This window comes from Micromonospora sp. DH14 (genome assembly GCF_029809455.1).
Taxonomy (GTDB): Bacteria; Actinomycetota; Actinomycetes; order Mycobacteriales; family Micromonosporaceae; genus Micromonospora; species Micromonospora parva.
This window is the reverse complement of the sequence record NZ_JARVKT010000020.1, coordinates 1-57,671: the sequence shown is the minus strand read 5'-3', so window position 1 is coordinate 57,671 and position 57,671 is coordinate 1. Positions and strand designations below refer to the sequence as shown.

At 69.3% G+C, this 57,671-nt stretch carries 46 protein-coding genes (1 of these 46 running past the window's edge); 21 read left to right on the top strand and 25 right to left on the bottom strand.

Annotation, left to right across the window (positions count from 1 at the left end; all coding sequences use genetic code 11):
- The 3 genes from QCZ28_RS23390 to QCZ28_RS23380 form a co-directional block, all read left to right on the top strand.
- A protein-coding gene (locus tag QCZ28_RS23390) for an ABC transporter ATP-binding protein (protein WP_279518656.1) crosses the window boundary here: on the top strand, positions 1–826 show its 3' portion. 251 nt of this gene lie to the left of the window's left edge; 826 of the gene's 1,077 nt are visible here — the last part of the coding sequence; the start codon falls outside the window, past its left edge; the stop codon is at positions 824–826.
- 195 nt (positions 827–1,021) lie between these two features.
- A complete protein-coding gene (locus QCZ28_RS23385; RefSeq protein WP_279518655.1) occupies positions 1,022–2,482 on the top strand; it encodes an NAD-dependent succinate-semialdehyde dehydrogenase in 1,461 nt (486 codons plus the stop codon).
- 63 nt (positions 2,483–2,545) lie between these two features.
- Positions 2,546–3,799 carry an iron-containing alcohol dehydrogenase gene (locus tag QCZ28_RS23380; RefSeq protein WP_279518654.1) on the top strand — a complete coding sequence of 418 codons (1,254 nt, stop codon included), beginning with the start codon at positions 2,546–2,548 and terminating at the stop codon, positions 3,797–3,799.
- Between the two features lie 54 nt (positions 3,800–3,853).
- Here the strand turns inward: QCZ28_RS23380 and QCZ28_RS23375 are convergent, their stop codons facing one another.
- From QCZ28_RS23375 to QCZ28_RS23360, 4 genes are all read right to left on the bottom strand, one after another.
- Positions 3,854–4,081 carry a ferredoxin gene (locus tag QCZ28_RS23375; protein ID WP_279518653.1) on the bottom strand — a complete coding sequence of 76 codons (228 nt, stop codon included), beginning with the start codon at positions 4,079–4,081 and terminating at the stop codon, positions 3,854–3,856.
- Positions 4,078–5,307, bottom strand: coding sequence for a cytochrome P450 (locus tag QCZ28_RS23370; RefSeq protein ID WP_279518652.1), 1,230 nt, complete (start codon positions 5,305–5,307; stop codon positions 4,078–4,080). Before QCZ28_RS23370 ends, QCZ28_RS23375 begins: the two co-directional genes overlap by 4 nt.
- A gap of 172 nt (positions 5,308–5,479) precedes the next feature.
- The gene (locus QCZ28_RS23365; protein ID WP_279518651.1) at positions 5,480–6,109 is read right to left on the bottom strand and encodes an NAD(P)H-binding protein; all 630 of its coding nucleotides are present in this window, start codon (positions 6,107–6,109) and stop codon (positions 5,480–5,482) included.
- Positions 6,106–7,053, bottom strand: a complete 948-nt coding sequence (locus tag QCZ28_RS23360) for an EamA family transporter (RefSeq protein WP_279518650.1) — start codon at positions 7,051–7,053, stop codon at positions 6,106–6,108. The genes QCZ28_RS23365 and QCZ28_RS23360 overlap by 4 nt, the downstream gene beginning before the upstream one ends.
- Before the next feature lie 80 nt (positions 7,054–7,133).
- Here QCZ28_RS23360 and QCZ28_RS23355 point away from each other — a divergent pair, with 80 nt between their 5' ends.
- Positions 7,134–8,039, top strand: a complete 906-nt coding sequence (locus tag QCZ28_RS23355) for a LysR family transcriptional regulator (RefSeq protein ID WP_279518649.1) — start codon at positions 7,134–7,136, stop codon at positions 8,037–8,039.
- Between the two features lie 580 nt (positions 8,040–8,619).
- Here the strand turns inward: QCZ28_RS23355 and QCZ28_RS23350 are convergent.
- Positions 8,620–9,003 (bottom strand): VOC family protein, encoded by a 384-nt coding sequence (locus tag QCZ28_RS23350; RefSeq protein ID WP_279518648.1) that lies wholly within the window; start codon positions 9,001–9,003, stop codon positions 8,620–8,622.
- Between the two features lie 974 nt (positions 9,004–9,977).
- On the opposite strand from QCZ28_RS23350, the gene QCZ28_RS23345 reads away from it, so the two are divergent.
- Genes QCZ28_RS23345 through QCZ28_RS23315 form a run of 7 tightly spaced genes read left to right on the top strand, consistent with a single transcriptional unit; the run spans position 9,978 to position 17,601 of the window.
- A complete protein-coding gene (locus tag QCZ28_RS23345; RefSeq protein ID WP_279518647.1) occupies positions 9,978–11,153 on the top strand; it encodes an aminotransferase class I/II-fold pyridoxal phosphate-dependent enzyme in 1,176 nt (391 codons plus the stop codon).
- On the top strand, positions 11,150–12,136 hold the full coding sequence (locus QCZ28_RS23340; protein ID WP_279518646.1) for a UbiA family prenyltransferase: 987 nt from the start codon (positions 11,150–11,152) through the stop codon (positions 12,134–12,136). The genes QCZ28_RS23345 and QCZ28_RS23340 overlap by 4 nt, the downstream gene beginning before the upstream one ends.
- Before the next feature lies 1 nt (position 12,137).
- Positions 12,138–13,187 carry an AIR synthase related protein gene (locus QCZ28_RS23335; RefSeq protein ID WP_279518645.1) on the top strand — a complete coding sequence of 350 codons (1,050 nt, stop codon included), beginning with the start codon at positions 12,138–12,140 and terminating at the stop codon, positions 13,185–13,187.
- On the top strand, positions 13,187–14,182 hold the full coding sequence (locus QCZ28_RS23330) for an NAD-dependent epimerase/dehydratase family protein (RefSeq protein ID WP_279518644.1): 996 nt from the start codon (positions 13,187–13,189) through the stop codon (positions 14,180–14,182). Before QCZ28_RS23335 ends, QCZ28_RS23330 begins: the two co-directional genes overlap by 1 nt.
- Positions 14,169–15,089, top strand: a complete 921-nt coding sequence (locus QCZ28_RS23325; protein WP_279518643.1) for a diacylglycerol kinase family lipid kinase — start codon at positions 14,169–14,171, stop codon at positions 15,087–15,089. Before QCZ28_RS23330 ends, QCZ28_RS23325 begins: the two co-directional genes overlap by 14 nt.
- Before the next feature lie 20 nt (positions 15,090–15,109).
- Positions 15,110–16,426: a glycosyltransferase gene (locus tag QCZ28_RS23320; RefSeq protein WP_279518642.1), complete on the top strand. Its 1,317-nt coding sequence runs from the start codon at positions 15,110–15,112 to the stop codon at positions 16,424–16,426.
- Positions 16,423–17,601, top strand: coding sequence for an acyltransferase (locus QCZ28_RS23315; protein WP_279518641.1), 1,179 nt, complete (start codon positions 16,423–16,425; stop codon positions 17,599–17,601). Before QCZ28_RS23320 ends, QCZ28_RS23315 begins: the two co-directional genes overlap by 4 nt.
- Positions 17,602–17,667: 66 nt before the next feature.
- On the opposite strand, the gene QCZ28_RS23310 is transcribed toward QCZ28_RS23315, so the two are convergent.
- Both QCZ28_RS23310 and QCZ28_RS23305 read right to left on the bottom strand, forming a co-directional pair.
- The gene (locus QCZ28_RS23310; protein ID WP_279518640.1) at positions 17,668–19,005 is read right to left on the bottom strand and encodes a cytochrome P450; all 1,338 of its coding nucleotides are present in this window, start codon (positions 19,003–19,005) and stop codon (positions 17,668–17,670) included.
- A gap of 254 nt (positions 19,006–19,259) precedes the next feature.
- Positions 19,260–20,915 carry a glycoside hydrolase family 43 protein gene (locus tag QCZ28_RS23305; RefSeq protein WP_279518639.1) on the bottom strand — a complete coding sequence of 552 codons (1,656 nt, stop codon included), beginning with the start codon at positions 20,913–20,915 and terminating at the stop codon, positions 19,260–19,262.
- 748 nt (positions 20,916–21,663) lie between these two features.
- Here QCZ28_RS23305 and QCZ28_RS23300 point away from each other — a divergent pair.
- Positions 21,664–22,617 carry an AEC family transporter gene (locus QCZ28_RS23300; protein WP_279518638.1) on the top strand — a complete coding sequence of 318 codons (954 nt, stop codon included), beginning with the start codon at positions 21,664–21,666 and terminating at the stop codon, positions 22,615–22,617.
- Between the two features lie 72 nt (positions 22,618–22,689).
- Here QCZ28_RS23300 and QCZ28_RS23295 read toward each other — a convergent pair whose 3' ends face one another.
- The 5 genes from QCZ28_RS23295 to QCZ28_RS23275 all read right to left on the bottom strand — a co-directional run bounded on the left by QCZ28_RS23295 (position 22,690) and on the right by QCZ28_RS23275 (position 27,065).
- The gene (locus QCZ28_RS23295) at positions 22,690–23,316 is read right to left on the bottom strand and encodes a maleylpyruvate isomerase N-terminal domain-containing protein (RefSeq protein ID WP_279518637.1); all 627 of its coding nucleotides are present in this window, start codon (positions 23,314–23,316) and stop codon (positions 22,690–22,692) included.
- Positions 23,317–23,469: 153 nt separating this feature from the next.
- Positions 23,470–24,534 carry a serine protease gene (locus QCZ28_RS23290; protein WP_279518636.1) on the bottom strand — a complete coding sequence of 355 codons (1,065 nt, stop codon included), beginning with the start codon at positions 24,532–24,534 and terminating at the stop codon, positions 23,470–23,472.
- A gap of 265 nt (positions 24,535–24,799) precedes the next feature.
- On the bottom strand, positions 24,800–25,777 hold the full coding sequence (locus QCZ28_RS23285; protein ID WP_279518635.1) for an ABC transporter permease subunit: 978 nt from the start codon (positions 25,775–25,777) through the stop codon (positions 24,800–24,802).
- Positions 25,774–26,673, bottom strand: a complete 900-nt coding sequence (locus QCZ28_RS23280) for an ABC transporter ATP-binding protein (RefSeq protein WP_279518634.1) — start codon at positions 26,671–26,673, stop codon at positions 25,774–25,776. The genes QCZ28_RS23285 and QCZ28_RS23280 overlap by 4 nt, the downstream gene beginning before the upstream one ends.
- A complete protein-coding gene (locus QCZ28_RS23275; RefSeq protein WP_279518633.1) occupies positions 26,670–27,065 on the bottom strand; it encodes a GntR family transcriptional regulator in 396 nt (131 codons plus the stop codon). The genes QCZ28_RS23280 and QCZ28_RS23275 overlap by 4 nt, the downstream gene beginning before the upstream one ends.
- Positions 27,066–27,363: 298 nt before the next feature.
- On the opposite strand from QCZ28_RS23275, the gene QCZ28_RS23270 reads away from it, so the two are divergent.
- Together QCZ28_RS23270 and QCZ28_RS23265 are read left to right on the top strand one after the other, a co-directional pair.
- Positions 27,364–29,193, top strand: a complete 1,830-nt coding sequence (locus tag QCZ28_RS23270; RefSeq protein WP_279518632.1) for a heavy metal translocating P-type ATPase — start codon at positions 27,364–27,366, stop codon at positions 29,191–29,193.
- Between the two features lie 523 nt (positions 29,194–29,716).
- Positions 29,717–31,105 carry a glycoside hydrolase family 43 protein gene (locus tag QCZ28_RS23265; protein WP_279518631.1) on the top strand — a complete coding sequence of 463 codons (1,389 nt, stop codon included), beginning with the start codon at positions 29,717–29,719 and terminating at the stop codon, positions 31,103–31,105.
- A 105-nt stretch (positions 31,106–31,210) separates the two neighbouring features.
- Here the strand turns inward: QCZ28_RS23265 and QCZ28_RS23260 are convergent, their stop codons facing one another.
- The gene (locus QCZ28_RS23260) at positions 31,211–32,608 is read right to left on the bottom strand and encodes an RICIN domain-containing protein (RefSeq protein WP_279518630.1); all 1,398 of its coding nucleotides are present in this window, start codon (positions 32,606–32,608) and stop codon (positions 31,211–31,213) included.
- Between the two features lie 345 nt (positions 32,609–32,953).
- On the opposite strand from QCZ28_RS23260, the gene QCZ28_RS23255 reads away from it, so the two are divergent.
- Positions 32,954–34,765: a family 43 glycosylhydrolase gene (locus tag QCZ28_RS23255; RefSeq protein ID WP_279518629.1), complete on the top strand. Its 1,812-nt coding sequence runs from the start codon at positions 32,954–32,956 to the stop codon at positions 34,763–34,765.
- Positions 34,766–34,848: 83 nt separating this feature from the next.
- Here the strand turns inward: QCZ28_RS23255 and QCZ28_RS23250 are convergent, their stop codons facing one another.
- The 3 genes from QCZ28_RS23250 to QCZ28_RS23240 all read right to left on the bottom strand — a co-directional run bounded on the left by QCZ28_RS23250 (position 34,849) and on the right by QCZ28_RS23240 (position 39,133).
- Entirely contained in the window at positions 34,849–37,113 is a 2,265-nt protein-coding gene (locus QCZ28_RS23250; RefSeq protein ID WP_279518628.1) for an alpha-L-fucosidase, read from the bottom strand.
- A gap of 408 nt (positions 37,114–37,521) precedes the next feature.
- Positions 37,522–38,412 carry a DUF1963 domain-containing protein gene (locus QCZ28_RS23245; RefSeq protein WP_279518627.1) on the bottom strand — a complete coding sequence of 297 codons (891 nt, stop codon included), beginning with the start codon at positions 38,410–38,412 and terminating at the stop codon, positions 37,522–37,524.
- 94 nt (positions 38,413–38,506) lie between these two features.
- Positions 38,507–39,133: a TetR/AcrR family transcriptional regulator gene (locus QCZ28_RS23240; RefSeq protein WP_279518626.1), complete on the bottom strand. Its 627-nt coding sequence runs from the start codon at positions 39,131–39,133 to the stop codon at positions 38,507–38,509.
- Between the two features lie 133 nt (positions 39,134–39,266).
- Here QCZ28_RS23240 and QCZ28_RS23235 point away from each other — a divergent pair, with 133 nt between their 5' ends.
- The 4 genes from QCZ28_RS23235 to QCZ28_RS23220 all read left to right on the top strand — a co-directional run bounded on the left by QCZ28_RS23235 (position 39,267) and on the right by QCZ28_RS23220 (position 41,969).
- Positions 39,267–39,737 carry a nuclear transport factor 2 family protein gene (locus QCZ28_RS23235; RefSeq protein ID WP_279518625.1) on the top strand — a complete coding sequence of 157 codons (471 nt, stop codon included), beginning with the start codon at positions 39,267–39,269 and terminating at the stop codon, positions 39,735–39,737.
- A 278-nt stretch (positions 39,738–40,015) separates the two neighbouring features.
- Positions 40,016–40,300 (top strand): DUF1877 family protein, encoded by a 285-nt coding sequence (locus tag QCZ28_RS23230; RefSeq protein ID WP_279518624.1) that lies wholly within the window; start codon positions 40,016–40,018, stop codon positions 40,298–40,300.
- Between the two features lie 95 nt (positions 40,301–40,395).
- Entirely contained in the window at positions 40,396–41,247 is an 852-nt protein-coding gene (locus QCZ28_RS23225) for a hypothetical protein (RefSeq protein WP_279518623.1), read from the top strand.
- Positions 41,248–41,480: 233 nt separating this feature from the next.
- Positions 41,481–41,969 carry a hypothetical protein gene (locus tag QCZ28_RS23220; protein WP_279518622.1) on the top strand — a complete coding sequence of 163 codons (489 nt, stop codon included), beginning with the start codon at positions 41,481–41,483 and terminating at the stop codon, positions 41,967–41,969.
- Between the two features lie 95 nt (positions 41,970–42,064).
- On the opposite strand, the gene QCZ28_RS23215 is transcribed toward QCZ28_RS23220, so the two are convergent.
- The 4 genes from QCZ28_RS23215 to QCZ28_RS23200 are packed head-to-tail and all read right to left on the bottom strand — an operon-like array spanning position 42,065 to position 49,981.
- Positions 42,065–42,850: a hypothetical protein gene (locus QCZ28_RS23215; protein WP_279518621.1), complete on the bottom strand. Its 786-nt coding sequence runs from the start codon at positions 42,848–42,850 to the stop codon at positions 42,065–42,067.
- Positions 42,847–44,130 (bottom strand): CHAT domain-containing protein, encoded by a 1,284-nt coding sequence (locus tag QCZ28_RS23210; protein WP_279518620.1) that lies wholly within the window; start codon positions 44,128–44,130, stop codon positions 42,847–42,849. The genes QCZ28_RS23215 and QCZ28_RS23210 overlap by 4 nt, the downstream gene beginning before the upstream one ends.
- Entirely contained in the window at positions 44,102–47,482 is a 3,381-nt protein-coding gene (locus QCZ28_RS23205; protein WP_279518619.1) for an NB-ARC domain-containing protein, read from the bottom strand. Before QCZ28_RS23205 ends, QCZ28_RS23210 begins: the two co-directional genes overlap by 29 nt.
- Before the next feature lie 33 nt (positions 47,483–47,515).
- Positions 47,516–49,981, bottom strand: a complete 2,466-nt coding sequence (locus QCZ28_RS23200) for an NB-ARC domain-containing protein (protein WP_279518618.1) — start codon at positions 49,979–49,981, stop codon at positions 47,516–47,518.
- A 526-nt stretch (positions 49,982–50,507) separates the two neighbouring features.
- On the opposite strand from QCZ28_RS23200, the gene QCZ28_RS23195 reads away from it, so the two are divergent.
- The gene (locus QCZ28_RS23195) at positions 50,508–51,047 is read left to right on the top strand and encodes an RNA 2'-phosphotransferase (protein ID WP_279518617.1); all 540 of its coding nucleotides are present in this window, start codon (positions 50,508–50,510) and stop codon (positions 51,045–51,047) included.
- A 207-nt stretch (positions 51,048–51,254) separates the two neighbouring features.
- Here the strand turns inward: QCZ28_RS23195 and QCZ28_RS23190 are convergent, their stop codons facing one another.
- From QCZ28_RS23190 to QCZ28_RS23175, 4 genes are all read right to left on the bottom strand, one after another.
- The gene (locus QCZ28_RS23190) at positions 51,255–51,494 is read right to left on the bottom strand and encodes a hypothetical protein (protein ID WP_279518616.1); all 240 of its coding nucleotides are present in this window, start codon (positions 51,492–51,494) and stop codon (positions 51,255–51,257) included.
- A gap of 76 nt (positions 51,495–51,570) precedes the next feature.
- Complete coding sequence (locus QCZ28_RS23185; protein WP_279518615.1) at positions 51,571–52,614, bottom strand: hypothetical protein; 1,044 nt, start codon at positions 52,612–52,614, stop codon at positions 51,571–51,573.
- 185 nt (positions 52,615–52,799) lie between these two features.
- A complete protein-coding gene (locus QCZ28_RS23180; RefSeq protein ID WP_279518614.1) occupies positions 52,800–55,538 on the bottom strand; it encodes a cation-transporting P-type ATPase in 2,739 nt (912 codons plus the stop codon).
- A gap of 277 nt (positions 55,539–55,815) precedes the next feature.
- Positions 55,816–56,265, bottom strand: a complete 450-nt coding sequence (locus tag QCZ28_RS23175) for a VOC family protein (protein ID WP_279518613.1) — start codon at positions 56,263–56,265, stop codon at positions 55,816–55,818.
- 101 nt (positions 56,266–56,366) lie between these two features.
- Here QCZ28_RS23175 and QCZ28_RS23170 point away from each other — a divergent pair, with 101 nt between their 5' ends.
- Entirely contained in the window at positions 56,367–57,185 is an 819-nt protein-coding gene (locus QCZ28_RS23170) for a helix-turn-helix transcriptional regulator (RefSeq protein WP_347815126.1), read from the top strand.
- Positions 57,186–57,291: 106 nt separating this feature from the next.
- Here QCZ28_RS23170 and QCZ28_RS23165 read toward each other — a convergent pair.
- The coding region (locus tag QCZ28_RS23165; RefSeq protein ID WP_279518612.1) for a glycoside hydrolase family 30 beta sandwich domain-containing protein at positions 57,292–57,671 on the bottom strand (380 nt) is incomplete at its 5' end.

Here is a 57,671-nt window from a genome sequence, read left to right as displayed (position 1 = left end):
CGCCCTCTACCCGCGACGCACGGTGTACGAGAACATCGCCTCACCGCTGCGGGCCCGCCGCTGTTCGGCGAGCGAGATCGCCGCCGCCGTCGAGAAGATGTCGAACCTGCTGCACATCGAACGGCTGCTGCAGCGTCGTCCCGCTCAGTTGTCCGGCGGTGAGATGCAGCGGGTCGCGCTGGCCCGGGCACTGGTCCGCAGCCCCCGGGCGTTCCTGATGGACGAGCCGCTGACGAACCTCGACCTCAAACTCCGGGTCGAGATGCGCACCGAGCTCACCCGCATCCACCGGAGCCTCGGCGCGACCTTCATCTACGTGACCAACGACCAGGTCGAGGCGCTGTCCATGGCCGACCAGGTCGCGGTCCTCAAGGAGGGGAAGGTGCAACAGGTCGGAACCCCGACCGAGGTGTACGAGCGTCCGGCCAACCAGTGGGTGGCCGGGTTCGTGGGGAGCCCGCCGATCAGCCTGCTCCCCTGCCGCACCGAGGGGGATCGCCTGGTCGGCACGAATGGCTGGACGCTGCCGCGACCCCGCTGGGCCACGGCTGAGGACGGTCAGGCGCTGCTGCTGGGCCTGCGCGCGGAGGACCTCTCCGTCGAGCAGCGTGGGGACGCGTCGTTGTCGGGCGAGCTCTACGGGCTTGAGCCGCTCGGTGACCGGACGGTGGTCGACGTCCGGGTGGGGACGGAGATCGTCAAGGTCAAGGCACGACCCACCGTCAGCGGTACGCCGGGCGAGCGACTGTCGGTCACCGTCGACCTGGACCGTGCGCACCTGTTCGACGCGGGCTCCGGGCTGTCGTTGTCCGAGGCGGGGCGGTAACCGGGCCCGGCGGCGACGGCACCACGCGCCAACGAGTGGCAACCGGGCGTCGGCGGACCGTCAGCAGTGCGTACGGCCTGACGACGCCCGGTCGACCGCGGCCCGAGAAGACGACCGGTGGCGTCCGTCCGTGCGTACAGCCGTGGTCGCTGAGGCACGACGGACATCACCAGGAAGATCACAGGAGGCGACGGAATGAGTGATCCGATGAACGTCCTGGCCCCGGAGCACCGGCGGCTCCGGATCGGCGACGCCTGGCGCGACGCCGCAAGCGGAGCCACGTTCGCCGTCGAGGACCCCGCAACCGGCAAGACCATCGCTGAGGTGGCGGACGCCGACGTCGGTGACGGGCTGGCCGCGCTGGACGCGGCGAGCGCGGCGATGGCGCAGTGGGCGGCGACCCCGCCGCGGAAACGGTCAGAGTTGTTGACCGCGACGTACCGGGCGCTGACCGGGCGATCCGAGGAGGTCGCCCGGCTGATCACGCTCGAGATGGGCAAGCCGCTCGCCGAGGCTCGGGCAGAGGTGGCCTACGGCGCCGAGTTCTTCCGCTGGTTCGCCGAGGAGGCGGTCCGCGTCGAGGGCCGGTACAACACCGCTCCCGCAGGTGGATATCGCGTCCTCACCGTGCCGAAGCCGGTCGGGCCGTGCGTCTTCGTGACGCCCTGGAACTTCCCGTTGGCCATGGGTGCCCGCAAGATCGCTCCCGCCCTGGCGGCGGGCTGCACGACGATCACCAAGCCGGCGGCCCAGACGCCACTCACCATGCTGCTGCTGGCCCGCATCATGGAGGAGGTCGGCGTACCCCCGGGGGTCGTCAACGTGGTGACCACCAAGCGTTCCGGCGCGGTGGTCTCCGCGCTGCTGGCCGACGGTCGGACCCGCAAGCTCTCGTTCACCGGGTCGACCGAGGTCGGGCGCGTGCTGCTGCGACAGGCAGCGGACAACGTGCTGCGTACCTCAATGGAACTGGGTGGCAACGCGGCCCTGATCGTGTGCGCCGACGCCGACCTGGACGTGGCTGTCGACGGCGCCATGGTGGCCAAGATGCGCAACATCGGGGAGTCCTGCATCGCGGCCAACCGGGTCTACGTCGAGGAGCCGGTGCGCGAGGAGTTCACGGCGCGCTTCGCCGAGCGGATGGGCGCGCTGACGATGGGCCATGGTCTCGACGACGGCGTGACCGTCGGGGCGTTGATCGACGAGGTCTCGGTCGCCAAGATTGACGAGCTCGTCGCCGACGCGGTCGATCGCGGCGCCCGGGTCCTGGTGGGCGGTGAGCGTCCGGACGGGCCGGGTCACTTCTACCCGCCCACGGTCCTCGCCGACGTGCCCGACGATGCGCGGATGCTGCAGGAGGAGATCTTCGGCCCGGTCGCGCCGATCATCTCGTTCACGTCCGACGACGAGGTGATGGCGAAGGCCAACGACACCGAGTACGGCCTGGTCGGGTACATCTTCACCCGTGACCTTCAGCGGGCGCTCCGGTTCGCCGAAGGGCTGGACACCGGGATGCTCGGCATCAACCGTGGCCTGATATCGGATCCGTCAGCTCCGTTCGGTGGGGTGAAGCAGTCCGGGATCGGCAAGGAGGGATCGCACGAGGGAATCCTCGAGTATCTCGACGTCACCTACGCGGCGATCGACCTGCCGTGACCGACCTGCCACCCCGGGCACCCGCCCCGCACATCGCCGCCGACGTTCCGGAGAGGCACCGACATGCTTGAGACCGTCCGCGGACCGCGCCAACTGATAGTGGGCGAAGGGGTCGCGCAGAACATCCCCCGAGTGGTGGCCGAGAGCGGCTCACGCGTCCTCGTCGTGACCGACCAGGTTCTTCTCCGGCAGCCGGGGGTGGCCGAGATCGTGGCCGCCGTGCGGGAGAAGGTCAAGGCCGTCGAGGTGTTCGCCGACGCGACTCCCGACGTGCCACTGACCGATGTCGCACTGGCCGTCTCGGCCGCCGCCAAGGTGGACGCGGACGTGATCCTCGCCATCGGGGGCGGCACGGTGATCGACCTCGCCAAGATCGTCGGCGTCATCCGGTGCCACGGTGGGACGCCGCGCGACTTCTACGGCGAGTCGAAGGTGCCGGGGCCGACGATGCCTCTCGTGGCTGTCCCGACGACGTCGGGCACCGGCTCGGAGCTCACCCCCGTCTCGGTGTTGACCGACCCGGACCGCGAACTGAAGGTGGGCGTCTCCAGCGTCCACATCGTGCCCGACTTCGCCATCGTCGACCCCGAACTCACCTACTCCTGCCCGGCGAGCGTCACCGCCCACTCGGGCATCGACGCGTTCTGCCACTCCGTGGAGAGCTACACCGCGCGACCCCGGGCCCACGGACCGCGCGACCCGGTGGAGCAGGTCTTCCTCGGTCGCAACCCGGTCACCGACCACTACGCGCTGCTGGCGGCGGAGCGGATCGCCCGTAGCCTGCGTCGTGCCGTCAGCAACGGAGGCGACACGGACGCCCGCGCGGACATGTCCTACGGGTCCATGCTCGCCGGGATCGCCTTCTCCCACGCGGGCAACGCGGCCCCGCACGCTCTCCAGTACCCCATCGGCGCGGCCACGCACACGCCGCACGGCCTGGGCGTCGGGCTGCTGCTGCCCTACGCGCTGGACGCGGCGAGGGACGCCATCGGCGACCGGTTGGCCGTCCTCGCCAGGGTGTGCGGGCTCGACGTCACCGACGCCTCCGATGCCGAGGCCGCGGAGGTGTTCCTCACCTGGCTCGACGGGCTCCTCGCCGACATCGGCATCCCCCGCACCCTGGCGGACATCGGCGTGGCCCGCGCCGACCTGCCGCGCTTCGCGGAGATGGCCAGTGGCGTCACCCGGTTGATCCAGAACCATCCGGGCCCGACCGACACCGCCAGCCTGACCGCGATCCTCGAAGCGGCCTGGACCGGGGACCGGGCCCGACATGTCCTGACCCCGAGCAGCGCCGGTGACCGACCCCCCGCATGACGAGGGGTTCCGGCCCAACAGCGATTGTCGGGATGCCCGGCCACGCCATTCGGGTCACTCCTGCGGTGCGATCAGCGTGTCGTCGGTGGCGTCGCGGACCGTGATCGCCTCCACCGGGCACGAGTCGGCGGCGTCGAGGATGACCTCGGCCGGGACGACGACGTCGGCAAGCGGCGCGGACTGGCCGCCGACCAGGCGGAAGTGCTCGGGCGCGGTGCCGGCGCAGATGCTCGTGCCGATGCAGCGGCGCGAGTCCACAGCGATCCGCCAGGCGGCACTCACCAGGCCACCGGCATGCCGAGCAGGCCCCGGACCAACATGCCCCGCTTCCACTGCAACTCGTCCTCCGGTACGGCGAGCCGCAATCCGGGCAGGCGGGTCACCAGTGTGGCGACGGCGACCTGCAACTCCATGCGGGCCAGCTGCGCGCCGACGCAGTGGTGAACGCCGTGCCCGAAGCCCAGGTGCGGGTTCTGCTCGCGACCGAGGTCCAGCCGGTCCGGGTCGGCGAAGACGGTAGCGTCCCGGTTCGCCGACGACAGTGAGCCGAGGACCGGCTCACCGGCCCGGACCAGCACCCCGCCGACCTCGACGTCCTCCTTGGCGTACCGGGCGAAGGAGGAACCGACGCCGAGCGGCACGTACCGCAACAACTCCTCGACCGCGGCCGGCACCAGCAACGGGTCGGCCCGTAGCCGAGCGAGCTGGTCCGGATTGTGCAGCAGGACGTACACGAAGTTGGGGATCTGGGTCACTGTGGTTTCGTGGCCGGCCGCGAGCAGTCCTCCGGCCAGTTCCACCAGCTCGGTCTCGCTGAGCCGATCCTCGTTCTCGTCGCGGGCCCGCACCAACGCGCCGAGCAGGTCGTCGATCCCCGGCTCGCGGCGGCGCTCGGCGACCAGATCACCGATGTAGCCCCAGAGATTGTTCAGGTACTCCTGGATCGTCTCCATGGGCAGCGAGGTGGTCGAGACGATCGCCTCGGACCAGGTGTGGAAGCGGTCGCGGTCGGCGTACGGGACGCCGAGCAGCTCGCAGATCACCTGGATCGGCAACGGTGTGGCGACGTGCTCCACCAGGTCGGCCGGAGAACCGAGGCGGACCATGTCGTCGACCAGAGTGTCGGCGATCTCCTGGGTGCGGGGGCGCAACGCCTCCACCCGGCGGGCCGTGAACGCCTTCGCCACCAACCGGCGCAGCCGAGTGTGATCAGGCGGGTCCATGGTCAGCATGCCGCTGTACTGCTGGCGCGGGGTGAGCCTGGGCTCGTCGCGCTGGACGGCCGGGGCCCGGCCGAACCGCACGTCGCCGAGGACGGTACGGACGTCCTCGTACCGGGTGGCGAGCCACGCCTCCTCACCGTAGGGGAGCTGCACCCGGGTCATCGGCTCGCTCTCGCGCAGCTGGCCGTAGGTCGGGTCGACGACGAGGCGGTCAGGAACGCTGAACGGGTACGCCCGCGCGGGCGGAACGGTTCGGCTCCCGGTGGTCTGCGCGCTCTCCGTCATCCGGATTCCCTTCGTCGAGGCGGCGTGATCCTCAGGCCGGCGTCGTGTGGTGGCGGTGCCGGGCTGCCAGCGCCCAGGACACGCATCAACGCTCAGTGATCTACCGATGTCGGATCGTAGCGATAGATGACGATGATCGCCATGGCGGCCGGTCCGCGTCCGTACGGGAAGCTCATCCCACGGTGAAGTGTTTGTCCCCGCCCGGTCTCTCCAGTTCGTCGAGGACGGCGACGGCGAGGTCCTCCACCGAGATCCGGGACGCGCCGTCGGCCCCGGTGATGAGCGTCGCGGTGCCCCGTCGGTACGTACCGGTGCGGGTTCCGGGTTCGAGGATGGCGGGCGGGCTCAGGTAGACCCAGTCGGCCCGGTGCGCCCGGCAGGCGTCGAGTTGCACGATGCTGGCGGCGGCGATGCTTCGCCAGGCCCGCGGCACGTACTCCGGGCTGTCGAGGACGAGGCGGTCGGGGTGTCCGGGGATCCGCAGCGGGGCGGCACCGCCGACGACGACGATGCGCGTCCCGGCCGCCTCGGCCGCGTCGAGCAGCGTCGTGGTGGTCGCGGCGACGGTGTGTTCGTACCCGGGGGCGGGACGGATCGCCGCCACTATCGCGTCCGTGCCGTCGAAGAGGCGGCTGAGCCAGCCGGGGTCGTCCGTGTCGCCGGCGACGGCGGTCACGCCCTGCGGCAGTGCCGCCGGCCTCCGCCTCCGGACGATGGCGATCGGGTCGTGTCCCCTGCGCGCGGCCTCGTCGACGACGCGCGAACCGACCATTCCGGCGGCTCCAACCACGGCGATCTTCATCGAGTTGCCCCTTCCGGTACGAGTTGCGAGCCCGGGTGGCGCGGCCGGGTCGGCGCGGGCAGCTGCCCCGCGACGATTGCGGCCAGTGCGAGCCCGAAGCCGAGAAGCTCGATCGGGCCGAGCGTCTGATCGAGCAGCAGGGCACCGAGCAGCGCGGCGACCAGCGGCGACAGCAGACCGAGGACCGCGACGGAGGTAACCGGTAGCGCGATGACGCCCCGGAACCACAGCACGTACGCGCACAGGCCGCCGACCAGTCCTAGCCAGAGGTAGCCGAGAACAGCGGGCGGGTCGATCGCTGGTGGTGGTCTTTCGACGAGGAAGGTGACGGGCACCAGGAAGAGACCGCCCGCGCTGAGCTGCCAACCGGCGAAGGCCATCGGGCTCACCCCGGCGGGACGTTGCCAACGCTTGGTGAGGGTTACCCCGAGCGCCATCGTTGCCGCGCCGAGGAGACCGGCCACGATCCCCACGGCGTCGAACGCGGCGTTCGGTCCGATCACCACCAGGCCGACGCCCAGCACCCCGGCGACACCCCAGACGGCGCGCCAGAGGGAGAGTCCCTCCCGCAGGAGCGTCGCGGCCAGGACGGCGACGACGAGCGGCTGCACCGCCCCCAGGGTCGCAGCGATGCCTCCCGGCAGCCGCTCGGCCGCGACGAAGAGCAGCGGGAAGAAGAGTCCGATGTTCAGTACGCCGAGCGTCGCCGCTCTCCCCCACCACGCGCCGCTCGGCAGCGTACGGGTGAATGCCAGCGCCACCAGTCCGGCGGGCAACGCGCGCAGGAGTCCAGCGAACAACGGGTGGCCGGGCGGAAGAAGCTCGGTGGTGACGACGTAGGTGGTGCCCCACGCCAGCGGAGCGAGCGCGGTCACCGCGGTACGCGGCAGGTTGTTGGAGAAGCCGGCTCCGCCGACGAGTCTCTCCGCTCCGGAACGTGTCATGTCGGAAAGTCTCGTCGCGCGCACATCGATGAGTCCAATGCATGTTTGTCATCCGATCGATCTACAGAGAAGATGGATCGATGGAGCTACACCAACTGCGCTACGTCCTCGCCGTCGCCGAGACGAGCAGTTTCACCAGGGCCGCAGAACGGTGCCTGGTCGTCCAGTCCGCGTTGAGTCACCAGATCGCGCGGCTGGAACGGGAACTCGGTGCGCGGCTCTTCGAGCGGACCAGCCGCCGGGTGCGGCTGACTCCGGCGGGTGCGGCGTTCCTCCCCGCCGCCCGCCAGTGCCTGGACGCCGCCGAACGCGCGGCCGCCGAGGTCGCGGCGGCGGTGGGAGAGGTACGGGGACGACTGCGGGTGGGTCTGATCCCCACGGTTGCGGCCGTCGACATTCCGGCCACCCTCCGCGCGTTCCGCCAGCGGTACCCGTACGTGCGCGTCGGCCTGCGTGTCGGCGGGAGCGACGCACTCGTGGAGCAGGTCAAGCAGGGCGTCATCGACGTGGCGTTCCTGGGGCTGCCGGAAACGGTGCAGCCAAAGGGCGTCGACGTGCACGAATTGGCTCGGGACCGGCTCGTCGCCGTGGTCGCCCCGGACCATCCGCTCGCGGGGGAACCGGCAGTCGACCTCGACCGGCTCGCCGCCGAGGTCTTCGTCGACTTTCCGGTGGGCAGCGCCGGGCGGGCCCAGACCGATCAGGCGTTCTCCGCCGCCGGCCTCGCCCGCGACGTCGCGTTCGAGGTGACCGCCGCCGACCTGATGGCCGACCTCGTCGCTGCCGGCCTCGGCGTCGCCATGCTCCCCTCCGCCTACGTGCCACGACTCAATGGCGTGACCACCATTGCGGTCGCCGACGCGCCGGCCCGGGTCGAGCACCTCGTCTGGAGTCGCCTGGGCCGGACCCCTGCGGTAAACGCCTTTCTCGCTGTTCTGAAGATCCCGGGCGGGGCGCACCCGGAGCGGCAGCGACCCGGCCGGTAATCACGACTCCGGCGGACGTGCCCGGCGACCGGGGGTGAATCTTGGTCCTGTCGCCGATGCCATTTGGCGGACAGGTCGTCCCTGCCGATGATCGAGCGGGGACGCGTCGTCACCATCTCCTCGACCGTCGCCGCAATGGGCTTCCACCGCTTGTCCGCGCACCGGGTGACGACTCCCGGCCGGGAGGTATTCACGCGTTCGCCGGCCCACGACGTGGGACGACGCGGCCTGACGAGCAACGCTGTGGCACCAAATCGACCAGCGCCTTCGCTCGGGACACGCCTGGAAGCGTGAATGCGGCGACCTCAACCGGTTGCGCCGGAGATATTGACGAAATGGCGGCGACGGTCGCCTACCTACTCCCCCAAGCCGCAGCGGACCCATCAGGCGGATGACGATTCCCCCAGCAGGTTTGCGATGGAATCAGATTCCTGCGGCTGTTACGAACAGCACGGGAGGAGGGCCGCGTCGGTTCAGACGGCTGACCGCCGAGAAACGCGCAGAACAGTTCCTCGGCCACGCCCGGACGTCACGGTGCTCCGCATTAACGACGCCGCGATCAAATCGTCGTCCGGCGCACCTACTCCCATGCCTGGGAAAGAGGCTCGAAAGTCTCCGGATCGGTGTGACACGGAATAACGCATACGAGATGGCCGCCCGGGGCCCGCAGGGTTACGCACTCCAGCCAGCGGCCGACCTCGACGGCGCCGTAGGCGACCAGTCGGCGGGTCTCCGCCTCGACGTCGTCGGTCTCGATGTCGACGTGGTAGCGAGCCTGGTCATCCACTGCCTGCACCGCCAGCACCAGCCCGGGCAGTGCGCCGTGCAGGGAGGTGAACTGCTGCTCGTCGGGGACCGTACGGGCAGGCACGCCGAGGGCCTCCGACCAGAAGGCGGCAGCTGCCGGTGCCTCACCTCGGGGTACGTCAATCAGGATCGTCGAGAGTCTGCTGCGATGCGCCACGATCAATCATTATCCACATCCATGCGGAGATTCGCCGCCATCGCATGACGGCCAAATGGGGCAAAGAGGGCGCCTTGCGGTCAGAGGCAACTTTCACTGACGCCTATTCGTTGATCTTGCCCAACGGGCTGAGATGGCGCTCGATCCCGTCCCCTCGCTTGTCACCTGGAGCAATACTCCCGCAAGGCAGCTGAGCCGTGGCGGACGGGCGGATCCGACAACCAAAGTGGGCTGGACGTGCGCTGCGGAACCGGCGTAGCATCCTGCTCCAGAGAGATCGTCAAGCGATCGCCGCTGGTGAATGTAGACAGCGGATCGGGGGGAGTAATGAACTATGCGCTGCCGCTGCAATGCCACTTTTCCTGCGCTGCCATAGCGCCACATCCCTGGATTCTTACCGTGGTGCCAGAGGAATGCGGCGCAACACGATGACACGGCCAGCGCCGACCTTCACGAGCCTATTGGCCTGATGTCGGCTGGTGTGCGCCAGCCTCGGACCGCACTGCGGGCCGCGACGGCCCGGCACGCATTCCCGCCTCCACAGTGGTCGGACAGCGATTCCAGCAACACCGCTGGCATCGCAACCGGCGGCGTGTCCAAGGTCGGGAGCCCGCGTCGGTTCCGTCGCTCGCCGGGCCGGCCGGCCGGGCCAGGCGCGTCAACAGCACCTTCGACCGTCTTCTGCACACACGTCGCCCTCACTCCGCCGGGGACGAGGAACGCCCTCGCGCTGCGGTTCACCGAGCCGCGCCGCGGCGTCCCCGCGCTGGTTCAGCCTGCGAGCCGGCGGCACCAGCGGGTGTGAGAGACGACCGGCCACCTCCCTCCGCACAGCGGCTACGTGCTGGCCGATCCCGATCGCCGGCGCGCCACTGTCCGGAGCGATTGTGCCGACTACTGGAGCAGCAGGTCCGTTGAACGGCCCGATGCACACGGGGCACCAGATGAGAGGGGTTTCGCGAACCGTGGTGACAGTGGATATCTTCGGTCGCTGCCAGTCATACACCGAGAGCCAGGAGGCTCGCGCAGCCAACGTTTACCCGTACTTCATTCCCTTCGAGGGGCACGACGCGACAGTCGCGCAGACACTCGACGGCGACATCCTCATGTGCGGCTCGAACAACTACCTCGGGCTGACCTCCGACCCGCGCGTGAAGGCCGCGGCGCAGGCGGCGATCGAGGAGTACGGCACATCGCGCACGGGCTCGCGGCTGCTCAACGGCAACACGCCACTGCACGACGCGCTGGAGCAGGAACTGGCCGACTTCCTCGGCATGCCGGCGGCACTGGTGTTTCCGACCGGCTACCAGGCGAACGTCGGCGTCATCGCATCCCTGCTGTCGCGTCACGACGTGGTCATCCTCGACCGTGAGGCGCACGCCTCGGTCTACGACGGCTGCGGCATGAGCCGGGCCAAGACGCGACGGTTCGCCCACAACGACATGGACGACCTGGAGCGGCAGTTGGCCGCCAGCCCCTCGGACGCCGGCCGGCTGGTCGTCGTGGACGGGGTGTACTCGATGGCCGGCGACCTGTGCCCGTTGACCGAGGTCGTACGGCTGTGCCGGCAGTACGGGGCCCGCCTGCTCGTCGATGACGCACACGGCATCGGCGTACTGGCCGACGGCCGGGGCACCAGCGCGCACTTCGGCGTCACCGACCAGGTCGACCTCATCACCGTCACCTTCAGCAAGTCGCTGGCGTCGATCGGCGGTGCCGTGGCCGGCCCGGCGGATGTGATCGAGTACCTGCGTCACCACGCGCGCAGCCTCATCTTCAGCGCGTCCGCCCCGCCGGCCAGCCTGGCTGCCGCGTACGCCGCGCTGCGCATCCTGAAGGCGGAGCCGGGGCTGTGCCAGCAGGCGGTGGAGAACGCGTCGTACGTGCGTCGCGAGCTGACGGCCCTTGGCTACGACCCGATCCCGAGCGAAACGCCGATCGTTTCAGTACGGCTCGACGGCGTACCGCAGACCCTGCTCGCGTGGCGCAACCTGCTGGACCGGGGCGTCTACGTCAACGCGGTCATCCCCCCGGCCGCCTCGCCCCGGCTGCGAGCGAGCTTCTCCACCACGCACACACCGGAGCAGCTCAAGCGCGTCGTCGCCGCGTTCGCCGAGGTCGGCGACCTGATGTCAGTGGAGGACCAATGACCGTCAACCAGCTCGAACCCGCCGTCAGGACCTGGGACCTGGTGGTTGCCTGGGCGCGGATGTGGCGCCTGCACTTCGTGCCCTTCTCGCTGTCGGCAGGTCTGGTCGGCATGACCGCACCGCCGGCCGGGGCCAACGCCGCGAGCATCGTGATCGGGCTGCTGTTCTGCACACTGGGATACGGCGTCGGCGTGGTCATCAACGACTGGTTCGACCGCGAGGCCGACGCGGTCAACGCTCCGGACCGTCCGTTCGTCACCGGGCTGATCAACCCCCACATCGGCCTGGCGCTGACGCTCACGTTGTCCGCAGCCCTGATGGTGGTGGCGATCGTGGTCGCACCGACGCTGGCGCTGTGGAGCGTCATCGCGATCGGCGGGCACCTGGTCTACTCGTGGACCAAGCGCATCCCCATGCTGGGCAATCTCGTCAACGGCGTCGACATGGCGCTGTTCACGGTGCTCGGCGCCGTGGCCGTCCGACCCGACGCGGGATGGCTCGACATCCCGGCGGTGACGTGGTTCCAGACGGCACTGGTCGCTGTCACGTTCAGCGGCTTCTGCCTCGTCGGGTACTTCAAGGACATCGAGGGCGACCGGGTCGCCGGCTACCGCACGCTGCCGGTGGCCATCGGCACCAGGGCCTCCAGCCGGATCGCCGTGATATTTCCGGTCGTCGCGGTGATAGCGGCGGGCACCGCCGCCGTGGCCGAGGCCGACAGCGCGAGCGCCTACGCCGAGATCGTCTGCTGGGGGCTGCTCATCGCGTCCGCGTTCGGGTTCACGCAGAGCCTCGTGACACTCAACCGGGCGCCGGAGACCCGGGCGTACGAGGCGCTGGTCTGGTTCATCAGGGCGACCACACTGTTCTTCCTGTCGCTCGGCGCGCTGCACCGACCGACGCTCTTCCTCGTCGTCGGCGTTCCGATGATGGTCTACCTGGAGCTGACGCTGCGGGCGACCCAGTCCTCCCGGCAGGCGTGACATGACCTCCACCACCCGCAACCGGTTGCCGTTGAGCGCGGCCGAGAGCAGCCTGATCATGGCGATCCGCGAGCGCATGACCCGCTCGCCACGGCAACTCAACAACGCCTTCGAGGCCGACGCCGAACTCCTCGATCTGGGCGCCGCCGGGCTCCTGGCGGTCACCGTCGACACCTTGAACGACGGAGCCGAACTGGCCACCGCCACCACGCCGTACGCGAAGGGCTGGTTGACCACCACGGTCAGCGTGAGCGACCTCGCCGCGGTGGCCGCCGACCCGGTCGCCGTACTGGTCTCCTGCTCGCTGCGCCCGGACAGCTGGACCCCCGAGGAGGCCCGTGAGTTCGGGCGCGGCGCATCCGAGGCCGCCGAGCGGTACGGCTGCCACATCGTGGGTGGCGACACCAACTGGGCCAACGAGGAGAGCTTCACCTCGTGCGCCCTGGGAACCGTCCCACGCGAATCCATCCTGAACCGGATGGGCGCCCGGCCCGGCGACGCGCTGTACGTGACCGGCCCGATCGGAGCCGGCAACGCGGTCGGATTCCGCGCGCTCGCACTGGGCGGTGCGGGCGCGGGCGAACCGTGGCTGCCCGAGGCGCGGGTGACCGCGTGCGAACCGCTGCGCCGCTACGCCCGGGCGTGCATCGACACCAGCGACGGTCTGTTGAGCGCGGCGGTCAGCCTCGCCGAGGTCAACGGGCTGGGGGCCGAGGTGATGCTGCACGACGAGGTGTACGCGCCGCTCGTCTCCGCCGTCGCCGACTCGGCGGGCCTGCCCCGGTGGTGTTCGGCGGCCGCCGAGTGGGGTGAGTTCGAGCTGCTGTACGCGATCGATCCGGCCGACGCACGGGCGTGCTCCCAGGCGCTCACGCGACAGGGACTGCGTCCGTTTCACGTCGGACACCTCGTCGCCGGTCCGGAGCTGCTGATGGTCGACGAGTCAGGCCAGCGCCGTGAACTGCGAAACCTGCTGACGCGGATGCGCGCACTCGACCCGGCCGGGTCGCTGCTCACCGACCTGCGGGCCCTGCTGGCGGAGGGTTCGTGATGGGGTCGGGTCTCGCTCTGGTGACCGGCGTCACCGGCTGCGTCGGCCGCGCGGTCGCCGCAGCCCTGCGGGAACAGGGCTGGTCGGTACGCGGGCTGGTGCGGGCACCCGCGCCGGACGACGCGACGTACACGGCCCACCGTGGCGACCTGACCGACCCGGAGTCGCTGCGCGGCTCCTGCACGGACGTCGACCTGGTGGTGCACGCGGCCGCCGACCTGACCGACTGGCGACCCGGCCCACGCATCTGGCAGGTGAACCGGGATGGCACCCGGGCGGTGCTGGACGAGGCGCGGCGCTGCGGCGTCTCCCGATTCGTCTACCTGAGCACCGTCGACGTCTTCGGTTTCCATGCTAGAAAGGTCATCGACGAGGCGTCGCCACGGCGGGTGCCGCGCTACCCGTACCCGCTGTCGAAAGCTGCCGGCGAAGACCTGGCGTGGTCGTACCACGGGAACGGTCTCGACGTCACAGTGGTGTACCCCGCCTGGGTCTTCGGCCCCGGCGACCGCACCTTCCTGCCCGAGCTCGTGCGCGGGCTGCGCGCCAACCAGCTCGTGCAGTTCGACCGTGGCGTGCCGCCGATCGAGTTGACGTACAGCGCGAACCTGGCCGACGCGATCGTGCTGGCCGGCACCACTGCCAGCTGCGCCGGCGGCCGGTTCATCGTCGGTGACTCGTACGGCCTGACGCTGGGGCAGCTGTTCGCCTCGGTGGCCGAACGGATCGGGGCACGGCCGCCGACCACCTCGATCCCCTTCGGCGCTGCCCTGGCCGCGGGAGCCGTGTCCGAACTCGCCGGGATGGCCGGCATCGGCATCAGATCCGGCCGGCCGCTGCTCACCCGCTACGCGGTCCGGTCCGTCGCCGGAGGCATGCGGTACGACGTCGGCCGGATCCGGTCGATCGGCTACTCACCCCGGTACGGCTTCGAGGAGGCGCTGAGCCTCGCCATGGCGGAACTGGAATTGGAGCAGGCGCATGGCAGCCGATGAGAACGACCCGGTCGTCTGCATCACCAACCCCGCGTCCGGTGTTCAGCGCAGGGACACCATCATGCGGCGGATCGCCACGGAACTGCCCGGGGCGCGGTGCTGGTCCACCCGCTATCCCGGGCACGGCATCGCCCTCGGGCGGCAGGCGGTCGAGGACGGGTACGCCACGGTGGTGGCGATCGGCGGCGACGGCACGCTGTCCGAGGTGGCCAACGGGGTGCTGGAGGCGGGCGGGGAGAAGGTGCGGCTGGCGTACGTGCCGGCTGGCACCTGCAACGACTTCGCTCGCGGCCTGCGGCCGGTCACCGACCTCGGTGACCTGCTCGACCGCGCCCGCGACCGGGAGACCGACGTCGGAACGGTGACCTTCACCCGGCCCGACGGCACCCGGGACCAGCGGTACTTCCTGGTCAGCTGCACGGTCGGGCTGATCAGCGTGATCGGTCAGCGGTTCACCGAGAAGACACCTGTCAACCGGGTGCTCAAGCGGCTCAACCTCCAGCTCGCCGAGACGGCGTCGAGCATCCGGACGCTGGCCCGCTGGCGGCCGGTGGCGGTGCGGTTGGAACTCGACGGCGAACCGTCGCACCAGAGCATCAGCAATCTCGCCGTGCTCAAGGTGCCGTACTTCGCCGGTGGGCTGACCTTCGGCAGCACGCAACCCCCGAGGGCGGGCTACCTGGACGCGGTGCGGGTGTCGGGTGTCGGCCGCCTCGGCGTGGCCGGACTGATGTGGCAGGTGTTCCGCGGGGCCGCAGCGGGACATCCGGCGATCCACCGGCAGGAGGTCCGCACCGTGCGCGTCGACGCGGACAGCCCGCTGCCGGTCGAGGTCGACGGCGAGATCGTCGGATACACCCCGGCCGAGTTTTCGATACATCCGTCCTGCCTGACGACGGTGGTATGAACCCAGCGAGGGAGCGACACGTGAGTGCCCCGACCATGTTCCACATCGGACTCGTGGTTCCCGACTACACCGGCCAACTCAGCCCGATGGCCACGCTCGGCAGAGAACTGCTCCGGCGCGGCCACCGGGTCACCCTGATCTCCCTGCCGGACGCCGGAACGAAGTCGTTCACGGCCAGGTTCGCCTTCGCACCGATCGGCGAGCGCGAGTTTCCGGTGGGCTCACTGGCGCGCTTCTCCGAGGAGCAGGGTCGGCTGACCGGCCTGGCCGCGGTGCGTTTCATCGTCCGGGGGTACGTGCGCGAGGTCGAGGTTCTGCTGCGGGACCTGCCGGTTCTGGTGCAGCGGCACGGCATCGACGCGCTGCTGGTGGACCAGGTCTACGGCGCCGGCAACACCGTCGGGGACCACCTCGACATTCCGGTTGTGAACGTGTGCAACGCGCTGGCGCTGAACACCGAACCCGGTGTGCCGCCGTTCATGACGGCGTGGCCGTACCATCCCTCGCCGCTCGCGCGGGTGCGCAACATGGTGGGCGACCAGGTGATCGCCTGGGTCATCCGGCCGGTGCTGCAACGGATCAACGAACGTCGTGCCGCATGGGGCCTGCCGCTGATCAACAGTGTGAACGACGGCTCGGATCTGGCCCAGATCACCCAGCAACCGCCGTTCTTCGACTTCCCCCGCACCCGCCTGCCGGACTCGTTCCACTACACCGGGCCGTTCCACGACGAGGACAGCACCGAGCCGGTGTCCTTCCCGTGGGAGCGGCTCGACGACCGCCCGTTGATCTACGCGTCGATGGGCACCCTCCAGAACCGCCTCCCGCACATATTCGAGGCGATCGCCACGGCCTGTGCCGGGCTCGACGCGCAACTGGTCATCTCCCTCGGCAGCACCGACGTCGAACCGCCGACCGGCCTTGCCGGAAACCCGATAGTGGTCCGGTACGCGCCCCAGCTCGATCTGCTGGCGCGGGCGTCGCTCGTCATCACGCACGCCGGCATCAACACCACACTGGAAGCGCTCGCCCATGGCGTGCCGATGGTCGCGCTGCCCGTGGGCAACGACCAACCGGGCGTCGCCGCCCGACTCAAGTACCTCGGTGCCGGCGAGTTCATCCCGGTGCACAAGGTGACTCCGGCGCGGCTGCGGGCGGCCATCGACACGGTGAGCGGCGACCCCACCTACCGGGCGAAGGCGCAGCACTACCAACGCCGGATCGCGGAGTTGGACGGCGTACGGCGCGCGGCCGACATCGCCGAGGAGGCGTTCCGGACACGCCGGCCGGTACGTCGACAGGAGATGTCCGAAACGACGGAAGGTGGCCGCCGATGACCCAGCAGGCGGGACGGATGGCCCGGCAACTGCCGACCCTCAACGGTCTGCGGGGGCTCGCCGCGGTCACTGTCTTCTTCTCGCACACGACGTTGTTCGGCTTCTTCGCCGACGAGCGGATCGACGACTGGTGGTATCTCGTTCTCAGCCGTACCGGATCCGCGGCGCTCGGCTTCTTCTTCATCCTCAGCGGTTTCGTCCTGACCTGGTCGGCTCCCGACCACGAGCCGAATCGCCGGTTCTGGCGCCGACGGGCCGCCCGGATCCTGCCGAACCACCTGGTCGTCTGCGCCGTGTTCATTCTCCTACTGATCCTGGTACGAGGCGGCGCGCCGCTGTGGCCGACGGTGGCGAACCTGGCCTTGGTGCAGAGCTGGATCCCGAACGAGTTCATCTTCAACGGGGTCAATCCGCCGAGCTGGTCGCTGAGTTGTGAGATCTTCTTCTACGCGTCGTTCCCGTGGGTGCTCGCCGGCATCCGACGGCTCAACGCCGCCTGGCTCTGGTCGCTCGCGGGTGGCATCGTCGCCGCGATGCTCGTCGCGCCCGCCTTCTCCCTGGCGTTTCTTCCGGCCGAGCCGACGTACACCTACGCGGACGCGGCATTTCCGCAGTTCTGGTTCGTCCAACAGTTTCCGTTGATCCGGATGCTGGACTTCGTCCTCGGGATCGTCATCGCCCAACTCGTCATGCGGGGGCTGTGGATCAGGCTCAGCCTGCCCGGCGCCGCACTTGTCACGCTGGCCTTCTACGGCGTCTCCGAGGTCGTTCCGCTGCTCTACTCGGTCGTCGCGGCGATGGTCATCCCGCTCGCGTTGCTGGTGGCCGCCGCGGCCCGGGCGGACGTCGAGGGGCACCGCTCACCGCTGCGCGGGCGGGTCACCGGCTGGCTGGGCGACACGTCCTTCGCCTTCTACCTCCTGCACATCCTGGTGTTGTACGGCGCCGCCAACATGGCTCCGAACGGCTTCGGCGTCGCCGCCGCGCTCGCCGTGATGGTCGGCGCCTACCTGGTGACCCTCGGCCTGGCATCGCTGCTTCACGTCGGCGTGGAACGGCCGATGATGCGCCGGTTCGCCAAGCCCCGCAAACGGGCCGCCGCCCCTGCGGCCGCCGCTACGCCGGCCACTGAACCGCTGCCCGTCGCGACGGCTGACGGGACGCGGGTCACGTAGCGACAGTCGGACCCGGAACCGAACGGTGCCCTGGCTGATCCGGTCCGGATCAGCCAGGGCATCAGGTCACCTGACGGTCAGCGTGGCCCGGACCGCGCCGGCCGGACGCAGCGTGACCATCGGTACGACCTCCAGCCGCTCGCCACGCGTGTCGACCCGGTATCGGGTGAGCAACGCGCTCAGCAGGACGGTCATCTCCAGCAGCGCGAAGTGTTCGCCGATGCAACTGCGCGGGCCGCCACCGAATGGGAAGTAGGCGTAGCGCGGCCGGTCCTGCTGCCCGAGGAACCGGTCCGGCTCGAAGCGCTCCGGGTCGGGCCAGAATTCCGGGTGCCGGTGCGTGACCCAGGGGGCGACCACCACCTTGGTATTGGCCGGGATGCGGTGTCCGGAGACCATGACGTCGGTTTCGGCCATCCGCTCCATGCTGTAGACGGGCGGGTACAGCCGCATGCCTTCCATGATCGCGGCCCGCACCAGCTCCTGGTCGCCGGTGCCGGCCGCGGCCGCGACCCGTTCCTGCACCTCCTGGTGCTGACCCAGCAGGTGCATGGTGAACGCCAACCCGGCCGAGGTCGTCTCGTGCCCGGCGAGCAGGAACACGAGCATCTGATCGCGGATCTCCTCCATGGACAGGGTCTGCCCGGTCTCCGGATCCTTGGCCGCGAACAGCCGGCTGAGCATGTCCTCGGTCTCCTCGCCGCCGGTTCGCTGGCGGGCGGCGATGATGCGGTCGATGATGTCGTACTGGGTCGCGCGGACCTGCGTGATCCGGCGCGACCGTGGAGTCGGCCAGCTCAGCGGCAGCTTGACGACCTGTAGGGCGCGTGCCAGCGCCAGGTCGCCCAGGATGGGCATGAGCTCCTGTAGCCGGGGAACGACCTCGTCGATGTCGTCGCCGAACAGCGCCCGGCCGACCACCCGCATCGTGTAGCGCTGCATGACCTGGTAGAGGTCCACCACGGACCCGGCGGTGACCGCCATGTCGTCGACGACGCGGGCCGCCTCCTCGGCCATCAGTTCGGTGTAGCGGGCCACCCGGCGCGGCGTGAACAGCGGTTGCAGCGTCCGCCGCTGATGCAGCCAACGGTCTCCGTCGCTGGTCAGCAGGCCCTCACCGATGAACTCCCGAAGGATTTCGTACGCGCTCGCGCGACGGCTGAAGACCTGGGGCGTGGTGAGGACCTGATGGATGCCGTCCGGGTGGTGCACGTTCACCACGTCGACGCTGACGGCGCGTGGCCCCCGTGGCAGCCCGACGTGGTAGGCCACCACGTCGCCGTACCTGTGGAAGCCGTTCAGGATCGATCCCAGCAGGTCGTCGCGGAGTTCCGGCAACATGCCGAGGAGCGGATGCCCGGTCGGACCCGGTACGGCGGTGGCCTTGGACAGCTGTGTCGTCACGGTGATCCCCGTTCAGTCGATCGACGGACGTCGACTATATTTCCACGCGCCGTACCCCTTTTTCAGCACAGAATTCCCGCAGTCGGCAGCGATGGTCGTCGCTGCCGCCGTCGCCAGCAGGCAAGAGGTCGGCACCAGCCCGACGCCCCGCCGGTCGGTCGCGTAACGACAGCCGGGCGTGGCACCGCTGGACGGCGCACGCCCGGCTGTGCGGGGCGACGGGGCGCGGCGGGCGCGCTCGCGTCGGTGGGTGCTCACCAGTGGCGGTACGACGCCCAGTCGAAGTCCGCGTAGACGCCCTCGGCGCCCAGGTCCTGGACCCACAGGCCGACGAACGCGCCGGTGAAGCCCCAGCCCTCCGGCTCACCATCGACCAGGGTCGCGGCGTACTCGTCGGACAGGATGGTGGCGTCGAGCTCTGCCGGCAGGTCGACCCAGCGCGCCTCGCCGGCCAGTTGATAGGCGAAGGTCAGACGCGGGCCGTCGAAGGTGGCCCGCAGCGTGATGTCGCCCGCGCTCGGCAGGTCGACGTGGCACGCGTCGTGCATGACCCGCCGGCCGTTGTCGCACGACATCACCTCAAGCACCGGCTGGCCGTCGTCGTCGGCGGTCACGTAGGCGTAGTGCCAGTTGCGGGTGTTGTAGTAGGCGGTGACGCCGGCGAGCTGGCGGTAGTTGGCCGGGTCGAAGCGCATGGCGGCCGTCAGCTCGCACTGCTGCGCGGTCACGCGACGCGCGACCAGGCTCGGACGGTGCCGGCCGACCGGCGACTGGCCGCCGTGAATCCGCAGGACCGAGGGGTGCGAGGTGAGATCCACCCAGTCCGCGGTGGCGGGACGGCGCAGCGTCGACCACTCGGGGCCGAGCACCGGCTCGGTGAAGTCGTCGCGCTCCTCCGGCAGGTCCGCCGCCGGCTCGGCCTCGCCCGGCACGGGCACGAGCACCGCCGGTATTCCGTCCTCGATGCGCGGCCACTCCCCCTCGGGCCAGTGCACCTCCTGGATGGCGGTCTCCCGGCCGAGCACACACCGGCCGAGGGGGGTGTACGGCCGGGCCGTCAGGTGCGCCAGGTACCAACGCCCGTCTGGCGTGGCCACCAGGCTGCCGTGACCGGACTTCTGCAGCTCCAGCTCGGGATGGCCCTGCGAGGTGAGCAGCGGGCCGTCCGGATGGGCCTCGTACGGCCCGAACAGGCTACGGGAGCGGGCCATCGTCGCCTGGTGCGTCCAGGAGGTGCCGCCCTCCGCGGTCAACAGGTAGTACCAGCCGTCCTTCTGGTACACGTGCGGCGCCTCGGTGACGCCGGCGGTGGTTCCCTGGAAGATCGTCCGCTCGGTGCCGACCAGGCGACGGGCCTCGCGGTCGTACTGCTGGATCTGGATGCCCGCGAACCGGTCACGGCCCGGCCGCCAGTCGGCGACCATCGACAGCATCCAGGTGGTGCCGTCCTCGTCGTGGAACAGCGACGGGTCGAACCCGCGCCCGTGCAGCACGACCGGGTCGGACCAGGGCCCGGCGAGGTCGCTCGCGGTCACCAGATAGTTCTGCGGATCCCAGTAGCCGCTGGCGAAGCTCGCCACGTCGGCGTACAGGAGATAGAACACACCGTCCACATAGGACAGATCAGGCGCCCACACGCCGTTGGAATCGCCCGCTCCGCTCAGGTCGAGAAGCCGCCGCTCGGTGATGACGCCACCGAGCGGGCGCCAGTGCACCAGGTCGGTCGAGTGGTGCAGCCGGACGCCCGGGTACCACTCGAAGGTCGACGTGGCGATGTAGTAGTCAGTGCCGACGCGCAAGATCGACGGGTCGGGGTTGAAGCCGGGAAGGACCGGGTTTCGGATCAGCCGGCCAGGCACCTCGCCGCCGTGGGGCCCGGCCGCTGCCGGACTCTTTGTTGCGGTCGTCATTTCGCTTCTCCGTAACGGTAGCCTCGTCGAAAGTTTCGACGAGGTTCGATCGCCTGATCGGCACAGACTAGCCGCTATTACACCTTAGTGACAATGGCGTTGGCCTGTACAGCCGCGTCATGTCCACTGTCGCTTGCTTCCGGAAGTTGCTCCGATAGTTCACCTTCACCACCTTCTTGCGGGCTTCGTAATGACGGGTCCGGCGGCCCACTCCGGCACCGCTGACAGCCCGCCAGATCCGGTGGTGAGGCGACCTGCCGACCAGAGGGGCGGGCGGCCAGCACGGCACAGGACACGGTGGCCGGTACGGCCACCGGGCAACCGCCACCGGTGCTGGCGCGTCCGGTCCACGACAGCCCGACAGCGGTGTCACCACCTCAACAACGCACCGAAGCGGCAGTCGTGGTGCGGCACCCGACTGGCTGCGGTTTCCCATCATTCAGCGGCGGAAGAATTGCGTGGTCCCGACCGCCGCCACTGTTGTCAGCTGCCCAATGCCGCCACGATCTGCTGCCCTCTCACCGGCACGCCCGGACGGCATCCAGGACACTGCGGGCGTAAACGCTGGGTAGCCACTCAGACGGCAGCAGACGTGCGCGCCGATGATGGCCCGTGCAGCTGCGGATGGGATGTTCGCGCCGTCCGGGCGGGATGCGAGGCTGAACGCGTGGCCTTCCGATCGGCGTACACGTGAACAACCCTCGGCCCGGCAACATCCTCGCCACGCCCGCCCGCCGGTGACGTCCGGATGAGCCTGGTGTCGGCGTTCGTACCGATCTGGATCCTCACCGCGGTCGGCTACGCGGCCTGTCGTTGGGGCCTGCTGGGCGAGGCGGCGGCGTCGGTGCTCGGCCGGTTCGTGTTCCACCTCGCGATGCCGTCCGCCCTGTTCCTGGCCCTGTCCCGGATGCCCCTGTCCGTGTTCGACGGCCGCTCGCTGCTCGCCTTCGCAGTGAGCACCGCCGCGGTCGTCGGGTTCGGGTGGGTCGGCGCGAGCTGGTTGTTCGGTCGCAGGCCCGGCGAACGGCCGATCTGGGGCATGGCCGCCGGGTACGTGAACTCGGCGAACCTCGGCATTCCGATCGCCACGCAGGTTCTCGGCAACGTGTCGTTCCTGGCTGAGGTGGTGCTGCTACAGGTGCTGGTGGTGACCCCCGTGATCCTGGTCGCCCTGGACCGGCACAGCGACCCGGCCGGGCGCGTACGGGTCCGCCGTATCGCCTCCCTGCCGATCCGTAACCCGGTGATCCTGGCGTCGCTGCTCGGTGTCGCGTGCTCGGCCGCCGGCCTCCGACTGCCGTCGGCGGCCGGCGCGCCGCTCACCCTGCTCTCCGCTGCCGCGGTTCCGGCCGCCCTGGTCGCGCTCGGCGCGTCGCTGCACGCCCCGGCGCCGACGGAGCGGGTGGAGCCGGCAGAGCGGGTGGAGCCGGCAGAGCCAGCCGGGCTGGTCGAGCTGGCCGTGATCACCGCGCTGAAGCTCGTCGCACAGCCGGTCATCGCGTACGTGACCGGGCTGGCCCTGCACCTGTCCGCGCCACAGTTGCTCGCCGTGGTGGTGTGCGCGGGCCTGCCGACGGCGCAGAACACGTTCATCTACAGCCAGGAGTACGGCGTCGGCGAGGCGGTGACCAACCGGGCGGTGCTGGTGACCACGACGCTGTCGCTGGCCACAGTGGCCGCGGCGGCGACGCTGCTCGGCTAGGTCCGTCAGCTGACCCGTCCAGCATGCGTCTCGGTACGGCGGCGTTGACGTGGTCGTTGAGCGAGACGGGCGTCAGAAGGCGGAGATCGAGGTGGGAGCTCGTTCTTGCCGAGCCAGCGCTCGTATCACGTTCAGCGAGCCGTGTCGCCAGGCTGCGAGGCTGCTCAGCAGAGTGATCGCCGCTCGGGTCGCTGCCGGGGGCATCGCTGGCGTCGGCAGGCCGAGACTGACTGCCAGGTCGTCGATGTGCACGACCAGTTCCACCACACGGGTCAGCAGGAAGTCATCGATCCGCAGACCCCAGTCGCCGAGGTCCACGATGCGGTCCGCTGGTTGTGCCGGCACCGCGGTACGCAGCTCGCTCAACGCATCACCGACAAGGTCCGCCAGGTTCGTGGCGGTGGTCGACGCGGCTGCCTGCTCGCTGCGGCGTCGGATGCCGATGTTGTCAGCGCTGTCAACGCCTGACGTTACCCAGGCGTTGCCGGTGAAGTGTTCCAGCACCGAGACAGCCGACGCTCCTGGCGCTGCGGCGAGAAAGGTCACGGTGTGGGTGAGCTGGTTGGCGAGATGCCGGGCGAGGCCGCCGGTGGAAAAGTCGGGCAGCGCGCTCGGCGTGGACCATCGCTCGATGAGCATCGGTTCCCGTACCAGGGCTGCGGCGGTTTCAGCGACGTCCAGGAACGCAGGTCGGATCATCGATTGCACCTTATGCGGGTGCGACGTGTGTTGTCAGTCCCGTGCCGGGGTCGCCCCCGACCCGCTGGCCGCCGTCGTCGACGCCCAGCGCGACGACAACAGGGATGCCGATGGGCCGCCAAGGCGCCGAGCGCGCGTCGGCGGCCCACCCTCTCAGCCGTTGTCGATCAGACTGGCGATCTCGTTGTAGATCAGGTGCGCCTTCGCGCCCTGGTTCGACGGACAACCGCCGAGGTGGTGCAGGGCGATCACCCGGTGGCTGCCGTCGAGCACCGGTGAACCGGAGTTGCCGCCGGAGGTGTCACAGCTGTAGCTGATGTTCCAGGTGTTGTAGTTCGCGTTCCGAACGGTACAGGTCCCGCCGTTCTGGGTGTCCTCGTAGATCGACAGCCGCTTCGGGCTGCCGTCGCCGTGCCCGGGGATGTAGATCCGGGTGCCGTTGCTGGTGGCGGTGGTCGCCAGGTACAGCGTGCCGAAGCCCTGGATGGCGGCGAAGTTGTTGACCGAGAACAGGGTGTAGTCGAGTTGGCTGGAGCCGCCGCTGCTCACCTTGTAGAGGGTGGCACCGCTGACCTTGGTGCCGGCGCCGGGGTTGGCACCGCCACAGGTGGCGCACTGGTAGTTGAACTGCATCTCGCTGCCGCTCACGGCGGACTGCGTCGAGAAGCAGTGCTTGTTCGTCAGCATCCGGTTGGTGTTGCCGACCCGCCAGGTGGTGCACAGTCCACCGCCGCTGATCAGCAACCGCGCCACCGCCCTGCCGCGGGCGTACTCGGTGGGGTGGCTGTTCTGGTAGCAGACCACGTCGCGGCGGGCGTCGGTGCTGCACACGGACTGGGTGGAGAAGTTGTGCGCGGCGATCTCCGCGCGGTCGTATCCGCGCCAGAACCGGTCGATGGTGGCGGCGCTGCCCCGTGCGGGGCGGCTGCTGTGCAGTGTCACCACTGCGGTGTCGCCGTCGACCGACATCGCCCAGAAGCCCGGCTGTCCGTCGGTGGTGTAGTCCGAACCGGTCGCCCGGTTCAGGTGGCGGTCGTACCGGTAGCTCTCCTTGCCGTCGCGGCTCGACACGGTGACGTAGTCGCCCTCGGCCAGTCGCAGTGAGCTGAAGTGCACCTTGATGTAGGTGGCGCCGGGGTGCTGGATGACCTGTGTCCCGCCGTTGGGGGCGTAGGACAGCGAGCTGCCGACGGTGCGGAGTTCGCCGATCGTGGTCACACCCTCTGCCGAGAACTGGTTCGATTCCGGTGCCCGCTCGGATGATGGCGCGAGAGGGGCAACCGAGTACGCCTCGGCGGCGGGTACCGACAGTAGACTCAGCCCGAGTGTGCAGGCAGCGAGCGCGACCGCCCCCGTTCGTAGGCGGCGCAGGGCATGTTTCATCTGTCGCTCCTTCTCAGGAATCAGCACCGAGACGTGCCTTCGGCCTTCCTACCTGAAATGACGCAAGAGATATAATCTCATCTATGTCATAGCGGTGCCGCTAGATCAGCCGGCGCCGTATTCGCCACACCACCACACCGATCAGGATCGCCGTGACGGCGACGAACACGGCCGCCTCGATGAGCTGGAACGTCCAGAACCGGTCGGCCGGGTGGTAGACCCCGAACCACTGGATGCCCCGCGCGTGCAGGAACTGGTTGAGGTTTTCGCCGGCCCGGTCGGCGGCGCTCTCCAGCTCGTGATACTCGGTCCCGCTCAGCCTGCGCCCGGTGGCGTCCGCGTAGCCGCGTTCGATCACCCAGTCGGCGAAGCCGGGCACAGCCCGGCGCCCCGCCTGGTCCGTCGCGCCGCCGACTCCGACCGACTCCGTGGTGGTGAGCGGCGTGGCGTACGCGGGGCGGGCCAGCAGCGCCACCGACATCCGGGCGGCGAGGAACGCCCCGAACGCGCCGCCGAACGCGGGCAGGCTGCGCCGCAGGATCGCCCCGGCGGCGGTGGCGACGCCGAACGCGAACAGCGCGTACGCCACCGGAACGAGCCCTTCCAGGTCGAAGGCGTCGTACTGGAACCGCCCTTCCCACGCGTCGAACGGCTGACGGAACCAGGTGAGCACCGCGGTGAACATTCCGGTGAGCGCTACGGTGACGCCGGCGAGTGCCACGAGCTTGGTCGCCAGCCAGCGCATCCGCGGCACGGCCTGCGTCCAGGCGAGCTGCCAGGTGCCGTCCTCCAGTTCGCGCGCGAGCAGCGGCGCACCGAGGAACGCACCGATGACGACGGGGACCAGATAGAAGCCCGCCAGCAGGTTCTCGACGTACCCGTACTCCTCGTCGAGCCGGCGGAAGGAGGCCGCGCAGGCCTCGTTGACACCGGCGTCTCCCGCGCACCGGCCGGGACCGCCGGGGAACAGGTCGTGGGCCTGCGTCCCGAGCACGAGCAGGACGACGGCGAACATGCCGACGAACAGACCCAGGACGCAGACCTCGGCCCGGTGCTGGCGCCAGATCAACCACGTCATGCCGGCACCCCCGCCGGGACGGTGGTGCTCGGCTCGGACGGCCGGCGCAGGTACGCCAGCACCAGTTCCTCCAGCGCGACCGGCTGCGCCTGCCACCCGGGCGCGGGCGGGAGCCCGCCGTCGCGCACCAGCAGGCTCGTGTGGCGATCGCTGTGGACGGCCTCCACGACGGCACCGGATCGGTCGAGGTCGGTGGGCGTGCGCGGGCCGACGAGCCGCCGGTGCTCGGCGAGGAGGGTGTCGATGTCACCGGTGAGCGTGACCCGGCCGTTGTTGAGCACGACCAGGTGGTCACAGACGCGCTCCAGTTCGTGCACGACGTGGGAGGAGAACAGGACGGTCACCCCGCCGTCGGCCACCGCGCCCATGAGGACCTGGAGGAACTCGTGCCGGGCCAGCGGGTCGAGGCTGGCCACCGGCTCGTCGAGGACGAGCAGGTCCGGCCGCTTCGCCAGGGCCAGCGCCAACGCGACCTGGGCCTGCTGGCCGCCGGAGAGCGTGCCGACCCTGCGGTCGAGCGGGATGCCCAGCTTCGCCAGCCGGCGCTCCGCCAGCCCCTGGTCGAACCGCAGGTTGCAGGCCCGGCCGAAGCGGAGCATCTCGGCAACGGTGAAGCGCTTGTACAGCGGGTGGTCCTGGGCCAGGAACCCGACCCGGGACAGCGTTTGCGGGGTGCTGGCGGTGACATCGTGGCCGAGGACCTCCACCGTGCCGGTGCTCGGTGCCAGCAACCCGACGACCAGGCGCAGCAGCGTGGTCTTGCCCGCGCCGTTCGGCCCGACCAGGGCGATCACGCCGCCCGCCGGCAGGGCCAGTGTGCAGTCGCGCAGCGCCCAGCCCTTCCGGTATCGCTTGCCCAGAGCGTCGGTGCGCAGCGCGAACTCGGTCGCTGTCACGCCACGTCCTCGTTTCGCGTCTGCTGGTGCACCGAGGTGAAGAGCGCGTTGACCGCCTGCTCGTCGAGGCCGGCGTCGTAGGCGCGGCGCAGCCAGGTCGCCAGGCCGCGGCGCAGCGAGGTGTACGTCGATGCCGACATCGCGGCCGACTGCTGCTCATTGACGAACGTGCCCTGGCCGGGCCGGCCGGTGACCAGGTTTTCCTGCTCCATCTGCCGGTACGCCTTGGCGACGGTGTTCGGGTTGATCGCCAGGTCCTCGACCACCTCGCGGATGAGCGGGAGGCGGTCACCGGGTTGGAGGAAGCCCAGCAGCACCGCCTGGCGGACCTGCTGGACGAGTTGCAGGTACGGCGGCACGCCGGAGTGGGTGTCGAGCCGGAAGACGAACACGATGACCCCTTACTGATTTACTAGGAACATAGTAAAGCGGCACGGTGGCGGTCAAGAGAGGTCACCCGCCCACCCGAGCGCGGCACCGGATCCGGGGGCACGCCCGCCCGGGCCACCGGCCGGCGCCCGCGCGGTCGGGGCCGACCTCAGAAAATCATGATGTTTCGGCCACGCCGGCCTCGCGTTGTTGAGACCCTTGTTACTCGCCGGCACCGGGCCCGGCCGGCCGTGGTTTCGCCGGCCAGGGGTACGCGATGGCCCCTCGATGTGGGGGTGGGACGTGGTTGGCGGGTCTGCGGTGCGACGGTGGCGTGACGTCGCGCCGTTGGTCGTGTTGACGGTGCCGGTGCTGGCGGGCGCGGGGTTGTGGTTCGCGGGCCAGCGCGGGGCCGCCGACGTGTGCTGGGCGGCGACGACAGCGGCCACCCTGCTGGTCACGCTGCGCTGGTTGGTCCAGTCGTTGCGGCGGCACCGGATCGGCGTGGACGTGATCGCGACTCTGGCTCTGGCCACCTCGCTGCTGGTCGGTGAGTATCTGGCCGGGGCGGTGGTGGCGCTGATGCTGGCCAGCGGGCACACGTTGGAGCGCTACGCCCAGGGACGGGCCACCCGGGACCTGCACGAGCTGCTGGCGCGAGCACCCCGCCGGGCACGGCGTCGCGGTCCGAACGGCGACATCCAGGACGTCGACGTGAACGACATCCGGAAAGACGATCGGCTGCTGGTCGGGCCGGGTGAGGTCGTGCCGGTGGACGGCTTCGCCGAGGACGCGGCGACGCTGGACGAGTCCGCGGTGACCGGCGAGTCCCAGGCGGTCGAGCGCCGGGCCGGGGACCGGCTGGCCAGTGGAGTGGTCAACGCGGGCGCGGCGTTCGGGTTGCGGGTCACGTCGGTGGCGGCCGAGAGCACCTACGCGGGAATCGTCCGGCTCGCGGAGGAGGCGAACGCGGAGAAGGCGCCGTTGGTGCGGCTGGCTGACCGGTACTCGGCGGCGTTCGTGCCGTTCACCCTGATCCTGGCCGGTATCGCGTGGGCGGTCTCCGGGCAGTTCGTGCGGGCGGTGGCGGTCCTGGTGGTGGCGACTCCGTGCCCGTTGCTGCTGGCCACCCCGATCGCGATAGTGGCGGGGTTGTCCCGGGCGGCCCGGCGCGGTGTGCTGGTCCGCAACGGCGGCTCGTTGGAACTGCTGGGCCGGGCGCGGACGCTGCTCGTGGACAAGACCGGGACGCTGACGGCGGGGCGTCCGGAGATGGCCAGGGTGTTGACCGCGCCCGGCGGCGACGGGGACGAACTGCTGCGGATGGCCGCCTCGGTCGAACAACTGTCCTCCCATGTGCTGGCCGCCGCGATCGTGCGGGCCGCCAAGGACCGGAGCAGTCGGCTCGTGGCGCCCACCGAGGTGACGGAGGAGCCCGGACAGGGGGTGAGCGGCCGGGTCGACGGACGGCTGGTCCGGGTCGGCCAGCACGGCGGTGACCTACCGGACTGGGCCGCACACGCACGGCAGCAGGCCGAGGAGGACGGCCTGTCGACGGTCTGGGTGGGCCTGGACGGCGTCCTCGCCGGGGCGGTGCTTCTCCGCGACCCGGTACGGCCCGACGCGAAGGACACCGTACGACGGCTGCGGCAGGCCGGCTTCCAACGGGTGATCATGGTGACCGGGGACCGGCCAGAGGTCGCCGAGCGGGTGGCCCGCGCGGTGGGCGTGGATGACGTGGTCGCCCGCTGCTCCCCCCACGAGAAGGTGGCCCGGGTACGGACCGAGTCCGACCGGGCGGTGACGGTGATGGTCGGCGACGGGATCAACGACGCGCCCGCGCTGGCAACCGCCGCAGTGGGCGTGGCACTGGGGGCGACCGGGGCGACGGCCTCGGCGGACGTGGCGGATGCGGTGCTGTCGGTGGACCGGCTGGACCGGTTGGCGGACGCGGTGGAGATCGCCCGCCGGTCGCGGACGATCGCGGCGCAGAGTGCTGGCGTGGGCATGGGATTGGCGGTGGTGGCGATGATCGCCGCCGCGTTCGGCCTGCTGCCCCCGGTGGCCGGCGCGTTCCTGCAGGAGGGCATCGACGTGGCCGTGATCCTCAACGCGCTACGCGCTCTCGGCGGCGGCAGGACCCGCGCCTGAGTGCCGCCCAGCCGGCGCGCGGTTTCTTGGGCGCGTCAGCTCATGCTGGCACCCGTTGACCCTTCTCTGTTATCGCTAACATGGCGACTCCCGGCAATTGAAACATCGAATCAACTCGTTCGTCAACGAGCACAATTTCTCCCTCCATCGCTTGACAACCCCCTATTCGTCACACGTCTGACGCCTTACGACAGAGCAAAAATCCGGCCTTGCGCGACCATAGAGCGATCCGTATGTTATCGATAACATCGATGTTTCCCCCTTGTTTCAGCTCATCGATCCGGTGCCGGACGACCAGCACCCATTGGTCGGAACGGCTCGGCGATGGGCGGCCATCGTGCAACCTGGCTCACCCCGCACGACCTTCTCTCGTGCAGCCACCACCCGTGGCAACGCTCGCGGGTTCGACGACGCCCCGGGACGCCGGTCGCCGTCGGCCCCAGCTCCGGCCTGCACCTGAGCAACGGCCGTCAGCCACAGCCACCAACCGCTACCAACCACCGGAACGAGAGAGGTCTCCCCCATGGCCCTGACCCGACGAGCATTCACCCTGGGCGCGGTCGCCGCTGGCGCGGCCACGGCCACCGGTCTGACGATCGCATCCGGCCCGGCCGCGGCCGCGACCTACACCGGGTACGTCATGACGTACTTCACCGAGTCCCCGAACTTCGTCGGCGCCGACTACGGCCTGCATGTCGCCGTCAGTCGGGACGGTCTGAACTGGACCCCGCTGAACCAGAACAATCCGGTGGTCACTCCCACCGCAGGTCAGCTGGGGCTCCGCGACCCGTTCATCTTCCGCAAGCAGGACGGCACGTTCATCGTCATCGCCACCGACCTGCGCGGCACGAACTTCGGCGCCAACAGTCAGTACCTGCACGTGTGGGACTCGACGAACCTGACCAGCTTCACCGGGTACCGCCGGCTGCGGATGCACACCTACAACGCCCACACCTGGGCCCCGACGGTCTTCTGGGACGCCAACCGCGGGCAGTACGGCATCGTCTACTCCTGCAACAACGGCGGCGACGTGTTCCTGGTCAACTACACGTCGGACTTCCAGTCGGTCAGCTCCCCGCAGGTCTTCTTCAGCCCCGGCTTCGGCGTCCTGGACGGGGACATCGTGGTGGACGGCGGCGTCACGTACCTGTACTACAAGAACCTCGGCAACGGGAACCTCTACGGCGCCCGCTCGTCGACCGGGGCACCGAACAGCTTCACCACCTACACCGGCGGGCTCCGGCAGGGCGACGCCATGGAGGCGCCCCTGCTGGTCAAGCGCAACGAGGGCAATGGCTGGTACCTCTGGGGCGACTCGTTCATCCCGGTCAACGCCGACTACTACGCCTGGTCCAGCAGCAACATCACCGCCAATGCCTGGACGGTGCTCAACCAGCGCGACTACACCCCGCCGCTGAACGGCAAGCACGGTTCCATCCTCGGCATCACCGAGGCCGAGTACAACGGCGCGATCAGCCGGTGGGGCACACCGAACTGGGTGCGGCTGAAGTCCTCCAACTTCCCCGACCGCTACGTCCGGCACCTCGACGGCGTGGGCCGCATCGACCCGTACCCGTTCGATCCGTACCAGGACCAGATGTGGCGGATGGTGCCCGGGCTCGCGGACTCCGCCGCAGTGTCCTTCGAGTCGGTGAACCGGCCCGGCAACTTCCTGCGACACAGCGGGTACGCCATCCGGCTCGAACCGAACAACAACACCGCCACGTTCCGAGCCGACGCCACCTTCCACCGCACCGCCGGTCTCGCCGACTCCGCCTGGACCTCCTTCCGCTCGCACAACTTCCCGGACCGGTACCTGCGGCACAGCAACAATCTGCTGCGCATCGACCCGCTGAGCGCGTCCTCCAGCGCCAGCGACCGGCAGGACGCCACCTTCCGGATCACGCCGTAGGGCGCCAGCGCTTCCTGCCGCACCGCGCCTGACCCGGAAGGGCCGGTCGAGTGGGCATCCGCTCCTCGACCGGCCCTCGGGGTCAGCGACGGTCCTCGCCGGGCGTCACTGGAACTGGGTGAAGAACCGCCAGGTCTCCCCGGGGACCCAGGTCCGTGAGCCACTGTCGCCCGTCGCGCCGTCCTGCGGCGCGGCGATGTGGCCCTCGTCGAAGGCGATCCACTCCACCGGATATCCCGCGGCACACCCCGAATAGGAGGTACGGATGTGAGTGAGGGTGCCGGATCCGGGTTCGCGCGGGCTCTGCGCCGCACAGCCGTTGTTCTGCACGAAGCGATCACGCAGCGACCGACCGCTGGCGATGCCGAGCACGCCGTCACGGATGCCGTGCACCCCGAGGTACGCGACCCGACCCGTACCGCCGCTGCAACCGCTGAGCTGGGCGCCGGAAAGGACCGCGACCGCCCGGAACACGTTCGGGCGTGCGCACGCCAGGGCGTAGCTCATGCCCCCGCCGAAGCTGAACCCGGTGGCGAACCGCAGCCGGGTGTTGACGCAGAGGGAGTTTTCGATCAGTCGCAGCATGTCGTCGGTGAACGTCACGTCCTCGCCGCCGGCATTGCCCCAGCCGTTGCCCAGGCCCTGCGGTGCCACGAAGATCGCGCTGTTGTTCGCCAGCCGTTGCAGCCCGTAGTACGACCACACATCGCGCTGCACCGTCTGACCCGTGGCCACGTCGGTCGCCGTACCCCCGCGCCAGTGGAACCCGAACACCAGCCGGTACGGGTTGGCGCTGTTGTAGTTGTCCGGAACCCGCAGGATGAACGTCCGGGACTTGCCGTTGCTGGTGATGGTGTGCGTGCCGCTGCCGAGGGCGGGGGCCCGGCCACAGCCGGCGGTGCCGTTGCCGGGGGTGCCCGGGTTGCCCGAGTCACCGACCCGGACCAGCTGCCACTGCTGGTGGTTGCCGCCGAAGTCGTCGTACTGCACCACGTTCCCACCGTCGGCGGTCGAGGCGTTCTGCACCTCCACGGCCTTGTTGGAGTTCCGGTTGAGCAGGCGGACATAACCGCCAGCCGAGTCGGCCAGCCGGAACTGCTGGTTGGCACCGTTGTGGTCGGCCCACTGCACGACCGCCGCGCCGTTGGCCGTCGACGAGCCGGACACATCGAGCACCTTGCCCGAGTGTCGCGACTTCAGCCGGTAGAACCCGCCGCCCGAGTCGACGAACTGCCACTGCTGCCAGTTGCCGTCGTTGCGCGCCCACTGGGTGATCCGGGCGCCGTCCCCGGTCGCCATGTTGTAAAGATCCAGCGCCTTGCCGCTGTTGCGATTGACCAGCACGTACCAGGCGCCCACGTCCACAGTCGCCGCGGCGGCCGGGGTGATGCCGATCAGCCCGAGCACGCCGACCAGGATGGCACTCAGCGCCGCGGCGACCAGGGGTCGACGGCAACGGCCTCTCGGTACGGAGTCGGGGCGGAATCCGCCGGAGTCATTCATGATTCTCTCCTTCTCTGGCCGCACGCGACAGCACTGACATTCCGGCCATCGACTGGTGACGAGTCGGCGGGGATGAGCCGGCCGGATGGGCGCGGGTGCGTCGAAATCGCGATATCCGCACCGCCGCTCTGCGCGGGCCATGGTGGTGGTCGCGGGCCCTTGAAATCGACCCGATCGGAGGTTGATGTTAACGATCACAGTGGGGAGTGTCAATTTATCTAAGTCATTGAAGGCCACACCAAGGCCCATGGAGAAGCGACCACGAGTCGCTATTTGTTCATGCCCGCATTCTTTCCGCAAATCAGTCATGTTGTCGTCAACAAAGCCAACATCGGAGGGCAAGTCGTGCGACCAGAAACTCAATTCCAACCGGGCAGAGCGCTACGCCGCACCATCGCCGCCATCACCAGCCTGCTCTGCGTCCTCGCGCTGGTTCCGGGCGCGGCCAGGGCGGACAATCCCATCGTCCAGCATATTTACACCGCTGATCCGGCGCCGTTGGTGCATGACGGTCGGGTGTATCTCTACACCGGTCATGACGAGGACGGGTCCACCTACTTCACCATGCGGGAGTGGCGGGTGTTCTCGTCGGCGGACATGGTGAACTGGACCGATCATGGCGTGCCGATGAATTTGGCGACGTTCGCGTGGGCGGACGCCAACGCGTGGGCCGGGCAGGTCATCGCGCGTAACGGGAAGTTCTACTGGTACGTGCCGGTGCGTCAGCGCTCGAACGGGCAGATGGTCATCGGGGTGGCGGTGGCGGACAGCCCGACCGGGCCGTTCCGCGACGCCATCGGCCGACCCCTGGTCGGCAATGGTGAGATTGATCCGCACGCGTTCATCGACGACGACGGGCAGGCGTATCTGTACTGGGGCAACCCGGGGTTGTGGTACGTCAAGCTGAACCCGGACATGATCTCCTTCTCCGGCAGCGCCACCCGGATTCCGTTGACGACGGCGGGGTTCGGTACCCGTACCGGGAACGCGAGTCGGCCGACGTTGTATGAGGAGGGGCCGTGGGTGTTCAAGCGCAACGGCCTGTACTACAACGTGTTCGCCGCGGAGTGCTGCTCGGAGTTCATCGCGTACTCCACGGCGACCGGGCCGACCGGGCCGTGGACGTACCGGGGCACGATCATGCCGAGGCAGGGGGCGAGTTTCACCAACCACGCAGGGGTGATCGACTTCCAGGGCGGTTCGTACTTCTTCTACCACAACGGTGCCCTGCCCGGCGGCGGCGGTTTCACCCGGTCGGTCGCGGTGGAGAAGTTCACCTACAACAGCAACGGCACCTTCCCGACCATCAACATGACCACCACGGGAGCGCCGCAGATCGGGACGGTGAACCCGTACGTGCGCCAGGAGGCCGAGACGATCGCCTGGGGCTCGGGGATCGAGACCGAGGCGTCCAGCGAGGGCGGGATGAACGTCGGCTGGATCGAGAACGGCGACTACATCAAGGTCAAGGGCGTCGCGTTCGGAGCGGGCGCGACATCGTTCAGCGCCCGGGTCGCCTCGGGCGCCAGCGGCGGCCGGATCGAGGTACGCCTCGACAGCGCCACCGGCCCGACCGTCGGCACCTGCACCGTCGGCGGCACCGGCGGCTGGCAAACCTGGACCACCACCACCTGCACGGTCAACGGAGCCACCGGCACCCATGACCTGTACCTGCGCTTCGCCGGCGGCAGCGGCAACCTCTTCAACATCAACTGGTGGCAGTTCAGCGCGGGCAGCACGCCGACGGCGTACCGGATCACCAACCGCAACAGTGGTCAGGTCATCGACGTGCAGCAGCCCAACCTCGACAACCTGGCCGTCATCGGTCAGTGGACCAGCAACGGCGCCACCTGGCAGCAGTGGCGTTTCCTCGACGCCGGCAGCGGCAACGTGCGCCTGCAGAGCGTCAACAGTGGCAAGTGCGTGGACATCCTGAACTCGTCCACCGCCGACGGTGCCCAGGTCATCCAGTACACCTGCCACAACGGGCTCAACCAGGTCTTCACCTGGCGGCCGTCCAGCGACGGCTACTACCAACTGGTCAACGTCAACAGCAACAAGTGCCTGGGCGTGGTCGGCAACTCCACGACCGCCGGTGCCGCCCTGGAGCAACGGACGTGCGGTACCGCGGCCGGCATGCATTGGTCGCGCGTCTGAGCCGGACAGCGGCGATCGGGCGACGGGTGCCCGCCGCGACCTCAGCGGTCGCGGCGGGCACCCACCGGTGCGAGCGCCCCGGATCAGGCCGCGGTGATGGTCCAGAGCAGGTTGGTGCTGTTGTCCCAGCTCCACTGCTTGACCGTGGAGCCGGAGGCGACCTGGCCGCCGCCGTCGAGCACCAGCCCGGTCGCCCGGTTGCTGATGCGATAGCGCCGGTTGCCCTGGTCGGTGATCTGCCACTGCTGGTTGTTGCTGCCGCTCCAGGACGCCTGCTGGGCGGCGGAACCGTTGGCGGTCAGCCCGAAGCCGTCGACGACCAAGCCGGTGCTCCGGTTGACGATCCGGTAGTAGCCGGTGCCCAGGTCCACGAGTTGCCACTGGAGGTTGGTGCTGCTGTCCCAGCTCCACTGCTTCAACGGCGACCCGGCCGCCGTCGCGCCACCACCGTCCAGCGCCAGGCCGTTGGTGACGTTGGTGATTCGCTGGTACGTCGACGGGTTGAAGGTCACCCGCAGGGAGGCGATGGCGTCGTTGTTGCCGGTGTTGCGCAGGTCCGGGTTGTCGGCGTTGAAGGTCCAGCTGGTGCCGCTGAAGTTGTCGTTGGCGTACCCGATGATCTGGTGCCCGGTCGGCACCCGGACCGAGGAGACGCTGCGCAACCCGATGCCGGCGGACTGGAGCTGCGCGGCGGTGTAGCTGCCGACCGCGAGGGCGGTACCGGTGGCGTAGTTGACGTCGGCGTAGACCCCAAGCGTCGTCGTCGGGGTGGTCCCGCCGCCGCCGAGGGTGGGAATGGGGCCGGAGAAGGTCAGCTTCACCACGTAGGCGGGTGCGCTGAACGGCGCGCTCGACGACGGAAGGGTGATGCGCAGACCGCTGCCATCCTGGGTACGGGTGGGCAGATCGATGTAGCTGCCGGCAGTCGAGCCGAGCAGTTGCACCCCGGTCAGCGTGCTGAGGTTGATCCGGTTCGACGAGAGCGTGGTGATGTTCACCGAGCTGCCCGGCCAGCCGAGGATCGTCGCGTACAGGACGCGGTTGTCCTTGGTGCGGGTGAACCGGATGTCCTGCGCGTTGCCGACGACCGGCGCGACGAAGTAGCCGCCGCCCATCTTCGTCGGCCCCTCGCCGAACACCGACCAGGCGCGCGTGGAGTAGACGGACTCGCCGAAACGGCGCAGGTAGTCACCGATACCGAGCAGGATGGTGCGCTGACCCGTCGGGATGGTGCCGTCCGCCATCGGGGCGATGTTGAGGACCATGGTGCCGTTCTTGCTGACCCGGTCGATCAGCGAGTGCAGCATCTGGTTCAGCGAGTAGTAACCGATACCGACGGTGTAGCACCAGCTGGAGCTGCTGATGCTGTCGTCGGTCATCCAGTACGGATTACGGATCTCGGCGGGCCCGCCGCGCTCGTAGTCGTAGACCGCGCCGCCGTTCTCCAGACCGTCCTTGTAGGTGGCGACGACCTCCTTGTCCCAGGCGACGGCCCGGTTGTAGTAGTACGACAGGAACTTCAGCCGCTGCGCGTCGCTGATCCGACGGATGTCGAAGTCCTGCCAGAGGATGTCCGGCTGGGACTGGTCGATGACCTCGCGCAGCTTGTCGTACCAGAGCTGCTCCTCCGCGGCGGTGCCGAGCTGCCCGTAGAGCTTGCGCAGACTCGGATCGGACTGCTGCGGCGCCCACTGGTAGAACCCGGTGAAGTTGAACACGTGGTGCATCGCGACCAACACCTTGAGCCCTCGGCCACGAATCGCGTCGGTGTGCAGGCGAAGCAGATCGAGCTTGGGGCCACGAGCCACCGAGTTCCACTCGTTGACCTGGCTGTTCCACATCGAGAACCCGTCGTGATGCTCCGCCACCGGCCCGGCGAACTTCGCACCCGCGTCGACGAACAGCTGCGCCCACTCGTTGGGGTCGAAGTTGCCGCCCGCAGAGCGCAGCCGCGGCGCGAACTGCACGAACCGGCCGGTCCGGTCGTTCGCGCCGTTGATGAAGTTGTGGTACGGCCAGACCGACGGGTCACCGTAGGTGTTGCGGTGGTGGTTGTTCTCGCCCGAACCGGGGTTGTACATGTTGCGCGGGTACCACTCGTTGGCGAACGCCGGAACGCTGAACACGCCCCAGTGGTAGTAGATGCCGAACTTCGCGTCCTGGAACCACTCGGCCGCCGGGGGGTGCTGACCGACCGACTCCCAGGTGGCGGAGTAGTTGGTCGGGCCTGGGATCGCGGCGTGGGCAGGAACCGCGCGGATCAGACCACTGGCACCGACGGCGGCGGCGGCTCCTCCAACGCCGAGCGCGGACAGCAGGGTTCGACGGGTGATCGGGGGACGGGACATGAAGATCCCTCCAGACAGGGTGGCGGTGGCAAGCGACGGGATCCGTCACTCGAACATCTGACGTTAAGCGGCCCTATCATCCTTCGTCAATGCCCCGATGAGCCGCATCTGATGGCATTCATCAGGCGAATCGGTAGGATCAATCCTGCGAGGACAAGCAGATACATCATACGTATCAAGAGATCATTCTCCCGACGGGGCAGGCCGGCCCACCCACGGACGTCGGGCAGGCAGGCGTGGTGTCCACGTCGGAGCAACAGGGAAGCGCGCCCGACGGAACGCGCCGATCACCACCGCTGGCCCGGCGAAGGCGACGAGGACGACCGTCGTGACCGTCCGTCAGGCTTCCCAGCCCGGAGAGGCGGCGTGCAGGACGTCACGCACCACCGGGCGGGCGCCTTCGGTGTTCTATGGGACCAACTCGGCCACGGAATGCGCCTCGTCCAGCCGACCAGCGGCCAGGTCGTCGTGACGGATCACGAAACTCCCGACGCTGCGGTAATAGAGCTCGTTGTCGACGGGAAAGCGGGCGAGCGACACCCACTCACTCGTCAGCCGGTGCGTCTCCAACTCCACCTGGGAATACCATTTCGCGACCGGGATGACGATCTCGCCGGTCTTCTCGCGCCACGCGAGGGTCTGCTCCGCAAAACTCTGGATGACGTTCTCGTCGGCATACCCGCCGATCCAGGCGCTGGCGTACTCGCTGTTCGGTGGCCACAGGTCGTTGGCCAGCGCACAGAGCTCGTCCAGGTGCGGCAGGTCACGCTCGAGGTCACGGGCCACCTGCTGCTGAACGGGCGACAGGTCGTCCTCGTCCTCTTCGTCGTCGTCGCCCTCGTCGACCCCGAACCAACCGGGGAACTCCGCGCGCAGCGTGGCAGAGACGTCGTACTGCTCGCCGACGAACGCGTCGTCGGTGGATCCCGTCGCCACCTCGGTATCGGTACCGGCCGGCACATACACGACCCGCCCGAACCTTCGATCCCCGGTGGCAGCGGCCTGCTCGTGATTCAGAAAGAACAACAGCGAGCCGTCTGCCGGCAGGCCGGAACCGTCGACTCTCGGCAGCGCCGCACAATCGACCGAGAAGATGAACGGCAACGGGCTGACCCCGTCGGACGGCCAGTCCATGCCCAGCGGCAGTCGGGGCAACCCACCGAACTGCCCGACCGGAACACCGCCGGCTCCCCCGCTCAGCCGGATCGACAGACGCAGGTGCTGGACGAACCGGCCGACCTCGTCGTCCGGGAGGCCCAACGCGACCGCTGCCCGACGAAACTGCCCCTCATGATCCATAACGCACCATGGTGCCACGCAGGCAACAACCAGAGGGCGGAGCCCCGCAACCGTGTGCGCCCATCCCGACCTGAGCGGATGCCGGCGTCGGCAGTCATTCCCGCAGGGACGGGGAACCGTCGGCAGCTTCCATCCGCTGACCGTGGAGCGCGCGAAGCGCGTCGAGCGCGACTGCGGTGAGAACGGCGCGGCCGACACCGGCACGGCCGAGCAACTCCATCCCTCGGGTGACGGCGACGAAGTAGACCGCCAGTGATTGCACGTTCGCGCCCTCCGGGAGATCCCCGTTCTCCCGCGCATGTTCCAGGCATTGGGCATAGACCTCGGCGAGCTGCTCGATGCCGGCCTTCGTGGCCGTCGACAGCAGGTCATCCTCGCCTGTCGATTCGACAAGCGCCCGCGTGGTCAGCGAGACCCGCCGATCACTGCTGCTGAGCTCGATCGCCAGCCGGAGCATGTGACCGCGAATTTGTTCCAGCGCCGAAGCGTCCTCGTGCCCGAGTGCTTCCGAGACGGCGCGCGTCGCTTCTTCCCGGTCCTCGGAGAGCGCTCGGAGGAACAATTCCCGCTTCCCGCCGAACGCGTTGTACAAGCTCTGCTTCCCCAGACCGGTGGCCCGCACCAGGTCGTCCAGCGTCGCAGCGGCGAGGCCGTGCGCCGCGAACACCTCGCCGGCGCTGCTGACGACATCACTCTCGACGAATTTACGGGGACGAGGCATGTGAGCAAGCATACGTTATTGACCATGTAGTCAAAAACCTGTTAGCTTGGTTGGAGCGCCCGTCCATACTCGACTGCCGGCGGGCGCGGCGCCTCAATTCCGGTAACGACACCAGGGCTTAGGGAAGAGCGAAGTGAGAACTAACGAAGAGGTTGTCCGCGAGGCATACCGACTGGCCGAAGGAAACGTCCTGGACGGGGACGGCTTTCGCGCCCTGTTCACCGAGGACGGGGCGTTCAACGACATGCCGAACTCGATGAGCTTCCGCGGTGACGAAATTCCACAGGCATTGATTGGCTTCGCCAGCATCTTTCCCGACGTCCACCGCGAGCTACTCGCTGTGCATGCGCTCGGTGCGGTCGTTGCCGTCGAACTCCGAATTCAGGGAACGCATCTCGGCGGGTTCCCCACCCCGGTCGGTGAAATCCCGCCGACCGGTAACCGCATCGACGTGCCGACGGCGGATCTCTGGCACCTACGGGACGGAAAAATCGAAAGGTTCGACTGCTACAACGCGGCGAACGTGCTGCTCGCACAAATCGGCGCGGAGCCCGACTTCGACTCGGCCATCCAGGCCGCCAAGACAGCCGCCGCAGGGGCGTAGCTCCATCAACTGACCCCACACCCCGAACGGATCGCCCTGCTCTCGTTTCGGGAGGGCACCCACCCCGCCGGGTTCACCACCGCTTACGTGGCAAGCCCCGAGCTGGCGGCGGACATGCGGGGCTTCGACGTCAGCGACATCGTCGACGTCGAGGAACTGCTGCTCGATCCGGTCGCCGGATCTCCCCTGGCCTGAGTGAGGATTCACTGTCGCATTGGTGGGGCGGTTCCGTTCGCACTGACCCCCTCCGGACGCGGCACCGTCGGATGTGGCGAGCCATGCCGGCGGTGCCGCCGCCAGGCGAAGACGACTGGGGCTACGGGCCACCCACCTATCTGGCACCAATCGACGTAGCGACGGCGGCCTCGAGACTGGCTGCGCTCACTGCGGACGACCTCATCCGGGGCGTGGACCCGCAGGAGTTGAAACGGGCCGACATCTACCCCGGCCCCTGGGAAGGACCCCGCGAACTGACCTGGGTGGCCCACTATCTACCAGACGTCCAGGCCTTCTTCGCCGCAGCCGCCCGGGACAATGCCGCGGTGATCTGCTGGCTTGACTGATCGGTGACTCAGTTGCCAAAGCGCAGGTAGCGCTCACGTCACGTCGTCGACCCGCAGTCCGATCAGGACGACGAAGGGGTGTGTAGTGTGTACCCATGACACTCCTTGATCTCCGGCACCTCGCGAGTCCGCTCACCCCACGCCGCGCCACCCCGGTCGACGACCCGGCCGAGCGGCACCGTCTTGCCGCAGTGGTCGACACCGATACATCCGAGTACATCGCCGGCTTCATCTCTCAGACCGGCCGAGTGCTCGGTGAAGTGGTGCAGTCGGGTGAGACCGTCCTGTACGAGAGCGACATCGCGCTGGATGAGGATGGGGACTGGACGCCCGGAGAGCTATCTCTCATGTGGAGGGTGGCAGCCGGCACTCCTCAGGAGGACGTATACGACGACGCCGCCCGCGTCTTTTTGGCCCACAGCCTGCGCACCGGGGCCGCCAGTCAGTTCTGTGGATGGCGGGACCGGGTTGTGGCAATCGTGCCCGAGGAAGTCGGCCCCAAGGAGTCAAAGATCATTCGTACGTTGGCTGGCGGCGGCATCGAAGTCGTGCACACGTACAACGTTCTTGATGCCTACGGCACCTACGCCCGATGGGTCACCGACCTTGCCCTGGAGTACGGAAGCGGTGACGAGGCAATAGCCTCGGACACACCCCAACCGCCCGGCATGGCGCGACCGGTCGTCAGCGCATGGCTGATGCGCGAGGCGGGCGAGGCGCAGCTCCAGCAAGCCCGCCACTCCCTCAAGTTCGGCTTGGCGGGGTACGCGCGGGTGCCGAGTGAGGAGTTGCCGATCGCCGAACTCGCGCGCTCCCTCTACACCGACCGCGCGAACCTGACGAAGGTCATCAAGGCGGCCGAAAAAGATGCCAGGATTACCGGCATCCTCGACGCGATCGCGTCCGGGGACCGCGACCGGATCATCACGACCCTTCGCAACGGGTAGAACGGCCGGACCTCTGCCGACCTGAGACGGCAGCCCGAGCCGGAGGCCGCCATTGGCGCACGTATGTGGAGCGGCCACAGAATGCACTGCGCGGCTGCCGTCGTTACAGCAACGGCGCGCGTCGCGTCCAGTTGCAGCCCTGGGGCTCGGTGCTCGGCGGCCAATAACTGACCCCACCGGTTCGACCATGGCTGGTAGCGTCCGCCGAACATGAAGATCACGGGGGAACATCGATGAACCGAACTCGACTCGTCCTGACCGGCGTGGCCGTTGCGGCGGCGATCGCCACGGCCGGCTGCGATCCGCAGCCCGAATCTACGGACACCGCAACCTCGCCATCTCCGGCGGCCTCGAGCGCCGCCCCGACCGGCGGTGCGGCCACGACCGCGGCCAGCCCCGCAGCCGACGGTGCGGCCACGGCGAAGGCCTGCGCCGACATCAGGAAGGACATCAAGGACAACGCGACCAAGATCGCCGAGGCCGAGAAGATCGGCCCGCCGGCCGGGCACTTCGCGGTCAGTGCCCAGTGGGCCGCCGGGTCGGTCGCGATCCTGGCGCACTCGATGGGTGCCAACGAGGCAGTCACCGCTGCCTCCGAGAAGGTCCAGAACGAGATGATGGGCCTGAGCGACGCGTACAACAAGTCCGCTGACGCCAAGCCCAGCAAGAAGGCACTGGAAGCCGCTATCAAGGAGCTGGACACGGCCTGCTCGGCCGCCTGACCGGTCCGACCACGCAATCGGCGGTGACCACCACCCTTGTGGTCACCGCCGATTCGCAGTTCCGTGCGGCCCGCCGTCGATCTCGGGCCCGCACTCTATGGGGCAATGTCGGTCGGGATGTCCTCAAGGTGCTCGATCTCGACGACCTGGAGGCCCATGTCGTCGGCCACCAGCTCCGCGTGGATCTGGTCGCCCCGGTCGCTCATCGAGGCCTTCGGCGACCACCAGGGATCCCGTACACAGCGGCCCCGCCACAGCAGGGTCGTCTCGGTGGGGCTGACGAAGTAGCCGGCCAGGCCCCGCCGGGTACCGAGAGCGATCCCGGCGCCGGCGGCGGCCAGCGGCTGCCCGGCGGCCGCCGCCGTCACGCCGAGGTCGACGAAGGCCTCGCCGTCGGAGCTGCCCGAGACCACAGTGATTGCCGGTCCGCCGCGGGCCACCTCGCTCACCAGCACCCAGCCCCGCTCCCACTTCCCGGCCCGGTGCCGGGCGAGGATCCGCCGGTCGACCTCGGCGAGGTTGGCCAGGCTCTGGACGGTCACCTCGTCGGCCCTCAGCACGAACGCGCCGGCCCGGGAGAACCGGATCCGCAGCCCGGCGTTGCCGTGGGCGATGCCGCTGACCGTGGGGTCGCCGTCGGCCGCCAGCCAGGTGCTCACCTGGGCGCCGTCGTGCGAGGCGTAGTCGTAGCCGGTGGGAACGCCGGGCAGGTCTGGTGTGAAGGGGATGCCGAGTGCGTCCAGGGTGGTGTGCTTCACCCAACCCCCGTCGTCGAAGACACCGACGTCGCCGAGTTCCATGCGGGCTCCGGGCAGCCAGACCGGCAGCCGGTCGAACCGACCCCGGGTCTCGTGCCAGAGACTGGTCAGCAGGCTGGTCATCGGGCGCCTCCGTCGGCGGGACCGGCGTACGTGGGAACCGGCTCGATCCGCAGGCCCGCGTACGCGTGAATGGAGTACAGCAGACCGAGCGGGTTGCCGCGGTCCTGCAGCAGCCGCCACTTCGCTTCGTGCAGTGCCTGCCCCACGTCGTGCCGCTCGACGAGGAGGTTCAGGTAGAACCACTTCGAGATCTCCGCGGCGATCCGGTCCGGCACGTTCGCGACGGTGCCGATGATGCCCCGGTTGCGGTTGTGCCGGAACGGCTTGTGCAACGACGCCGCGCTCGTCGGGTCCATCGCCACGGTGCCGCAGCCGTTCAGGAACACCAACGGCATGTCCGGCCGCGGCCCCGGTCGGGCAGCCATCACCTCGGCGGCCCAGATCCGCATCATCTCCTCGACGAGTTCCTCCAGCGGCACCACCAGCTTGCGGCCCTGCTCGTCGGAGAGGTGGTAGGCATACCGGGTGGTGTCGCCGTCGGCTGCCTGGCAGTGACAGGAGAAGTGCACCACCTGGTCGAGCGGGCCGTCCCGGTTGTGGTCAAGCCCGAGCGCCGGGTCGCAGAGTTGCTGCGCCAGCGTCGGCGCCGCCGGGTCGTCGCTGTCTTTCGGGTACGGCCCTCGCAGCAGGAACAGGGCGTCCTTGCCCCGGAAGAAGCCCACCTCCTGCTGCACTCCCGGGAAACTGGCGTCGTACACCATTCGGATCGGGAGTCCGTCCCAGCCGTTCAGGGAGGTGGAATCGGGCAGGTGATCGGGGTCGCGGCGTTCGACGACGGCCGCGAAGCCGGGGAAGGCCAGCGCGGCCCGTTCCAACTCTGCCTGGTTGTCGGCCCGCACCGTGGAGGTCGGCGCGAACAACGGCAACAACTCCCAGGGGAAGTACTGGTTCGGCTCGGCGATGGCATGGATCAACGGGGTACGGCTCTGCCGGCTCTGCCAGGTCGGGCAGGCCGCCTGAAGGAACAGCGACAACCGTGGAAAGTCCCGTTGCGGGTCGTGCAGCACGTCGAAGAGAAATATCCGCCCGGCGGCCGCGAGGTTGCCGAGCGCCTCGCTTGCGGCGTCGGTCGCCACCGGCCAGTACTGCCGGCAACTCGCCGCTACCCGACCGACCAGCTTCCCGAGCTTGGCGCAGTGTTCGCGCACGATGTCCGGGTCGACCAGTTGGATGTCGGTCGGCGCCGGCCCGCGGGCGGCGGTGAGTCGCAGGCAGATGCCCTTGTCGTTGACAGTGGTCCGGGCCGTCACGTCAGGAGAGCGGAACAGTGGCAGGTCCACCGGCCTCCTCCTCTCCGGTTACCGCCACCAGCCGGATCGGCAGGGACTGGACGAGCCGACCTGACGACAGCACTGTGATTCGCAGGTCGTTCCCGCCGGGTACGTCGATCCGCAGGGTGCTGTCCAGGCGGGCCAGCCCGCCGTCGACCCGGCAGGTGGTACGCAGTTCCGGGTCGGACACGTCGACGAACGGGGCGTCGACCAGCAGGGTGAGGTCGACGTCGTCGGCCCGGACGCCGCTGCTGACAGCGAGCGGGCGCCAGACGTGCGGGTCGGCTAGCGCGGGCCGCCGCCCCGGCTCGTCCGCGAAGGCCCGTTGCCCGGTCGCCACGAGCACCGTGAGGTGGCACAGCTCGCCGACCGGGATACGCCACGTCGGCTGCGGCTGCACATCGTGGGCCGGCTCAGCCGGGGTCAGCCCGGCGCCGAGCGCACCGCGGAACGCGACCGGTTCGGCCGGGGTGAGTGTCTGCCGGAGCTCGTCCTGCACCCGGTCGATGACCTGGCTGCTCAGTCGGGCCGCCAGGCGTTCGGTGACAGCCGGCGACAGGCTGGCCGGACCGCCGCCCATCGGCATCGGAGCGCGCCCCGGCCACGCGTCGACCGGGACGACCACCGGCAGTCCGGCACCGGGCGCCTCGGCCCCGGTCGGGGCGACCTCCTCCAGCAGGCCGAGCACCGCGCGCAGCCCGGCCCAGTCCTTCAACTCGCCGAACGCCATGGCGGCGTCCATCAGCAACTGCCGTCCGCCGGTCCGATCCCCGGCGCGCAGCCGGATCTCGCCCTTGACCCGGGTCAGCCGCGCGGTGAGCGGAGCCAGCACCTCCGGCTTCTCGCCCGATCCCTGCACCGCGGCCAGCTCGCCCTCGGCGGCGTGCGCGACGTGGTCCGCCTCCACCAGCCGGCCCATCGCCAGGATCGCCCGGGCCAGCAGGCACTGGGTCCGTATCGTCCCGAGCGGGTTGCCCATCTGCCGGAAGGTCAGCAACGCGTGGGCGGCTCGCCGGACCGCGGTCGTGGCGAGTTCCGGGTCTCTACCGCCGCCGGCCCCGTCCTCGTACTGGTCGAGCGCGAGACGTGCGGTCCGGTACCGCACGTTCGCCACCCGGCGCAGGTCCCCGTCGACCAGCCGGGCAGCCTGATCGAGGTAGTCACCGGCGGACTGCCAGTCCCCCCGTCGACGACCCGCCTCGGCCAGGGAGAGATAGATCCGGTAGCGAGTGGCGTCGGAGAGCCCGGGGTCGAGCAGTTCGTCGTAGACGGCCTCCGCCGTGTCGACGTGGTGCGCCTCGGCGAACAGGATCCGGATCAGTCGCTGCTCCGGTCCGTCCGCTATGGACTCCGCCCGGGCGAGCGCGTCCTCCAGCTTCTCCACAGCGCGTTGGTACGCGGCGGCCTGCAGGAATCCCTCACCCATCTTTCGCAGGGCGATCGCGATCCGACGCTCGGCCTCGTCGCGCGCCGCCGACCGGTCCCCGAGCAGCCGGTACGACAACGCGACCGCCCGGTCCAGCGCCTGCTCGGCGTCCCGGTACCGTTCGACGGCCACCAGGAAGGTGCCCTTGGCGAGCAGCACGTCCACCTGGGCGAGAACGTTGCCGTCGCGCTCGGCGGCGCGGGCCGCCTGGGTGTACGCCGCCAGCGTCGCCGCCGAGCTCACTCCCTCGGCGACACAGCCGTCAAGCCAGGCGCCGACCCGCCAGTGCAACTGCGTGCCGAAGCCGGTGTCCGGCACTGCCGCGGTGTCGTCCATCACCCGCAGCAGGTTGGGGTACTCGGCCCGGACCCAGGCCTCGGGATGGTCGGCGATCCGCTGCGGGAACTTCGAGTCCGGCGCGAGCCAGTTCAACGGCCCCGGGTACGTGAAGTCGTCGTGCAGGACGGCGAGGACCGCGCTGACCACCTGGATGTAGGCGGCGGTGAGCTGGTCCAGCGCCCACTCGCGTTCGTGGGCCGGAATCCGGGCGGCCTGCCTGCCGGCGAACAGCCGCACCAGCGGGTGCAGCCGGTACCGGGCCACCTCCGACACCTCGTCCATGCCGAGGTCCTCCAGCAGTTGGGCCGCGGACAGCCGGTCGACCAGGGCCTCCACCTCGGCCGGCGGCAGCTCCATCAGCGGACCCAGCACCCACGGCACGAAGGTCGGTGACGGAATCAGCGCGAGCATGGCCAGCGCCCGCTGTTCCTTCGGCAGCAGCCGGCCGTACTCGGTCTGCAGGTGGGCCCGTAGGGACCGACCGGGGCGGTCCAACCAGCCGAGCCGGGACCGCGGCTCGCGCAGCAGCCCGGCAATCTGGCAGATGTCAGCGCCGTCGTTGGAGACGCGCTCGGCAGCGGCCCGGACGGCGAGCGGGAGCCGTCCGCACAACGACACGATCTCGGCAGCACACTCCGGCCGGACGCTCTCGGCGGTCCGGGAGACGGCCCGGAAGATGGCCAGCGCCTCGTCGTCGTCTGGCAGGCCCAACGGGTACGACGGTTCGGCCAGCGAATCGGACCAGGTCATGCCGCGCCGACAGGTGATGATCACGGCGGCGGCGGAGTCGCTCGGCAGTACGTGCCGGACCTGGTCGGCGTTGCGGGCGGCGTCCAGGATGAACAGGATCTTCTTCTTCGCCGTCAGCGACCGGAAGACCATCGCCCGGCCGACCGCGGTGTCGGGCATTTCGGTCCAGCCCAGCGCCAGCAGGAGCTCCTTGAGGATCTCCATCGGTGTACGGGCGGCGCCACCGGTGCCGAGGTTCACGAACAGTTGCCCGTGCGGGTAGCGGCGGGCGAGCCGCCGGGCCAGCTCGTCGGCCAGTGCGGTCTTGCCGACCCCCGGCATGCCGTGCAGGAGCAGGATCACCGGTCCGGCGGCGCCGCGTCGGTCCGCCGTCCGCCGTCCGCCGCGCCGGAAGATCGACCGTACGCCGCCGGTGCGGACCTCCCGTTGCCGGTCGTGCAGTTTCTGCAGGTCGGCCAGTTCACGCTCGCGGCCCCGGAAGAGCTCGTCCCGGGGCGGCAGGGTGGGCACCACCTGGTTGCGCCACCAGCCCAGCCACCGGGTGAGCCGGAAGCGTGGCTCCATCCGGTCCCGGCGCGGTCGGGCCGGCTTGGCGCGCCTGCTCTTGCGGGCGGCCGGCGGGTCCACCAGCGACTGTTCGTAACTGGCCTCCGGCGACTCGACCAGAATCACCGCGGCCGCGCCGAGCGTGCCGATCGCCAGCAGCGCCGCCAGTTGCAGCTTGGCGGGTATGTTGTCGTAGATGGTGCCGAGCACGCTGGCCAGCACGGTCACCGCCGCGGCGATCAGGAGCCGGAACCGCTTGAGGCGTCGGCGTAACCGCCGGATCGACCAGCGTAACGACAAGGAAGCCATCCCATCTGGGCCGGTTGGAGAGCATCACATTCCCGCTCGGGTGCCGGCCGGGTCGGTCGACTGCCGGCCGACCGCGGCCATCCATTCCCGGACACCCGGCAACGGTCTCAGCGGTTGGGCAGGCAGTGAGGACTCCACCTCCCACAGCTGCCGGCCGACCCGCCGTACGCCCTGTTCGTCACCGAGCTTCGAGAACGCCTGTTCGGCGGCGGAGAGCAGGTCGACCGCCTCCTGGCCGCGCTCGGCCCGGTGGTACGCCGCCGCCAGCCAGGTCGCCGACTCCGCCTCGATCCAGCGGTCCCCGCAGCGGCGGAACGTCCCGTGACACTCCTCCAGCTCCGGGATGGCCCCGCTGAGGTTCCCGTCGGCAAGGTGCGCCCGGCCGAGGGCGAGCCGCGCGTATCCGCTGCCGTAGCGGTGCCGCAACGTGGTGAACCCTTCCAACGCCGCCGAGCTGAACTCGCGGCTCTGGTCGTACTTGGCAAGGTCGAGGAGGGTCAGGGCGCGGTGCAGCCGGATCCACGGCCGCCGGAGCCGCTGCCAGCCGTCGGGGTCACCGGTGAGCCGCTCGGCCTCGGCGAGGGTGCTGCCCGCCTCCGGGTTCCCGCACTCCCGCAACACCTGCGCGTACGCCAGCAGCACGGCGGGAAGTTGCCGCGTGCTGGACGGTCCCCCGCTGGCACACAGCCGTCGGGCCTTCTCGAAGTACCGGGTGGCCGCGTCCAGGTCCTTGCGCGGCGCCTGCAGAACGGTCAACTCGCAGAGCACCCGGATGTGCTCGTCGCGGTCGTCGGCGTTCTGGACGCTGTGCTCGGCGGCGAGCAGGTCCGTCTCGGCCTGCGGCAGTTGGCGTAGCCGCCGCCGCAGGCTGCCGGTCACCCGCAGTGCCCGGGCCAGTGTGCGCGGCGACTGACTGCCGCGTTTCGCGGCGTCCTCGGCGCCGGTGATGGCCTCGTCGATCCAGCCGAGTTCGGCGTTGACCTCGGCCAGCGCCGCGAGGGTGAGACCTTCCTCGGTGGCGAACGCCAGCGCCCCGGAGTCGGTGCTCGACACCGCGGCGGCGCGTTCCCGGCACAGTGCGAGTGACTCGCGGGCGGAGTTCAGGGCGGCGTCGAGTTGGCCCCGGTCCAGGAACTCGAAGACCGTCATGCGCAGGAAATCGTCGACGTTGCGTTCGTTGCGCCGGCGCCGTCCCTCGGAGAGTTCCTGCCGGGCACGCCGCTGCTGCGTGCTCGTCAGGTAGCTGTCGAAATGGGTGGCGGCGTAGGCGTGGACGTAGACCGGCACCCGGAAGGTCAGCAGCCCGGAGTGGTCGTCCACCCGACGTTCCACGAACCGGGCGGAGGCGAGATGGTCGAGGAATCGGCCGGCGACGTTTTCGGGCATGGTGCGATCGGCGAAGGCGCCGTTGAACAGCATCGCCAGCATCCACCGCTCCACCCGACGCCGGTCGGTCAGGCCGAGCAGGACCAGCGCCTCCCGCTCCTCGCGGGTGAGCAGGGCGAAGGCCAGGTCGAGGATGCCGGAGAAGGCGACGACCTTCCTTCGTCGCAGATCGGTGGCCATCTCCCGCATGCGCCGGACGGCGATCTCCAAGGTCCAGTTCTTGCGTACGGCGAGCACCGCCCCGGCCATCTGGATCGCCACCGGATAGCCGGCCGCGGCGGCCACGATCTGCTGCGCCTCTTCCGGTTCGGCGCCGATCCGGTCACCCCCGACCAGCCGGTCGAGCAGGGCGGTGGCGGCCTCGTCCCCCAGCGGCTCCAGCGCCACCGGGAACTGTTCAGGGAACCCGGGGACCGCACCGCGGGCGGTGACCATGGTGAGGCACCCGGGGCCGGCCGGCAACAGTGGTCGGATCTGGTCCGGGTCGCCGATGTTGTCGAGGATGACCAGCACCCGCCGGCGCCGCGTCCAGTCCCTGTACCAGCGGCCGAGATCCGCGCGCTCCGGCATGACCTCCCGTGGCCCGCTTAGGGCCCGCACGAACGTCTCCAACCGGTCCTCGGTCAACTGATCGTCGGAGCTGTCGAACCGGAGCATCAGCTGCCCGTCGGGATACTGGTCCGACACCAGGTGGGCCATCCTGATCGCCAACGCGGTCTTTCCGATCCCGGGTTCGCCGTGGATGACGATCAGCGCGCCGCCGTCCCGGTCGGGCCGGGCGAGGTGGTCGCACATCTCATCCAACTCGCTGTCCCGGCCGGCCAGCAGACCGGGCGGCGGGGGCAGTTCGGCGGGCACGATCCGCTGCCGGCGCGGGCTGCCGGAGGCCAGGTCCAGACCGCCGGGCACGACCGCCATCGCGGGCGCCGCCGCACGGCGGCGACGGATCAGCGTCTGGACAATCCGTGCGCCGAACGCACCGACGACAAAGACCACGACGAACGCGAGGGCCGGGTAGAGAAAGTCGTACGTCAAAGTGGTGGCGCTGGGAAAGCCGAGCGGTAGCGCGAACAGGATGGAGCGTGCCGCGTTAACCGATCGCATCGCCACTCCTCGGTCGAGTCACTACATCATGCCGCTGCGAGGCAAACGAAAGCCAGGTCGTTGGCCCCTTCGGGATCGATAGTGGTCGCCGTGGAGGAGGCATGCACGGTCTTATCGAGGAGTCGCGATGGCCCTTACGGCCGATGCCATATGGCGCATAAGATCCGCCACGTCCCGGGCTGATTTCGGGATCCGGCCGACCCCTGGTCGGCCGATCGACCGCCGGTGGAAGTTCCGCGAGTTCGTACCAAATCATTGACGACTGGTCGTCGACGGCCCGCGAATAGCAGGGCGGACGGGCGACCAGGCCGGACCCACCGGTCAGCAGCGAACCCTTGCCCGGTTGCCGCTTGCGGGCGGTGACCTCGTGGGCCGGGCTCCCGCCGATCACCCGGGCACCCTCCTCTCCAGTGGACAGGTCGGAGCCCGCGCGCGGCACCCCGCAGGCCCTCCGGAGAGGAGCCGGGGTTCGATGCCGCCGGAAAACCTCTCGATCCGCGCGACGGAAATCGACAACAATGCCAGCGTGGAACGCGAGCGCCTGGTCAAGCTGAGCAAACGGATGTCGAAGGCACTCCGGCACGACCCCGGGCGGGCCGGCCTGGTGCTCGACCCGGCCGGCTGGACCCCCGTCGACGCCCTGCTCGCCGCCCTACGGATCGAGCGGACCGAGCTGGACGCGGTCGTCGCCGGCAACGACAAGCAGCGGTTCGCTGTCGAGCGCGGCCCCGACGGGGTGCTGCGGATCCGGGCCAACCAGGGCCACTCGGTTCCGGTGGACCTGGGGCTGCCCCCGGTTACCCCACCGGAGCGGCTCTATCACGGCACCGGCGCTGGCGCGCTGGAGTCGATCCGGGCCACCGGCCTGCACCGGGGCGGGCGGCACCACGTCCATCTCTCCGCCGACACCGAGACCGCCCACCGGGTCGGGGCCCGACGGGCCGGTCGGGTCGTGATCCTCACCATCGACGCTGCGGCGATGGCCGCAGCCGGGCACGTTTTCCATTGCAGCGCCAACGGCGTCTGGCTCACCGAGGCCGTCCCGGCCGGCTATCTGCTCGACTGACTCCGGCAGAGAAATGGATCGTCTTCTACGAGCTGACCACTGACGATCAGGCCTATCCCGAATCCACTGACAGCCGCGACGAAGCGTGGACACCGGTCACGTAGTCAGGCGTTACACACGCGGCCGGCGTCAGCCTCCAGGCCTTCGGTGTGCCGCGCCGGCGTAGGGTGTCGCCGCACTACCGGATCATGCGAATCCTTCCGGTGCTCAGCCGTTGGTCTCAGCTATCTCTTCCCAAAGGCGGCGCTGCTCGGCGCTGCTCAGCGAGTTGCCATCGGTGACGTGCAGCGCCCACGGAGTCAGGCACGGGCCATCGTGGACGCCGTCCGGGCAGAGCGTCTCGACCAGACGGTCGGTCAAGGCATCGACCTCGCTGGCCGAAGCGATCACGGGGATGGTGATCCGCCAAAGCTGGGCCTGGCCATCCCCGAGCCCGGCAGTGGTCATACGCGGTACCTCCGAAGGTCGGCGTGGGGCCGGTGCCGAACCAGCAAGCCCGGCGCCGAGTGGCGGCCTGCCGCTGCTAGAGCCGCGCGCGTCGCCACGACGGCCCCGCAATCTTCGGCGGTCTGGTGAGCGTGGGGATGATGGCGTGCCAGGTGGCGTGCCAGGCGCTGGGAGGGAGTGCCAAAGTGGCACACACCTCGCCCGCCAAATCCCCGGGTCCGCGGCCATGCCACGGGGTGTCGACGAAGACCTGGTAGTCACCGTCGAGCTGCAAGGCGACCCGGAACAGCTCCTGATTGCGGTAGTCGTTGGCGACCCAACTGGGTCTCAAACCGTAGGTGAGCAGCCGATCGCGGTCCATGTCCGTCAGGACACGTCGTCCGGCCGTACGCTCCGGCGTCTCCCACGAGTGATCCGCCACCACCCGCGCGACCTCAGCGTCGTACTCCGCAGCTGCGAAGGAGACACCCCGCATCATGGGCACTTCGAGCGACCAGTCCCAGTGCACCAGATCGCCGTCACGCACGATGGTGACGTCCGTGGATCCACAGCCGTAGACACCGCACTCGCATCGGGCGATGGCAACGGCCCTCGGTTCGGGGGTGGCCGCGAGACGATTGGTGGGAACAAGGACGTCGTAGGGGTCCATCCCGAGGCCTGCTCCGGCGGAGGTCATCTCCGTACCGTTGACGTAGACCTGCACTTGGAATCCGCCGCCTGCGTCGCCGGGCACCGGCGATACCTCCAGACGGAGAGAGTCGACCCCTGGCCGACGGACGACTCCTCCACCTGAGGCAAGGGTGAAGCCCGGGGGAACAGTGCCCGGACAGGGGATCCCAAGTTCCTCAAACGACTTGCCCACGAGATCGCGGATATCCCAGGAAGAATCATTCACCGAAGCACCGGCGAGTTCACGCAATGTCGGAGAGTCCAGCCCGTCGACCAACGCCTGACAAGCGGTATCGATCAGGTCCGCCAAGCCGTACCCGGTCTCGACGTTCCATTGCGCCACCGCGTCGTACAGGCGCTGCTTTGCGAACCCGCCGCCATTCCCAGTCACGCCAGCCATCATCCACGGCCCCTGAGAGAAACGCGCCATCATTTCACGTTCGCCGCTCACGGCGCGCCGCTCGTCACTCGACGGACAACCCGGGCCGTCGGCGCTGACGCCTTCGAGGTCACCGTTCAGGAAGCCCTGCTCAGATTTTCGCCATTGGGATCGGTGTCAGGATGAGGCGTCCAAGCGGCGTATCCGATCCCTCACGGCTGCTCGTTCGCCCTTTGCCGATCACCGCTAGCGGAGTCTCAACGCCTTGCGCTGCGGCGTAGTACTGCTCGACGTAGCTCGTCCGGTGCCCACACGAGCAGCGGGTAGGCGATCAGGATGGCGAGCATCGCGGGGTCAGGCAGGGCGGTGCCGAAGATCGCCTGCAGCGGGGGCACAGTGACGATGGCGGCGGCGACCGCGAGTTCGAAAGCGATTCCCCACAGCAGGAGCCGATTGCTTGCCAGGCCGATGGAGCGCAGTGAGGCCCGGTCCGTACGGGCGGCGAGGGCGGTGCCGACCTGACAGGCGACGATGCCGAGAAACGTCATGGTGGTGGCCTGCCGGTAGGCGTGGTGTAGGGGCGTGCCGGGGCCGGTGGGGGCGCCGGGCCGCCAGCCGGCCCGGTAGAGAGTGAGGAAGAAGCCTGCCATGACGAGGATGGCAGAGATGATGCCGAGGTAGACCCAGGCTCTGACGAGCATGTGTCGGTCGATGATTCTGCTTCCACGCCTTCGGGGTGGTCGGCTCATGAGCCCCGGCTCGGGAGGTTCGCGGCCGAGGGCCAGCGCGGGAAGGGTTTCGGTGCCGAGGTCAATGGCGAGGATCTGCAGGACGGTCAGCGGTAGCGGGACCGTTCCGCCCGAGATGGCGAAGACGAGGAACGGTACGACCTCGGGTGTGGCGTGGGCGAAGATGTAGAGGATGAACTTGCGGACGTTGTCGTAGACCTGCCGGCCGGATTGAACGGCCGCGACGATGGTGGCGAAATTGTCGTTGGTGAGGACCAGGGTGGCTGCCTCGCGGGTGACGTCCGTGCCGGTGCGGCCCATGGCCACGCCGATGTCGGCGCGACGTAGTGCGGGGGCGTCGTTCACGCCGTCACCGGTCATGGCCACGACGTGACCGATGCTCTGAAGCGCTTTGGCGATGCGAAGCTTCGCCTCGGGTGAGGAACGGGCGAAAACGAGATCCGGTGTGCGTACGAGAAGGTCGGTGAGTTTGTCGTCAGGCATGGCGTCAACGCGGTCGCCGTCGACCACGGTCGGGCTGGGCGCGGTGATGCCGACCCTGGTGGCGATGGCGGCGGCGGTCAGACCGTGATCGCCGGTGATCATGATGATGCGAATGCCGGCTGTGTGGCAGCAGGCGACCGCGTCGGCGACCTCGGGCCGGGCGGGGTCGAGCATCGCGACCCAGCCGAGGATGCACAGGCCACGTTCGGCCTCGTCCCGGCCGGCGGGGACTTCCGACACCGGGCGGCGGGCCGCTGCGATGATCCGCATGCCCTTGGCGGCCTGCGCTGTCACTGCCTCCGTCAGGTGCCGCCGGACCGTGTCGTCCAAGGGCCGCTCTCGCCCGTCGGCTTCGACGATCGTGGTGGAGCGGGCGATGACTGCTTCGGGGGCGCCTTTGGTGTGTAGCCACGTACCGCGCTCGTCGACATCGACGGTGGACATCAGCCGCAGCTTGGGATCGAAGTGAAACTCTCCCCGCCGACACCGCCGACGCTGTTCCGGTGACGTGTCAACGCCGACCCCCTCGGCGAACCGCAGCAGAGCGATCTCCGTGGGATCCCCGGTCGCTTCCGCGCCCGGCTGGGACCCGAGTCGCGCGTTGCTGCAGAGCACGCCGGTCCGCGCGAGGTCCCGCACCACCGCGGGCTGCTCTCTACGTGTCAGGTCGGCCTCTTCGATGAGGCCTCCGGCATACCATGCCGCCACCACCCGCATCTTGTTCTCGGTTACCGTCCCCGTCTTGTCGGTACAGATCACGGCGGTGGACCCGAGAGTCTCCACCGCGCTGAGCCGTTTGACGACGGCCCCGCGCCGGGCGAGTCCGCGTACGCCCACGGCGAGAGCGAGGGTGATCGTGGGCAGCAGACCTTCGGGGACGTTGGCGACGAGGAGCCCGATCGCGAAGGCGAACGCGTCGGAGACAGGCATTCCGGCGGCCCACACGCCAATCGGGAAAAAGATCGCCCCGGCGATGGCAGCGACCCCTGCGATAAGCCAGGCCACCCGCTTGACCTGCTTCTCCAGCGGGCTTTCCTCGCGGCCGACCCGCTGGGACAGCGCGGCGATGCGCCCCAGTTCGGTGCGCATGCCCGTGGCGTAGACCAAGGCCCGGGCCTCACCGCCCAGGCAGGCGGTCCCGCTGAACGCGAGAGGGGCAGCCTGGACCAGCGGCTCCCGCATGCTGGTGTCGCCCGCAGCCCGATAGACCGGCTGCGACTCGCCGGTCAGAGTCGACAGGTCCACCTCGATCGATCCGTCGAGGAGTCGGGTGTCGGCGGAGATCCGCTCACCCTCCGCGATGAATACAACGTCACCGGGCACAAGGTGCCGTGCGTCGACCTGCTGCCGCCGCCCGTCGCGCAGAACGTTGGCCTGTGGTGGAAGGTACCGGTTCAGCGCCTCGACGGCGTGTTCGGCGTGACGCTCCTGAGCGAACGCGAACACCGCGTTGATCAGGATCACGACCACGATCGCCGCCGCCAGTACCTGTGTGCTGGCGACCCAGGCCAAGCCGGCGGCCACCCAGAGCACCAGCGCGAGTGGGTGGATGATCTGCCGGACCAGATCCCGCCACCACCGGGTTCCGCCCTGCCGCCGCAGCTCGTTCGGCCCGTACCCGACCAGTCGTTGTTGAGCCTCGGCGCTTGACAGCCCGTCGAGGCTAGCCCTCAGTTCTTCGAGGAGCTGGTCGATCGGCTGTCGCGGGTCATGCCCGGCCCGCGGGACGTTCCCGCCCGGGTCCCGCGGTGACTGCCGTGCCATGCTCTCAGACTGCCGCACCCCCGGGCACGACGCGTGCTTTTCGACCCCAGGGGTGACAGAGCTATCTGAATCAGCTATTCCTCGTACACTGTCGTGGGGCGTTCGGGAGGGCTCAACTCCAGACCCTCGTCGTACTGGCTGCCGGGCCAATGAGCGCAATGGATGTGAATGCGTCCACGCCGGTGAGTACGGCGACCGCCGCGACCCGGTGACACGGCCTGAGGTGGGCGGCCGACCGCTCGCGCTCCCGCCGGTCAGGTTCGGAAGGTCGGGGCTCCTACGAGGGCAACTCGAACAGTTCCAGCTGGATGCCGTCGGGGTCTCGGAGATAGAGGATCTTCGTGCCGGCCAGCGCCCCCGCGTTGACTCCGTCGCCGTCCTGAAGCACGACCGGATCGGCGTTGACGTGCACGCCTCGCTCCCGCAGGTCACGGTGCGCCGCGTCGATGTCGTCGACCTCGAAACACAGGTGCATGACCCCGACGTCGCAGTTGCGCCCGGTGAAGGGCCTCGGCTGCGGGCTGTCGTACTGGATGAGTTCCAGCAGGACGTTGTCGCCGACCAGCGCGAAGGATGCCCGCATCGACGGGTTCGCGACTTCGACGACGGCGCCGATCGCCGGGTTCGCGGCCGAGATCGTTACGCCGTTCGGCGCGATGCCGAGGACGTCCTCGTACCACCGCACCGACAACGCCAGATCGCTGACCGGCACTCCGATGTGATTCATCCTGGTCACTCTGCTCATGATCTCCATTCTGAAGAGCGGCGTCGCGCGGTGGAAGGCACAGATCTTCCGCGTACCGCTGGTACCACCCAGCCCAATGACCTATGGCGGATCATGTGGTTATGAATGACCTCGGAGCTGCGCTGCGAGCCTGGCGGGACCGCCTGGACCCGGCCGCGGTTGGTCTCATGAACGCATCCCCGCGCCGCGTCGTCGGACTACGACGCGGCGAGTTGGCGACACTGGCCGGCATCTCCCCCGAATACGTGGCACGCCTCGAACAGGGCCGGGCCGCGACGCCGTCGGCGCAGGTATGTGCCTCGCTGGCTCGCGCGTTACGGCTCTCCGACGACGAGGAGGTGCACCTGATGCGTCTTGCCGGCTTCGCCGCGGCACCGGACCGGATACCCCACCTGATCCCCAGCAGCCTGCACCGCGTCGTTGACCACCTCGGCGACACACCGGTGGCCGTCTACGACGCCCTGTGGCGGCTTCTGCACTGGAACCGGCTGTTCGCCGCCGTCTTCGGCGATCCCTCGGGCACGACCGCCGACGATCGCAATGCCCTGATCGTCCAGTTCGAATCCCGAAACGCCCGCGTCCGTCAGACCGACGCCGAGCGCGCCTACTTCGAGCAGTCGTTGGTGGCCGACCTGCGCGCCACCAGCGCCCGCTACCCGAACGACCCCGACGTGGCGGCGCTGATCTCGCGCATGGCCGAGAACGACAGGTTCTGCCGCCTTTGGGCCCTCCGCGCGGTAGCCAATCACGAGAGCGCTCACAAGACCGCCGTACACCCGAAAGTCGGTGCCATTCCGCTGGACGCTAACGTCCTGACCACTCAGAACACCGACCTTCGCGTCGTAGTCCTCACACCTCGGTCTGACACCGCCGCTCGCGAGAAGCTGGATCGACTGGGTTGACTACATGCCGGCCGGGGACGGCCGACGCCGGATGTGACTGAGCCGGTGGCGCGTGTGGGTGCAGATACTCGTCGGCATCCACACGCGCCACCGGCAGGAGGAACCCTCAGAGGGTGAACACCACTGTGGAGATGCTGCGCGCGCCGACGTTGATGGTGGCCTGACCGCCGTTGACGCTGGTCGGTTGGCTGGCCGCGTTGGCGTTCTGCGAGGTGAGGTAGTGCTCGGCCCGGGTGACGTTCTGCGGTGCCTGGATCACGGCGTTGTTGACCGCGCTGTTCGAGCGGTTGAGGATGACCAGGGTGATCTTTCCGTCGCCCTGGTAGGCGGTCACCTCCAGTGGCGAGGCTTTCGTGCTCTTGGTCAGGGCGATCCGCTGGTAGCCGGGGCGTACGTACTTGGCGTACTGGGAGAAGGCGTAGCCGCGTTTGAGGGGGGCGCCGGCGACGGTGCCGTAGGCGGACTCGCCGTCACCGATGAAGGAGT

What these genes read in the sequence shown, in the direction of transcription:
- QCZ28_RS23330 (WP_279518644.1), top strand. Translation starts at nt 13,187, where the DNA reads ATGGGGTCGGGTCTCGCTCTGGTGACCGGCGTCACCGGCTGCGTCGGC.
- QCZ28_RS23285 (WP_279518635.1), bottom strand. Translation starts at nt 25,777, where the DNA reads ATGACGTGGTTGATCTGGCGCCAGCACCGGGCCGAGGTCTGCGTCCTG.
- QCZ28_RS23200 (WP_279518618.1), bottom strand. Translation starts at nt 49,981, where the DNA reads ATGCGATCGGTTAACGCGGCACGCTCCATCCTGTTCGCGCTACCGCTC.
- QCZ28_RS23260 (WP_279518630.1), bottom strand. Translation starts at nt 32,608, where the DNA reads ATGAATGACTCCGGCGGATTCCGCCCCGACTCCGTACCGAGAGGCCGT.
- QCZ28_RS23365 (WP_279518651.1), bottom strand. Translation starts at nt 6,109, where the DNA reads ATGAAGATCGCCGTGGTTGGAGCCGCCGGAATGGTCGGTTCGCGCGTC.
- QCZ28_RS23355 (WP_279518649.1), top strand. Translation starts at nt 7,134, where the DNA reads ATGGAGCTACACCAACTGCGCTACGTCCTCGCCGTCGCCGAGACGAGC.
- QCZ28_RS23170 (WP_347815126.1), top strand. Translation starts at nt 56,367, where the DNA reads ATGGCGGATCATGTGGTTATGAATGACCTCGGAGCTGCGCTGCGAGCC.
- QCZ28_RS23360 (WP_279518650.1), bottom strand. Translation starts at nt 7,053, where the DNA reads ATGACACGTTCCGGAGCGGAGAGACTCGTCGGCGGAGCCGGCTTCTCC.
- QCZ28_RS23190 (WP_279518616.1), bottom strand. Translation starts at nt 51,494, where the DNA reads ATGACCACTGCCGGGCTCGGGGATGGCCAGGCCCAGCTTTGGCGGATC.
- QCZ28_RS23300 (WP_279518638.1), top strand. Translation starts at nt 21,664, where the DNA reads ATGAGCCTGGTGTCGGCGTTCGTACCGATCTGGATCCTCACCGCGGTC.
- QCZ28_RS23340 (WP_279518646.1), top strand. Translation starts at nt 11,150, where the DNA reads ATGACCGTCAACCAGCTCGAACCCGCCGTCAGGACCTGGGACCTGGTG.
- QCZ28_RS23385 (WP_279518655.1), top strand. Translation starts at nt 1,022, where the DNA reads ATGAGTGATCCGATGAACGTCCTGGCCCCGGAGCACCGGCGGCTCCGG.
- QCZ28_RS23250 (WP_279518628.1), bottom strand. Translation starts at nt 37,113, where the DNA reads ATGTCCCGTCCCCCGATCACCCGTCGAACCCTGCTGTCCGCGCTCGGC.
- QCZ28_RS23225 (WP_279518623.1), top strand. Translation starts at nt 40,396, where the DNA reads ATGACACTCCTTGATCTCCGGCACCTCGCGAGTCCGCTCACCCCACGC.
- QCZ28_RS23325 (WP_279518643.1), top strand. Translation starts at nt 14,169, where the DNA reads ATGGCAGCCGATGAGAACGACCCGGTCGTCTGCATCACCAACCCCGCG.
- QCZ28_RS23305 (WP_279518639.1), bottom strand. Translation starts at nt 20,915, where the DNA reads ATGACGACCGCAACAAAGAGTCCGGCAGCGGCCGGGCCCCACGGCGGC.
- QCZ28_RS23180 (WP_279518614.1), bottom strand. Translation starts at nt 55,538, where the DNA reads ATGGCACGGCAGTCACCGCGGGACCCGGGCGGGAACGTCCCGCGGGCC.
- QCZ28_RS23265 (WP_279518631.1), top strand. Translation starts at nt 29,717, where the DNA reads ATGGCCCTGACCCGACGAGCATTCACCCTGGGCGCGGTCGCCGCTGGC.
- QCZ28_RS23240 (WP_279518626.1), bottom strand. Translation starts at nt 39,133, where the DNA reads ATGCCTCGTCCCCGTAAATTCGTCGAGAGTGATGTCGTCAGCAGCGCC.
- QCZ28_RS23220 (WP_279518622.1), top strand. Translation starts at nt 41,481, where the DNA reads ATGAACCGAACTCGACTCGTCCTGACCGGCGTGGCCGTTGCGGCGGCG.
- QCZ28_RS23175 (WP_279518613.1), bottom strand. Translation starts at nt 56,265, where the DNA reads ATGAATCACATCGGAGTGCCGGTCAGCGATCTGGCGTTGTCGGTGCGG.
- QCZ28_RS23315 (WP_279518641.1), top strand. Translation starts at nt 16,423, where the DNA reads ATGACCCAGCAGGCGGGACGGATGGCCCGGCAACTGCCGACCCTCAAC.
- QCZ28_RS23370 (WP_279518652.1), bottom strand. Translation starts at nt 5,307, where the DNA reads ATGACGGAGAGCGCGCAGACCACCGGGAGCCGAACCGTTCCGCCCGCG.
- QCZ28_RS23215 (WP_279518621.1), bottom strand. Translation starts at nt 42,850, where the DNA reads ATGACCAGCCTGCTGACCAGTCTCTGGCACGAGACCCGGGGTCGGTTC.
- QCZ28_RS23335 (WP_279518645.1), top strand. Translation starts at nt 12,138, where the DNA reads ATGACCTCCACCACCCGCAACCGGTTGCCGTTGAGCGCGGCCGAGAGC.
- QCZ28_RS23245 (WP_279518627.1), bottom strand. Translation starts at nt 38,412, where the DNA reads ATGGATCATGAGGGGCAGTTTCGTCGGGCAGCGGTCGCGTTGGGCCTC.
- QCZ28_RS23230 (WP_279518624.1), top strand. Translation starts at nt 40,016, where the DNA reads ATGCCGGCGGTGCCGCCGCCAGGCGAAGACGACTGGGGCTACGGGCCA.
- QCZ28_RS23295 (WP_279518637.1), bottom strand. Translation starts at nt 23,316, where the DNA reads ATGATCCGACCTGCGTTCCTGGACGTCGCTGAAACCGCCGCAGCCCTG.
- QCZ28_RS23380 (WP_279518654.1), top strand. Translation starts at nt 2,546, where the DNA reads ATGCTTGAGACCGTCCGCGGACCGCGCCAACTGATAGTGGGCGAAGGG.